The organism is Burkholderia sp. LK4, from assembly GCF_001043615.1.
Classification (GTDB): Bacteria; Pseudomonadota; Gammaproteobacteria; order Burkholderiales; family Burkholderiaceae; genus Burkholderia; species Burkholderia cepacia.
This window is the reverse complement of sequence record NZ_LDUL01000011.1, coordinates 1-56,159: the sequence shown is the minus strand read 5'-3', so window position 1 is coordinate 56,159 and position 56,159 is coordinate 1. Positions and strand designations below refer to the sequence as shown.

Genomic DNA, 56,159 nt, shown 5'->3' with positions numbered 1-56,159 from the left:
GGGCCCTGAGCGGCTTCCGCGACGGTGAAACCGCGATCGGAAATCAGCAATGGAATCTGTGACTGGAACGCGAGAGAGCTGGACGCAACGAGAAAAAATACGGCCGTCATGATCCACAGATGGCGTGTGCGGATGCCCTCGGAAACCGTCAGACCGGGCTCGTCCTGGTTTGCCCCGCGCGTTGTGGGGCGGCGCTCCCTGAGCAACAGCATGGCGATCGCGCCGCCGACCACCGGAAACACCGACAGGATCCGATATCCGGTTCGCCAATCGGTCGTCGAAATGAGTTCCTGGGAAACGATCGGCCATACCGACTGGCCGAGTCCGTATCCGACCGTCGCGACCGCGATCGCTGTCCCGAGCCTTTTGTCGAACCACTGGGGAAGAATCGATACGTATCCGAGCGAGGTGGTCGCCGCGCCGCAAAAGCCGATCGCGAACGTCAGCGACGCGATCAGGAAGACCGATCCGTGGACGGACGACAAGACGAAGATCAGCAGCCCGAGCAGTAGCGCGGAGGTGAAGGCCGCGCGCCTGACGCCGAAGCGGTCGATGAAGTGACCGCACACCGGTCCGCCGAACGCGCAGCCCAGCAGCGAAGCGGAGAATACGAGCGACAGTTCGGTTCGTCCCCAGCCGAACTCCGCGAGAACCGGGCGCATGAAGATCGCCAGGCTCGGAAAGAAGAAGCAGCCGAACCCGACGAACCCGCCGATGGCTACGCCCAGCAGGATCGCGGCATATCCCCCTTTCGACAGATCGCTTGCTGTATTGCGCGTCATTTCGGTTTCCTCATACATGCTCTGATGCCGGCCGGATTTCGGGGGGCGGCCGGTACGACATTGGCGTCGACGGTGATGCGCACACATGAAGTCGGTCGGGGACCTGCCGGGACAGGCGTTCGATGTGCTTCGCCCGGGTCAGCTGCGCCTGTTCAGTTGCTGCAAAAGCGCGTCGGTCGACGCGACGTCGGCAAAGCACTGCACCATGTTGCCGAGCGTGGCGTTGTGCTCTTCGTCAGTTCGCGCTGCATTGGCATCGGAGACGAAGACCGTCCGGTAATTGAGCATCATTGCGTCGCGCGCAGTCGACTCGCAGCAAATGTTGCTGACTGTGCCGGTAACGACCACCGTGTCCAGGCCACGGCCTCTCAGGACCTCGTCGAGATCCGAAGCCCCTTGAATGAAAGCACTGAAGCGGGTCTTCGTGCAGAACATGTCCGTCGAAGCCACGGACAGCGCCGGAAAGAGTTCGTATCCGGGATGACCTTGCGACAGGTTCTCGATCATCACGGCCGCGGCATCCGGATCGAGTCGCCGGCCGAACCAGTTGCTCCACGCGTCGGCTTGACCGCGAAAATCCGTCCGGATCCAGCAAACGGTCGCGCCACGTTGTCGAAATGCGTCCGCCAATCGATTGATGGCGGGCACGATCTCGCGGGCGTACACAATCTCCAGTGCGCCGCCGGGCGCAACGAAGGCGTTCTGCATGTCGATCACGAGCAATGCGCATCGAAGCGGGTCGACGTCTTCGAGCGACGTTGCAGGCGTGCCGCGTTGCCGCGACAGGCGAAGGGCGTGATCGGGAATCCTGATCCGGTGCATGCGCTGCTCCTGGCTTGAATCCTTTCCCATGGGAGCGATTCGTGCGGCGTCGTCGATTCGACGGCACGCACGGTCGGCGTGACTTCGTATTACAAATCGATTCGCATCAGGTCATGGGCCAGCCGCAGCGGTCCCGTATAGTTCTTCCGGATGTCGGTCACGATTTCGTCCATCAGGTGCGGCCCCATCTGTTCCACTGGTAGATGCTTGGCGGCCGCGCGTTTCAGTACCGGGCTGGTCGAATCGAAGTGGCCGAAGTGCGTGGCGACGAGACTCTTGACGTTGGCGCGCACGGCGATCCTGCCCAGGTCGGTCGGACTGGTATGCGAAAAAGTGCCCACCCCGGTTTTCGCGCGATGCGCGATGAAGGATTCCGGGAACGTGCATTCATGAATCAGCAGATCGGCGTCTCGTGCCAGCTTGACCATCGCATCGCATGGCGCGGTGTCGCCACTGAACGCGATCACTTTCCCTTCCGCCTCGACCCGCACGCCAAAGCACTCGCATACCTCGCGCGGGATGTGCTCGACCCAGTCGACCGAAATTTTCACGTCGTCGTCCTGGAACACCACACCAGGGCTCACTTCCCGCACCTCGGGTCGTATCGCCTCGAGATTCTGTTGCCGGATCGGGTAGGCACTGCGTGCGCGGAAGTCGGTCTGGTACGCGCCATGCTCGAACAGGTGATCGACGAAGTGCCGGGTGCCTTTCGGTCCGAGCACCAGCGGCGCTCCCGTTTTGTTGAGCATCCAGCTCGAAATCACGAAATAGGGGTAGTCGCAGATGTGGTCGTGATGCAGATGTGTCAGGAACACGAACCCCACGGACGCCGGGTCGATATTGGCGCGCACCATCTGCCGGGTTGCCCCTTCTCCGCAATCGAACAGAAAGTGGCGGCCGTTGTTCAACGTCAGCAGGATGGCCGACTGTGCGCGGTCGGGATCGGGCAGCGCGGCGCCGGTTCCCAGCATCGTGATCTTCATGGCGTCTCCGCATTTGATGTTTGAGTGACGGCCAGTATAGTTCCGGCATAAATGACCAATTGATGAAGTTTCGTGGCGTAGTGAACACCAGGAGGAATCACCGAATGACTGCAGATTTTGAGGTTCCGTCGATCCGGCGCATTCGCTCGAGCTTGCGCATCCGCCATCTGGAACTCCTGCTGGCGCTGGACGAATTGCGCAGCCTGCACAAGGCGGGCGAGCGGATGAACATGACCCAATCCGCGGCCAGCAAGCTGTTGCGGGAAATCGAGGTGATGTTCGGTGTACCGCTCTTTTTACGATCGCGCAGGGGGATTACGCCGACCGCGTTCGGCACGGCACTGTTCGGCAAGGCGTCGCTGCTGCTCGCGGATCTGGACGGTGCGCGCGACGAACTCGACAGCCTGGCACGCGGCGGGGCGGGCCGAATTCGCATTGGCGCGCTGCAGGTTGCGTTGCCGGTGCTGGTACCGCAATCGCTGGCACGGCTGCGCGAGGAACAACCGGGCATCACGATGATGGTGCAGGAAGGCGCGAGCGACGTTCTGCTGACGGCGCTCGCACACGGTGAACTCGATTGCGTGCTCGGCCGAATGACGCGACCGATGGAGTCCGACAATTTCCGTTGGGAGGTGCTGTATGACGAACCGGTATGCGTGGTCGCCCGCGTCGGGCATCCTCTAGCCAGGAAGCGGAAGATTACGCCGGAATGCCTGGCGCGCCAGGCGTGGATCCTGCCGCCTCGCGAAGCGCCGCTGCGTCAAACGATCGAACACTATTTCGTCGCGCATCGCGTCGAGCTGCCGAAGGTGGGTATCGAGTCGGTGTCGGTGCTGACAAATGCCGTGCTGATTCGTGACACGGACATGATCGCGGCCATGCCGCTGACGATGGCGCATCTCTACGAGGCGTTGGACATGCTCGCGATTCTGCGATTTCGCCCCGACTGGATGTTGCCCCCGGTTGGGATTGCGATGCGGGCCGGAGCATTGGAGTCGCCCGCGTTCGCGTCTTTTCTGTCCACGCTTCGCTCGGTGGCGCGGGAGTTGAAATCGGGGATGCCTTCGTAGTCGGCGGAGGATTCTCGCCGATCTATCTCATTACTGAATCAACGGAAGATAAACGCGACGACCGCGTCGCAATGCGCATCGATCGCTTTCTCGTCGAGCGCGTCGATGCCGTGCGCGTAGCGCATTTCCGCGGTCAGCAGGTACGGCACCTGCGCGATCGCGGTAATCATGTACAGCAGCACGACCGGGTCGATCCGCGCGAGCCCGTCGGTCGTTTCGCTGACATAACGCACCAGCGGCACCGAGCGATCGTGGCGCGGCCGCACGAAGGTTTCCGCCATCCACTTCAGGCGTTCCGAATCGCGATTGGCCTCCTGCATCATCAGCCGCGCGTGCTCGGGGTGCGCCGCGCAATAGCGCACGTAGTTGCGGATGTACTGCTTGACGGCGTCGATCGAGAACGTGTCCGACGCCGGGTCCGGCAACGCGACGCCTTCCATGAACCGGTCGAACAGCTGCGTCACGCTGGCGCGCCATAGGTTCTCCTTGTTGCCGAAGTAGTAGCGGATCATCGCGTGGTTCACGCCTGCCGCGTCCGCGATGTCGCGCAGGCTGACCGCGTCGAAACCGCGGGTCGAGAACTGTTCGAGCGCGATCCCCAGAATGTCCGAACGGGTCTGCTCGCTGCGTTCCTGCTGTGCCTGCCGTGCAATCTGCATCTGTCCTGTCCTTGATCGAATCCCCGGATTGTGCCGTCCGCGCGGATCGGCCGCAACGGGCCGTCCCGACCCGCCGCTGCGCGCCGGGGCGACCTCCTGGTCCGCCCGGGTCGGGGAAAACCCCGTCGTCGTTGCCGCCTTTACCCGCTTGACACATACGCTCAAAACAATAATTATCCACGCGGATAATTATTTGGCGGAAACAGTTCGGCTGACGGTGCAAGCGTGGTGTCGGCCGGTCCCATTCATACGAAGTAACGCGTGATGACATCCTCGACTCGACTGCAGACCCCCATCGAATCGCCGGCCGCCGCGAGCGTGGCGCCGGCGGATTGTCCCGACGCCCGTGCGCGGGAGACCGAAGCCCGCATGACCGACGACGAGCGGTTTTCGCTGCTCTACAGCCTGATGGTGCGCGTGTTCGGCCGCACCGGCCGCGAGCCGCGCGTGCCGGCCGACCTGCCCGTCATCGCCGGCTACGTCCCCGGCGTGCCGCGCCTCGGCGTGCCGGCGCTGAAGCTGGCCGACGCCAGCCTCGGCCTGCGCCATACCGAAACCGCGGACGAGCGCGCGACCGCGTTCCCGGCCGGGCTGGCGCTCGGCGCGACCTTCCATCCGGCGCTGGCGCGCACGATGGGCGCGGCGATCGGCAAGGAAGCGCGCGCACGCGGCTTCAACGTCGCGCTGGGCGGCGGCATCAATCTGGTGCGCGACGTGCGCAACGGTCGCAACTTCGAATACGTATCGGAAGATCCGCTGCTGTCCGGGCGGATCGGCGGCTGCGTGGTGGCCGGCACGCAGCGCGAGGGCGTGATCGCGCTGCTCAAGCACGTGTCGCTCAATGCGAGCGAGACCAACAAGTTCTTCCTGAACGCCGTGATCGATCCGGATGCGCATCGCGAGAGCGACCTGCTCGCGTTCCAGATCGCGATCGAGGCGGGCGATCCCGGCGCGCTGATGACCGCGTACAACCGGGTCAACGGCGAGTACACGAGCGGCAACCGGCACCTGATGCAGGACGTCGTCAAGGACGCGATGGGCTTCAAGGGCTGGATCATGTCGGACTGGCGCGCGGTGTACGGCTGGGAGTCCGCGCTCGCGGGCCTCGACCAGCATTCGGGCGCGCAGCTCGACGAGGCCGAGTGGTTCAACGAGCCGCTGCGGCGCGCGTACGACGAAGGCAAGGTGCCGCCGGCGCGCATCGGCGAGATGGTGACGCGCATCCTGCGTTCCTGTTATGCGGTCGGCATCGATCGCGAACGCGCGCCGGAGCCGGTCAATTTCGCCGCGCACGACGCGATCGCGCTGCAGATTGCCCGCGAGGGCATCGTGCTGCTGAAGAACGAACGCGAGGTGCTGCCGCTCGCGCAAACGGCGCGGCGCATCGCGGTGATCGGCGGTTTCGCGCAGGCGGGTGTGCTGTCCGGGTCGGGCTCCAGCCAGGTGATGCCGCACGGCGGTTATACGGCGGTCGTGCCGATTCGCAGCCATCCGCTGCTCGGGCCGACCGCGATGTGCATCGGCGGTGCGTCGCCGCTCGCGGCGCTGCGTGCGCAACGGCCGGACGCGATCGTCGAATACGACAGCGGCGCGCACGTTGCGGACGCGGTCGCGCTCGCGCGCCGCGCCGACGTCGTGATCGTCAACGCGATCCGTCACGAAGGCGAGCGTTTCGATTGTCCGGACATGACGCTGCCGTTCGGCCAGGATGCGCTGATCGACGCGCTGGCGCGCGCGAACGCCAATACGGTCGTCGTGCTGCAGACCGGCAACCCGGTCGCGATGCCGTGGAGCGGCGAAGTCGCCGCGATCGTGCAGGCGTGGTATCCGGGGCAGGCGGGCGGGCAGGCGATCGCCGAGATCCTGACGGGCCGCGTCAATCCGTCGGGCCGGCTGCCGGTCACGTTCCCGGCCGACGTCGCGGATACGCCGCATCCGGCGCTGCCGGGTGCCGATGTCGAACTCGGCACGCCGATCGAGGTGCACTACCACGAGGGCGCGGAGGTCGGTTATCGCTGGTTCGCGAAGACGGGGCGGTCGCCGCGTTTCGGCTTCGGCTTCGGGTTGAGCTATACGCGCTTCGCGTACGACGACCTGCGGCTCGAAGGCGGCGACACGGTAACGGCGCGTTTCACGGTGACCAACACGGGCACGCGCGACGGCGACGACGTGCCGCAGCTCTACCTGACGGATGCATGCGGCGAGTCGCGCATGCGGCTGCTCGGTTTCGAGCGCGTGACGCTGCGCGCGGGCGAATCCGTCCGTGTGTCGCTGAAGGTCGATCCGCGCCTGCTGGCCCGGTTCGACGGACAGGCCGGACAGTGGCGGATCGACGGTGGCACGTATCGCATCGCACTGGCGCATGCGGCGACCGATCACGCGATCGTCGGGGCGGTGCAACTCGACGGGCGGGTGTTCGGGCGCTGAGCGGACGGCGGCGGACGATGAATGGAGAGGTTATGGACGAATTGATGGTTGTATCGGCCCGCAAAACGGGCAACCGGTATCTCGGCGTGACGCTGACGGTCGCCTTCGTCGGCGTCTGGCTGGCGATGTTGCCGTATCCGATGGTGATCCTGCCGATGCTGGCGGAACGAATCTCGCCGACCGACAAGGCAGCCGTGCTGGCGCGGGCACTCGGCATCGGCTCGTTCATCGGCCTGATCGCGCAGCCGATCTTCGGTGTGCTGAGCGATCACACGCGCTCGCGCTGGGGCATGCGCAAGCCGTGGATCCTGGGCGGCATGCTGGGCGGGCTCGGTGCGATGGCCGTCATGGCGACCGCTCGCACACCCGCGCAGCTCGCGCTCGGATGGGGGCTGATGGCGTTGACCTTCAATTCGACCTTGAGCGGTCTCAACGCGGTGCTGCCGGATCAGGTCCGCTCCGAAAAGCTCGGCGTCTATTCGTCGCTCGTCGGATTCACGCCGCCGATCGGTGTGCTGCTGGGCGTCGGGATCGCGAGGCAACTGGCGCCCGACCTCGTTTCGATCGCGCTGGTACAGGGGGCGATCGCGCTGGTGGCGATTGTCTGCTTCGTCATGCTGACGAACGACCGGAAGCTGGATGCCGGCCACGTGAAACCGTTGCAGTGGCGGCAACTGGCGGCGAGTTTCTGGACCAATCCGGTCAGGCATCCCGACTTCGCGATCGCGTGGCTGTCGCGTGCGCTGGTGCTGTTCGGCGTAAGCAGCCTGCAGTACTACCTGCTGTTCTATCTGCGCGACCGGATCGGCCTGTCGACGAAAGAGACGCCGCACGCGATGTTCCTGTGTCTGCTGGTGGCCACGACGGCCATGACGGCCAGCGCACTGGTGTTCGGTCGCCTGTCGGATCGGCTGCGGCGCCGCAAGGTCTTCGTGATCGGGGCCGGCATCGGGATGGCGCTCGGGTTTCCGGTGCTCCTGTTCTGCACGACGTTCCCGCAATTGCTGGTCGTGATCGCGTGGATCGGCGTGGCGCAGGGCGCGTATCTGGCCGTCGACCTTGCGCTGGTGACCGAAGTGCTGCCCGATCGTAATGCCGCGGCAAAGGACATGGGCGTGTTCCATCTCGCGAACGTAGTGCCGCAGTTGTCCCTGTCCCTTCTCGCCACCTGGCTGACGGGGCCGGGCGGTGCGATCCGCTTCGACGCGCTGTTCATCGCGGCAAGTTGCGCGGTGTTGCTCGGCGGGATCGTCATCGCCGCGATCAGGTCGGTTCGTTGACCTCGACGCGTATTTTTCCAACGGATATTTCATGAACACGAAGCCCAATTTCGTCATCATCGTCGCGGACCAGTTGCGTGCCGACTGCGTTCACGCGGTCCATCCCGCGACGCCCGTCCTCACGCCGAACCTCGACCGGCTCGCCGCCGGCGGCGTCGCATTCACGCAGGCATTCGGACAACACAGTGTCTGTTCGCCGTCGCGCGTGTCGTTCCTGTCGGGACAGTATCCGCACGTGGCCGGCCATCGCACGCTCGGTTACCTGCTGGGGCCGGACGAGCCGAATTTCCTGCGGGTCTTCAAGGAAAACGGCTATCACGTCGCGATGGCAGGCGGTCGCGGCGACTCGTTCGCGCCCGGCGCGACCGAGCGTTCGGCGCACGAGTATGGCTTCCTGCCGGAGGAGACGCGGCGAAGCGCGGCGGAATTCCTGCAGAGCAAGACGAAGGGAGATCCTGCCGACCCGATGGTGCGTGCGTTCTTTCGGGGGGAGCGTTCGAAGGAGCAGGCCGCGATCGAATACGACGAAGTGGTGATCCGCACGGCGGAGCATTGGCTTGCCGCTCCGCCCCGCGAGCCATGGGTGCTGTATGTCCCGCTGTTCGCGCCGCATCCGCCGTTCGAAGCGGAGGAGCCGTGGTTCTCGATGTACGACCGCGCCGCGGTGCCCGAGCGTGCCGTCGGCAGTGGCCGGATGCCGGCGTATGTCGATGCGCTGTCCAGCGCGCATGGATGGGACCAGCTGACCGATGCGCAATGGCGGGAACTGCGCGCCGTGTACTACGGCATGGTGTCGAGACTCGATCATCATGTCGGCCGCGTGATGGACGCGGCTGCCCGGGCCACGGAGCCGGAGCGCCTGATCACCACGTTCTTTTCGGACCACGGTGAATACCTCGGGGATTTCGGGCTCGCCGAGAAGTGGCCGTCGGGCGTGCACGAATGCCTGTTGCGCAATCCGCTGATCGTATCGGGCGCGTCCGGGCCTGAGGTGGCCGGCACGACCTCGAGCGCGATGGTCGAGATGATCGACGTGTTTCCCACGCTGCACGAGCTGGCGGGGCTGGAAGCGACGCATGCGCACTACGGGAAGAGCTTCGCACCCTGCCTTCGGGCGGCCGGAGAGACGCATCGGGAGCAGGTGTTCAGCGAGGGCGGCTTCCTGACCCGGGAAGTCGACCATTTCGAGCAGGCCGGCTTTCCGTACGACATCAAGGCGAAGCTGCAAAGCGGGCAACCGGAAACCGTGGGCAAGGCCGCTGTCATCCGGACGCCGGAATGGACGTATGTGTGGCGCCTTTACGAGGCGCCCGAGCTGTATCGGCGCACGACCGATCCGAGCGAGACGACGAACCTGGCCGGCCAGCCGGAGTATGCCGACATCGAGGCCGGGCTGCTGGAGCGCCTGTTGCGCTGGCAAGTCGAGACGGCCGACGTCCTGCCCGCCTCGAAAGGCTCTCGTTTCCCGCCGGTCGATTTGCCGCGACCCGGCGAGTGGAGTGCGCAGGAAGATCGATAGGCAATAACCGGGCGCGAAGGCGGCACGTTCAGTACGCATTCGCGTCCGGCTCGCACAGGGCTCGGAGAAGCCCGGTTCGATGTAGTCCGGTTGAACATGCAATTTAATAAGGATTATTAATTATTGGAGGAGTGGCGTGGTGAGGAGACTGACATTAGGTGTGATTGCGCTGGTGATTGGCGGAAGCGCGCACGCGCAGTCGAGCGTGACGTTGTTCGGCACGCTCGGCGGCGGCGTTCGATGGACCGATGGCGGGAAGGGCGGGCAGCAGGTCGGCTTCGACAACAATTCGATTGCGGGCAACTCCATCGGTTTCACGGGCAAGGAGGACCTGGGCGGCGGCGTGCGGGCCGTCTTCATGCTGCAGAGTGGCTTCAATTTGGGCACCGGTGCGCTGAAGTCGTCGAATACGCTTTTCTCGCAGCGGGCGTACGTCGGACTGGAGGGGGGATTCGGCCGGCTGACGCTCGGGCGCCAGCTGAACGCCGCCGAAGACATTGGCGTTCAACTCGATCCGAATCAGGCCAATGGCTCGACGCTTGCGATAACGCCCGGCATTGTCTGGGGCGGCAATTTCTTTACGCTCGATGCCCGTTTCAACAACACGGTCAAATACGTCGGCCGGCTCGGCGGATTCGCGCTGAGAGCCAGTTACTCACCGGGCGGCGTGGCCGGCGACTGGCACACTGGGACAAACCTGGCCGTCGGCGCCAGCTATCAGTTCCGCTCGCTGCTGCTCGCGGCCGCGTACCAGAAGACCTACAGCGCCACCACCAACCAGTGGGCGCAAACCGCAATGGGCGGCGCGACGTGGCAACTCGGGCCGACGCGGCTGTACTTGAGCTACAGCACGCTGGCGGTTTCCGCGGCGAGCGCGGCCGGCAGCGAGCGGCGCGACAACATTCCCGGGGTCGGCATCGTCTACCAGATCACGCCGACGTTGCAGTTCACCGGCGCCACCTATTACGACATGGCCAGCAACCTGAAAAACGTTGCCGGGGCGGATGGCCGGAAGACAAGCTCGTACGCGATGCTCGAGTACTTCCTGTCGAAACGGTCGGAACTCTACGTGGAGTTCGACCGGAACGGCTTCTCGGGGGCCTACAAGAAGGATCCGACGAACGTTTCGGCACTGAACCTGCGCCCCGACGGGCGCACGGTGAGCGGTGTGTCGATCGGGGTCATGACGCAGTTCTAGAAATATTGCCCATGGCGTCGCGGCGCATGAAGCGGCGCGATGCCAGGGCATCACGGGAGAAACGACATGCAGGTTGGTAGAACGGGACGCCGCTACCTTGCGGCAGCGATGATCGCATTGAGTGCACTGAGCGCGGCGGCTCAGGAATCGAAGGGTGGGGCGGCATCGACGCCGGAAGCGGTATCGGCAACATCGGCGGCAGCGTCAGCTGCGTCGGCCTCGGGCAGCGAGTCGCGCAAGGCGACGAAGGCGGCCGATCGCAAGTTGCGCAAACAGGTGGCGGGCGTGCTGGCGCGAACGAAGCGTCTCGATGCGAGCCGTCTGCTCATCTTCGCGAAGTCCGGCGTCGTCACGCTGTCCGGCGAGGTGGCCGATGCCGAGCAGGCCGCGCTGGCCGTGTCGGCCGCGCAGCGCGTACCGGGCGTCGGCGAGGTGCGCAATCGGTTGCGCATCAGTCCGCAGACCCGCTGAGACGGGAACCCTTTGAATCATCGCATGCGTTGCATCGGGCATGGCGGCGCGACCGTTCCGGCGGCGCAACGCGCGTGAACGAGGCAGCCACGCACCACGCATCAAACGCAGAGTGAATTGAACCGATCATGAAAGCCATACTCGTGATGTACGACAGCCTGAATCGGCACATGCTGCCGCCGTACGGCAACACCTGGGTCCACGCGCCGAATTTTCAGCGGCTCGCCGACCGCAGCGCGACTTTCGACAACTGCTATATCGGCAGCATGGCCTGCATCCCGGCGCGCAGGGAACTGCATACCGGGCGCTACAACTTTCTGCATCGCAGCTGGGGGCCGCTGGAGCCGTTCGACGATTCGATGCCGGCCATGCTCCGCAAGAAAGGCATTCATGCCCATCTGGCGAGCGATCATCCGCATTACTGGGAAGATGGCGGCGCGACCTATCACACGCGATACAGCAGCTGGGAATTCTTCCGGGGGCAGGAGGGCGATCCATGGAAGGCGGAGCTCGGGCCGCCTCCGATGCCGGCCCGGCTCAAGGGCGCGTTGAAGGAGAGCGCCGCGCGGCAGGATTTCGTGAACCGCCAGTATTACCCGACCGAGGATCTTCATCCGCAAACGCTGACGTTCGATGCGGGCGAAGCGTTCCTGAGAAAAAATCACGACAAGGATGCGTGGTTTCTGCAGATCGAGACATTCGATCCGCACGAGCCGTTCGCCAGCTATCCGAAGTATCGCGACCTTTACCCGGGCGATCGAGGCGACGCGCACTTCGACTGGCCGCCCTACGGCCCCGTCTCCGCCGGCGAGACGGACGGCGACATGCGTGCCGCGCAAGCCGGGTACGCCGCGCTCGTGTCCATGTGCGACCATTCGCTCGGGCGGGTTCTCGACCTGATGGACGAGCTGAATCTGTGGCGCGACACGATGCTGATCGTGTGCACCGACCACGGGTACATGCTCGGCGAACACGGCTGGTGGGCGAAGACGGTCCAGCCGTGGTTCAACGAACTCGCCAACACGCCGCTGTTCATCTGGGATCCGCGCTGCCGTCGGGCAGGCGTGCGGCGCCAGTCGCTCGTTCAGATGATCGATATCGCGCCGACGCTGCTCGATTTCTTCGGCCTCGAGCCCACGCCGGACATGCAGGGCGGCGCGCTCGGGAAAACGATCGACGAAGACGTTCCCGTTCGCGAGGCCGCGCTGTTCGGCATGCATGGCGAACAGGTCAACGTGACCGACGGTCGTTACGTGTACATGCGCTCGGGCGCCGACCCGGACCGTAACGAACCGCTGTACGAATACACGTTGATGCCGACCCACATGCGGGAGATGTTCGGTGTCGATGAACTGCAGGATATCGAACTGTCGGAACCCTTTTCGTTTACGAAGGGTGTGCGGACGATGAAGATCGCGAGCCGGCCGATCGGGTATGCGTACCGGTCGGGGACGCTGCTGTTCGACCTGCATGACGATCCGAAACAGGAGCGTCCGCTGTACGACGAGTCGGTCGAACTGCGGATGGCCGGACTCATGCGCGACCTGATGCGGGCCAACGATGCGCCGCAGGAGCAATACACGCGGCTCGGGCTACCGTCCACCGGCGCGATCGAGCCCGCACAGCTCCTGGCCCGCAGCCACGCGGATCGCGCCGAACGGTTGCGTGCGCATCTGTCCGTCCAGGCACGGGCGATGCGCGCCGAGATCGAGCGCAAGCGCGCAGCGCAGGCCGGGGCGACGTCGAGTGATTGACGTGCGACGCAATCCGGGTTTTGACATGCCGTGGCCGGCAGAGTCGGAGAAACGGTGGTCCGGCGAGGAGGAAAATTGAACAACGACAAGCATCGATCGTGCTGTCCCGGCGCGGGAAAGCGCCAGCAACTGTCCGCCGTTTCGGCGCATGCGTGCGCGTCGGGCATCCACAGCACGGGCGCCGGCGTGCCGTCGAACCGGGACATCGTCTGGTTCGAGGCAGGCAAGAGCTGGGTCGGCACCGATACGCCCGTCATCAAGGCGGACGGCGAGGGGCCACGGCGGCGCGTTACGCTGCGCGCGTTCGGGATGGATCGTTATGCCGTCTCGAATGCGCGGTTTGCGGAGTTCGTCGCCGCGACCGGGTATCGCACGGAAGCCGAGCGCATCGGCTGGAGCTACGTGTTTCGATCGTCCGCCGTTTCCGCGAACCATCTGGTGGGCACCGCGGACGCGCCGTGGTGGCTGGCGATCGACGGCGCGAACTGGGCGGCGCCGGAGGGGCCCGGTTCGTCGCTTGGCGGGCGCGAGCAGCATCCGGTCGTGCATGTTTCGTGGAACGACGCGTGCGCCTTCGCGGCGTGGTGCGGCGGCCGGCTGCCGACCGAGGCCGAGTGGGAGCATGCGGCAAGAGGCGGCGCGCAGGCACGCCGGTATCCGTGGGGCGATGAGGAGCCGTCCGACGAGATGCAGTGCTGCAATATCTGGCACGGCGTGTTTCCCCATCTGAACACGTCGCCGGACGGGTATGCCGGCACGGTTCGGGTCGATGCGTTTTCGCCGAATCCCGCCGGGTTGTACAACTGCAGCGGCAACGTGTGGGAATGGTGCGCCGATCCGTTCCTGACGCAGTCGTTGTCGAGCGCGGGAAAGGCCCGGAACCGTCAGGCGCTCGCGGAGCGGGAGCACACGCTGAAAGGCGGTTCGTATCTGTGTCATCGCGACTACTGTTATCGCTACCGCATCGCCGCCCGGACAGGCCGGCCGCGGGATACGTCGACCGGACACACGGGCTTCCGGATTGCGTACGATGCCGCGCACGAATGACTGGCGGCGTGCCGGCGGAGCGGCCGGGCGTTCTTGAATGGCCCGGCGGCCTGCATGCCGCAACGGTGGCGAATCGATCCTGGCATGCCGGCCATGTTCCCGTTCGACGCGATGTCGAACCGTGCCGATGGCGCGGCGATGCACGGGAGGCCGGTGCGGTTTGCCGGGCCACGTCGCGTGACGTGGCTCCCGCGCCGTTCCGTCAGGCCTGCGAAAAATAATGATCGGTGGCGGCATTCAAGGTAGATTGACGTTTTCGCGATCTCGAACGCCACGGAGTGCCGCGCATGTTGACCTATTCCGTCCAGAAAGTCGGCTACGACTTCGATCAGCTGGATCCGCAAGGCGCGACGGACTACGCGTCGTTCATGCACGCGTTCGACGCGTTCCCGTGGGGCGCGCAGCATGCGCAGTGGGACGACACGCAGACGGGCCCGTTGCCGGCCCTCGTGCTGCAGCATGCCGACGATCAGCGGGAGTTGTGGGTGACCGCGCTGAGCGATGCACATGCGATGGGCTTCCAGTTGTTCGCCGTTTCGATGCGGATGAAGAAGGGGCTGTTCGGCCTCGGAAAGGGCAAGCTGGAGCGGAACGTCGACACGATCGACGTCGAATCGCGCGCGGATGTCGACACGTTGTGCCGGCTGTTTTGCGACCGCCGGTACGACGAACTCGACCGGCTGGCGGCGCGGCACGCGGAGCGCAGCGCGACGGCGTCTGGCGACGACAGCGACGATTGACCGCTGTCGCGCATCTGCATCAGGTGCCGCCGCTCGCGCGATGCCTGCGGTCTAGGTCTCTTTCGTACCGGCCGCCGCCGCGCGCGGAAACGTCAGCACGACCGCGAACCCGCCCGCGTCGGGAAACGCGAATCCAACGCGCCCGCCGTGCGCCTTCATCACTTCCTGCACGATCGCGAGCCCGAGGCCCGACCCGGTGCGCCGCTCGCTGCCGTCCGGCGCGATCCGCACGAACGGCTGCAATGCGGCGTCCCAGTGCTCGCGCGGGATGCCGCGGCCGTTGTCGGTGACGGTCAGCGTGATCGCGCCGTCGGGGTGACCGGCGGTTGCGACCGACACGACGATGTCGTCCGCGTGACCATGCAGCAACGCGTTGTGCAGTACGTTCGACAGCGCTTCCTGCAGGCTGATCGCGTCGCCGTCGATCCACGCCAGCGGCGCATCGCTCGCGAACGCCACGGCCACATCGCGCTCGCCCGCAAGCGGAATCGTGCGGCCGAGCACGTCCTTCGCGAGCGCGACGAGTTCGACCGGTTGCAGCGGCACGGCTTCGGTGCGATGGATCACCATCGCGTGATTGAGCAACTGGCCGGTGAGACGACCGACGTCCGCGCTGGTCGCGCGCAGCGCGTCGAGGCGTGCCGCGTGGCGCGCGGGATCGGATTCGCCGTCGAGCAGTTCGATCTGCGCGTCGAGCCGCGCGAGCGGCGTGCGCATCTGGTGCGCGGCGTCGGCGATGAAGCGCTGCATCGCGTTGATGCGTTCGGCCAGGCGGTGTATCAATCCGTTGATCGACCCGATGATCGCGTCGATCTCGCTCGGCGTGTCGAAGGCCACCGGCCGCAGGTCGGCCGGGTCGCGCGCGGCGATGATCGTGCCGATCTGCGCGAGCGGGCGCAGCCCGCGCCGGATCGCGAGGCCGCTCGCGCCGATCGCGAGCACGCTCATCAGCAGGATCAGCGTCCATACCTTGAGGCTCATGTCGTTGGTGAGCTGCTGGCGTGCGTTGGTTGTCTGCGCAACGGTCACGAGCGCCCAGCCCGGCGTGCTTTCCTCGGGCATGTAGCGCGCAATCGTTGCCGTGCGGATCCGGTGCCCCTGGTACAGGCCGTTCGCGAACGCCGGACCCTGTTTTGCGGCGGCGAGCGTTGCGGGGCTCGCGAGATCGCCGTAGCCGGCCACGACGATGCCGCGCGAATCGACGACCTTGTAGTAGACGAGGTCGTAGCGCGACAGCGTCGACAGCGCGGCCACGGGCGGATTCAGCGCGAGCACGCCGCCCTGCACGTAGAGGTTTTCCGCGACCTGGATCGAGGCGCCGGCAAGCAACTGGTCGTACGCGCGTTCGGCCGCGACGCCCGCGTAGTAGCGCGCGATCGCCGCGAGCGCGAGCGCGCCGGACGCGACGACGAGCGCGATGAACAGCAGCGTACGCCCGAACAGCGTCTTCGGGAACCAGTCAATGCGCGGCAATCTGATACCCCATCCCGCGTGCGGTGCGGATCTCGACCGAGCTGCCCTGCAGCTTCCTGCGCACGCGTGTCACGTATTGCTCGACCGCATTCGCAGTCGGCTCGTTGCCGAAGCTGAACAGCTGGTTCAGCAGTTCGTCCTTCGAGAAGATGCGTTGCGGGCGGCTCGCGAGGATTTCGAGCAGCGCGAATTCCTGGCGCGACAGCGATAGCGGCTGGCCGTCGAGTTCCGCCAGGCGGCTGCTGCGGTCGATCACGAGGCCGCCGAGCGTCAGCACGTCGTTCGCATGGCCGCTGTTGCGGCGCAGCAGCGCCTGCACACGCGCGTCGAGCTCGCGGTAGTCGAACGGCTTCACCAGGTAGTCGTCGGCGCCGAGGCCGAGGCCGCTCACGCGGTCGTCGATCGCCGAGCGCGCGGTGACGAGCAGCACGGGTGTCGTGCTGCCCGACGCGCGCAGGTTGCGCAGCACGGTGAAGCCGTCCATGCCGGGCAGGTTCGCGTCGAGGACGACGAGGTCGAAGCGCTCGACGCGCAGCAGCCCGTTCGCGGTTGCGCCGTCGGTCTCGAGATCGACGGCATGGCCGAGCCGCGCCAGGCGGCTGCGGATCGCCGCGCCGATTTCGGCATCGTCCTCCACGACGAGAATGCGCATGGTGCCGTTTCGCAGATGAGTGGGTTAGGGGTTTTCCCGGGGCCGGGATGTCAGCATTTTCTCAGACTCGGTCGATAACCTGTGTCGAGCCGGATGCAGCACGCAAGGACGGCATTAATACCAGAAATATTCAAGGAGACGGCAACATGCAGCATGTCACGGGCACGACGAACGCGCGACGCAGCGCGACGCGGGCTTTCGCGTGGCCGTCTGCCGTGCGTCGCACGGCGGCCCGCGCATGACGACGTCGCCGCGCCGCCGCGCATTGATCGCCGCCGGCATCGGCATGCTGGCCGCGCCGCCGCTCGTGCGCGCGAAGCCGCGCACCGTCCGGATCTCGAAAGGCTTCGGGGTGCTGTACCTGCCGCTGCTCGTGATGGAGAAGCAGCGGCTGTTCGAGCGGCACGCGGCGCGCCACGGCGTGCGCGACGTCGCGGTCGACTGGGTGCTGCTCGACGGCGGCAATTCCGTCAACGACGCGATGATGGCCGGCACGCTCGATTTCGCGGGCGCCGGCGCACCGGGTTTCATCGAGCTGTGGGCACGGGCGCGCGGCATTCCTAACGTCGAGGTGATCGGCATCAGCGGGCTGTCCACCACGTCGCTGTCGCTGAACGCGAACCGCGCGGGCCTCGTGTCGCTGCGCGACTTCACGCCGTCCGACCGGATCGCGGTGCCCGGCATCCGCACGTCGCTGTCGGCGGTCGTGCTGCAGATGGTCGCGAGCCGGCAGCTCGGCGCGAAGCATTTCGCGCAGCTCGATTCGATCACCGTGAACCTGCCGCATCCGCAGGCGATGCAGGCGCTGATCCGGCGCGAGAACGGCTTGACCGCGCACTTCACGTCGCCGCCGTTCTCGACGCTCGAGCTGCGGCAGCCGGGCATTCACCGCGTCGTGAATTCGGTCGACGTGCTCGGCCCGCTGACGCTCGACGTCGTATTCGCGCCGAAGCGGCTCGTCGATACGGCCCCCGCGCTGGCCGTCGCGTTTCTCGGCGCGCTCGACGAAGCGAACCGCCTGATCGCGCAGGACCCGCGCGCGGCGGCCGCGCTGTATGCGGCGTCGTCGGGCGTCGGCGTGTCGCACGACGACGTGATGCGGATGCTCGCCGCGCCCGACACACGTTTCTCGGTACTGCCGAACCAGCTGATGGACTACGTCGAATTCCTGTACCTGGCCGGCACGATCAAGGCGAAGCCGCGCGCATGGCACGAGATGTTCGCGCCGATGCTCGACGACTACCGGTCGCGCTGATGGCGCCGCTTCCTTTCCCCGACATGCCCCGCACCCGCGCGATCGTTGCGCGCGGCGCCGATTCAAACGACATGCAACCGATTCACGCAAGGAGCCTGAAGTGAATGCTACCGACACCCTGGACCCCGCGTCCGCCGAAGAACAGCGCATCATGTCGAAGATGGCGCGGCGCCTGCTGCCCATCCTCGTCGTGATGTTCCTGATCGCGTTCATCGACCGGCAGAACGTCGGCTTCGCGAAACTGCAGATGGTGCACAGCCTCGGGATGACGGAAGCCGCGTTCGGGCTCGCGTCGTCGCTGTTCTTCATCGGCTACCTGCTGTTCGAGGTGCCGAGCACGCTCGCGCTGCATCGCTACGGCGCGCGCGTGTGGCTCGCGCGGATCATGCTGACGTGGGGGCTGATCACGGTGCTGATGGGCTTCACGACGTCGATGCCCGCGTTCTGCGCGCTGCGCTTCGTGCTCGGCATCGCCGAGGCCGGCTTCTATCCGGGCGTGATCTATTACCTGACGTTGTGGTTTCCGCAGAGCTATCGCGCGAAGGTGCTCGGCATCTTCACGCTCGGCAGTGCGCTCGCGAACATGCTCGGCTCGCTGGTCGGCGGCGTGTTGCTGAGCCTGAACGGCGTGTGGGGGCTCGCGGGCTGGCAGTGGGTGTTCGTGGCGACGGGCATCCCGGCGGTGATCGTCGCGATCGTCGTGTTCCGCGTGCTGCCCGCGTCGGTGCGCGACGCCCGTTTCCTGGACGACCGCGAGAAGCAGATCGTCGAGGCCGCGCTCGAACGCGAGAAGCCCGCGCAAGCCGAGCACGGCCAGCCGTGGAAAGCGCTGCTCGACCCGCGCGTGATGCTGTTCGCGGCGACCTACATGCTGATGTCGACGTCGCTGTACGGCGTGACGTACTGGCTGCCGACGCTCGTGAAATCGTTCGGCGTGTCCAGCACGACGAACGGCTTCCTGAGCATGCTGCCGTGGGCCCTTGCCGTGCTGCTGCTGGTGTGGCTGCCGGGGAAACTGCGCCGTGCGAAGAGCATCCTGCGCACGATCGCGATCGTCGCGGCGCTTGGCGCGCTCGGCTTCCTGCTGAGCCTCGTGCTGCCGTCGACGCCGCTGCGCTTCATCGCGCTGGTGCTCGGCGGCGCATGCATCCCGCTGCTGTATCCGTGCTTCTGGTCGATGCCGCCGCGCTACTTCACCGGCGCGCGGGCGGCGGCGAGCGTCGCGGCGATCAACTCGATCGGCAACCTCGGCGGCTTCTTCAGCCAGAACCTGATGCCGTTTGCCGGCAAGGTCACGGGCACCGCGTTCGGGCCGATGATCGTGCCGATCGTGTGCCTCGCGCTGCTCGGAATCGGCGCGCTGGTCGCGTGGACCCGCTCGGAGCGGGGGATGGTGGCGGTGCGGGCGTGAGGCACGCGGCGCGGCCGGATTGTGGTCCCGGACACGTTGGTCAGGCCAAATGGCCGACTGCACGCGTAAAGGAGGGGGTGCTACCATGGATTACATATGTAATCCATGGAGTGTGCGATGAAAACCGCGACCATGCCGGCGCTGCGTGTCGATCCGCAATTGCGGGAGGCGGCAGAGTCGGTTCTTGAGGAAAACGAGACGTTGTCTGCGTTCATGGAGTCGGCGCTTCGCGATGGTATCGCGCGTCGTCGTCTGCGGCGCGAGTTTGTCACCCGCGGCCTTGCATCGCGCGACGAGGCACGCCGTACCGGCGAATACGTCGATGCCGCCGACGTGCAGGCCGAACTCGAAGGCATGCTGAACGCTGCGAGATCAGCGACGGCGGCTGATTGATCTATCGGGTCCGATATACACGTGCGGCCCGTGGGAATCTGGCACGGATGCATCGATACCTGCTCGAACGTGATACCGATGCAGCGGCAGCGGGCTGCGGACGCGATCGAACAAGGTATCGCCATGCTCCGAATGTTTCCGTTCACATGCCGCAAGATCGACGATGGGAATCCGTTTCTGCGTGAGCTGATCGTGTCTTTCGGCAAGTCGGGCCATGTCCTGCTGTTCGAGATTGAAGCGGCCGAACAAGTCACGATTCCAGCCGTGCGACATCAACGGGAAGACGACTACCACTGACGCATGATCGACGCGGCAGCCGGCATTCGCCGACATTGCCGCCGCGATCAGCGATCAATCCTCGCCCCCCCCATTCCCGCCATGCGCGACCGCAGCAGGCGCAGGCGACAGCGGAATCTCCACCTCGACCGTCGTGCCCTCGCCGAGGGTCGTCGCGATCCGCAGCGTGCCGCCAACGAGATACGCGCGCTCGCGTAACCCGACCAGCCCGAACGATCCCGACTTGCGCGGTACGCCGGGATCGAATCCAGCGCCGTCGTCGCGAATCGTCAGCTCGATCGCCTGGTTCGCCTGCACGAGCGCGACGTTCGCATGCGACGCGGCCGCGTGCCGTGCGACGTTCGCGAGCGCTTCCTGGGCGATGCGAAACACCGCCGTCGCGTAAGGCTCGTCGAGTTGCAGTTCGGGCGGGTCGACGTGCAGCGCGCAGTCGATGCCGTGACGGTGCCGGAAATCCTCCACGAGCCATTGCATCGCGGCGGCGAAACCGAGATCGTCGAGCATCAGCGGGCGCAGGTCCGACGCGATGCGGCGCGTCGCGGCCACCGCGCCGCGCGCCAGCGTGTGCATCGCCGCGATCTTGCGCGCCAGCAGTGCATCGTCCTGCGGCACGCGATCGATCAGCCATTCCAGATCGTTCTTCAGCGTCGCGAGTGTCTGCGCGAGTTCGTCGTGCAGCTCGCGTGCGATGCGGCGCTGCTCGGCTTCGCGTGCGCTCGCGCTGATCGCGGCGATCTCGCGCAGCTCCTCGCGCGACGCCTGCAGCGCACGCTCGGCGCGCACGCGTTCCTCGACTTCGCGCCGCAGGTCGCGGTTCGACGCGCTCAGTTGCGCGGTGCGTGCGGCAACGCGCTGTTCGAGCCGTTCGTTCGCGTCGTTCAGCTGCGCGCTCTTCTGCACGACGAGCAGATGCTGGTAGCGCGCGCCGGCCAGCGCGCGCACCGTCTGCGCATGCAGCCGGCCGTTTTCGAACAGCATCGCGAACAGCACGACGCCGGACGCGACCAGACCGTATGCGCGCCCCGCGTAGAAGCCGAGATCGTAGCGCCCGTGATTCAGCATCGCCGACAGCGCGATGTCGAACAGCCACGCGACGAGCACCGTCATCACCCACAGGTCGAGCACGGAATGCCGCCGCCGCCGCTGCCACATCAGCATCAGCGCCACCAGGTTCAGCCCCCAGACGATCGTGATCGCGTTCGTCATCGTCGCGGCCATCCGGTTGCCGTTCATGATGCGCGGCAGCAGGTCGTGGCCGACCGTCGCGAGCAGCGCGAGCGCGGCCGTCGCACCGAGCGCGGCCGCGATGCACAGCACCACGGGAATCGCCGCGCGGCGTTGCGGAGCCGGGATCGGGCCCGCGGCACGCGATGCCGCACGCAGCAGCGCGTACGCGGCGACCGCCAGCGGGAAGCCGCCGTGCCAGAACAGGTAGAGCCAGGCGGTGGTCTGGTCGCCGGCGCCGAGCAGGCCGGTCGGCGCGAACAGCCCGGGAAAGGTCAGCATGTGGGTGCCGGCCATGAAACCCGTGAACAGGTAGCCGCCCGCGAGCACGAGCAGCGGCTTCTCGCGCAGGATCGCGTACTGGCCGAGCAGCAGGCCGGCCGTCACCATGTCGTTGACGACGATCGCCGACTGGTACACGGGGATGAACGCCCAGCCCGGCGCAAGCGGCCTGCCCGCGAATGGCGCAAGCGCGGCGAAGATCACGGCGGACACGAGCACGGTCGCGAGCGCGAGCCGCCGTTCGCGCCGGCCCGGCGGCAGCGACGACATGAACAGGCGCGACGCGTCGGAGGTGTCGTCGTCCGGGGGCGAGGGCGGAAGGTGGAAGGCGGCCGTCATGCGTCGCCGCCGGGGTCGAGGTCGTGGCGCACCGCGTAGCGGACCAGCGCGGCTTCGTGCGGCAGTTCCATCTTCTCGAGGATCCGTGTCTTGTACGTGCTGACCGTCTTTGCGCTGAGCGCGAGTTCGGTCGCGATCTGCGTGACGGTCTGGCCGGCGACGATGCGGCGCATCACGTCGAGCTCGCGCGCGGACAGCCGTTCGTGCGGCAGTGCCGCGGCCGGCGCGCGCAGCGTGAGCGCGAGGCTTTCGGCCGCCGACGGGCTCACGTAGACGCCGCCCGCCGCGACCTTGCAGACCGCCTCCACGAGCTCGGCGGTCGCGCTGTCTTTCGTCAGGTAGCCGGTTGCGCCGGCCTTGAACGCGCGCGCCGCGTATTGCGCCTCCGCGTGCATCGTCAGCACGAGCATGCGCAGCGACGGCGCGTGGTGCTTCACCAGCCGGATCAGCTCGATGCCGGTCGGCGCGGGCATCGACAGGTCGAGCAGCAGCACGTCCGCGGTGCCGCGCTCGACCAGCGCGAGCGTGGCCGAGCCGTCGCTCGCCTCGCCGACGATTTCGAAACCGCCGGCCGTTTCCAGGATGTGACGCAGTCCGTCCCGCATGACTGCGTGATCGTCAGCCAGAATTACCCTGATCATCTAGCGATCCTCTTCGGGATGACGCCGCGCCCTGCTGTCCGGTGGTCGCCGCGGCCGTTCTTCTGATCAATATATTCCGCCGAATCCGAAAACGGTACACATCCGGGAAATTTTCGAGACAGGTTATCGATGAATGTGTACTGAAACGAAATAATTTCCGGGAAAACGTACGCAGCGGGGCGGTCGCGAATCAGGGTATTCCCGGGCGATCGTGGCGGCGGGCGCCGGGCGGGTTGCGGGTCGCAAGCCGTCCAGCGAACCGCCCCGCGAACCGTCCGGATTCGGGACTAAACTGGTGCCCGATGCCACGACACTAACGAGGAGCCCCGTGATGATCGATCTTGCCGATATCCTGCCGTCCGCACTGCCTGCCGCCGTCGCGTGGGCCGAAGCGGAGGCGGCGCGCGGGATCGCGCAGGGTGCGCCGCTGACGCCGGCGCAGGCCGACGACGCGCGCACGGTGGGCGTCGCGCAGCCGGAGCGGATCCGCTTGGTGATCGTCGAGCGCATGCCGTTTCCGGAGACGCCGACGCTCGCCGCGATCGCCCGCGACACGGGCCTGTTGTCGCCGGGGACGATCGGGCTCACGCTCGGTCATGCGGTGTACGTGCTGCGCGGACAGGACACGCGCCGCCTGCTGACCCACGAATTCCGCCACGTGCATCAGTACGAGGCCGCCGGATCGATCGGCGCGTTTCTCGCGCGCTATCTGCAGGAGATCGCGACCGTCGGCTACCACGACGCGCCGCTCGAGGCCGACGCGCGGCAGCACGAGTTCGATTGATCGGCCAATCCGGGGCGACCGCGCGCACCGCCCGATGAACGCTCGCCATGCCATCGCCGGCCCGGTGTTCTCACGCCGGGTCGCTTCGCCATGGAGCGTGCAATGAGCGACACGATCCACGCGTGGATCGGCGCGATCGGCGCGCATCCGCTGCTCGTGCTCGCGGTCGTGTTCGTGACCGCGTGCGCCGAGGCGATCGCGCTGATCGGCACGGTCGTGCCGGCCGGCGCCGTGATGTTCGCGGCCGGTGCGCTGATCGGCGCGGGCGCGCTCGACGGCTGGACGACGATCGGCGTCGCGGCAGTCGGCGCCGTGATCGGCGACGGCATCAGCTACGAGCTCGGGCGGCACTACCGCGGGATGATCCGCAACGCATGGGCGCGCTTCGGTTATGCGAACGCCTACGGGCGCGGCGAGGAGTTCGTGCTGCGCCATGGCGTGAAGAGCATCGTGCTCGCACGTTTTCTTGCGCCGGTGCGTGCGGTCGTGCCGGTCGTCGTCGGCTGCGCGACGCTGCCGCGCCGGTCGTTCTATCCGGTCAACATCGTCTCGGCGCTCATCTGGGCGCCCGTGCACGTCGCGCCGGGTATCGTGTTCGGCGCGTCGGCCGCGCTCGCGGCGGCGATCAGCGTGCGGGTCGCCGTGATCCTGCTGGTGGTCGCGGCGCTGGTCGCGCTCGTGTGGATCGGCGTGCGCATCGCGCTGCGGCGCGGTTGGCCGCTGTTGCGTCGTGCGCTCGTCGAAGGGGGGCACGCATGCGCGCACCGCTGGCCGCGGTTCGGCGCGCGGCTGCACGGCGCGATCGCATACGTGCGCGGCCTGCCGGGCGCGGTGCCCGCGCTCGCGCTGTTGTTCGTCGGCTGTGTGTGGCTGTTCGCGGGTCTCGTGCAGGATGTCGTCGCGAACGATCCGCTGACGCACGCTGACATCGCGCTGTATGCGTTCCTGCAGAACCTGCGCACACCGCCGGTGGACGCCGTGATGCGCGCGCTTGCCGTATTGCACGGGCACGATACGGGGCTGATCGTCGCGGCCGCGTTTCTCGTCTGGCTGATGATCCATCGCTGCTGGCTGACCGCCGCGTGGTGGCTCGCGACCGTCGGCGTCGCCGTCGTGCTCGTGCCGGCGTTCGGTGCGGGCGTACCCGGCGCGACGCCCGCGAGCCTGCCGCCCGGCGCGCTGCACGTACCGCTGCCCGATGCCGAAGCCGCGTTCGCGATTCTCGCAAGCAGTGGCCTCGGCTGGGTGCTGACGCGTGACCGGCCCGCGCGGTGGCGGATCCCGGTCGTGACCGCGGTGGTGCTGTGGATCGTGCTCGGCGGTTTCGCGCGGCTGTATGTCGGAGACACGTGGCTGTCGGGCCTGCTGGGCGGCTGGAGCCTCGGGCTGGCCTGGTTCGCGTTGCTGGCCGGTGCCCATGCGTACTGGCGCGTGCGCGAGCACGTGCAGCCGAGGGGCGCGCTCGTCGCGGTGACCGTGGTGCTCGCGACGGCGGGCGTATGGACGGTTCCCGCGCAATGGCAGCTCGACCGCGCGGCGCGCCCGCATGTCGGCGACGTGGTCGCGATGACCGTCGACCAGTGGCTGCGCGGCGGATGGCAGCGCGTGCCGGTGCGGCGTACCGAGATCGGCGGCGACCGCGAGGAATATCTGCCGCTGCAATGGAGCGCGACGTCGGACACGCTCGACCGGCATCTCGCGCAGGCCGGCTGGCAGCGCGCGACGCCGTGGTCGCCCGCCACCGCGCTGCGCTGGCTGCTGCCGCAGGCGCCCGCCGACGCGCTGCCGGTGCTGCCGCGTTACACGCACGGCGAAAGCACGCGCCGCGTGTTCGTGCGCGTCGATCCGGGCCAGCCCGAAAGCCGCCTCGTGCTGCGGCTGTGGCGTTATCCGTACGTGTTGCAGGACGCGCTCGGCATGCGGCCGCTGTGGTACGGCGCGCTGTATCGCGAGACGCTGCATCGGCCGGCGCGGCTGATGACGATCGTGCGCTCGACGACGATCGACGATGCGGCGTCGATCGCGAAGGCGCTGGCGGTCGAGCCGACGATCGAGCATCCGCCGGCGGGGACGACGGCCGCGCCGGCCGAGATGCTGCTGGTATGGATGGTCAGGCCGTGAGCGGGCCGTGCGCCGCTTACGCGTGCGCCGGCTGCGCGGGGACGACGGACAGGCGCAAGCCGACGGTCTTGAGCACCGCGAGCAGCGTTTTCAGCGTCGGGTTGCCGTTGGGGGACAGCGTGCGATACAGCGATTCGCGGCTGATGCCGGCTTCGGCCGCGACCGCGCCGAGCCCGCCGTACGCTTCCGCGACGGTGCGCAGCGCGAGCAGGCCGGCCGCGCGGTTGTCGGGATCGTCGAGCGACTCCATCGCGACGCGCAGATAGGCCACTGCGAGTTCGCGGTCGGCGCCGAGTTCGGCGACTTCCGCGTCGTGGTGCGATACCGCACCTTTGAGCTTGGTCATGTTTGCCTCCGTTTCCAGTTCGACCAGTGTTCCTTGGCGCGCCTGATGTCGTCGGGTTGGCTGCTTTTGTCGCCGCCTGACAGCAGCAGCACCAGTGCGCCGCCGTACCGCCCGAAATACACGCGATAGCCGGCGCCGACGTGGACGCGCAGTTCGATCACGCCTTCGCCGACAGGCTCGCAATCGCCGAAGTTGCCCGTCTGCACGCGGCGCAGGCGTTCGCGAATCCTGGCCTGAGCAAGCTTGTCGCGCACGGCGTTCAACCATTCGGTGAAGGGCTCGCGACCATCGTCGCGCTGGTAGCGAAGAAGTTCGAACTTGGAGAGCATTGTAACTTATAAGCTACAAAAAAAGGTGGATGAAAAAGGAGGCTGTCGTGCGCGTTGCCGGGTGGTGTGCGCAGGGGCGTGCGCGCATCGGCGAGCCGGAACGACACAGGACGCCGCATGCGTGGCAGTTGCAGTGCAGGCGGCGAAACCGGCTTCCCGGACGAAGATCATTCTTTCATCCGTTACCTGGCGTGGCGATTCGGCCGAATGGCCGGTGTCGATGGCGCGTGCCGAGGGCACGCGCCATGAGCGGGACGTGAAGCAAGTGCGCGAACAGTCCGACGGCGGGCGCGTCGCGCGGTGCGTCCGCCGGAAAATCCTCGTGCGTTACCGTTGCATCGTCATGCCGTCGCGGCAACGCGTGCCGACGCAAACTCCGCCAGCGTGCGCAACGCGTTCCGCGCCGAGCGCAGGTAAAACGACTGCAGATGAAACACATGCCAGCGCGCCGCATGAATCTCCAGCCGGCACGGCACGCCGCAGGCCTGCGCGTGACTGGCCAGCCGCTGCGCGTCCGACAGCAGCACTTCCTGGTCGCCGGCCTGGACGAGCATCGGCGGCAGGCCGCGCAGGTCGGTATCGAGCGGGCCGCGGGCCGCCGCCGATCCGGCGCCGTGATACCAGCGCAGCCCTTGCTCGAGCCAGCCGTGGCGGATCATCGGATCGTCGTGGCGGCGCGAAGCCAGCGTCGCGCCGCCGAGCGCGGGATCGGTCACGGGCGAGATCAGCAGCAACGCGGCGGCGGCAGGCTCGCCGCGCTCGCGCAGCGCGATGGCCAGTGCCAGTGCCAGCGCGCCGCCGGCCGAATCGCCCGCGAGCGCGATCCGGTGCGGCGCGTAACCCTGCGCGCGCATCGCGTCATAGACGGCCAGCGCATCGTCGAGCGCGGCCGGGCCCGGATGCTCGGGGGCCAGCCGGTAATCGGGCACCCACACCGGCAGGCCGGCGTCGTTCGCGAGCCGCGTCGTTACGCCGCGATGTGTATGTGGCCCGCCGAGGCAGAATGCGCCGCCGTGGAGGTAGAGGATCGCGCCGCCCGTGTCGCCGCGTTTCGGCGCGACCACTTCGACCGGCACGCGGTGCGCGTGCGTACGGTAGCGCAGCGTGCCGCCCGTGCCGGGCATCAGCGGCGACAGCAGCGCGACGACGCGGCGTTGCATGCGTGCACCGAACGGCGGCCCGATCAGCGGCCGGAACGCCACGCGCAGGAAACCGCGCAGCGAGGCGGCCGTGAGCGCCTCCAGCGGGCCGGCGGGCGGCGCGACCACGACGTCGCGCGTCGGGGCAACCGATTCGGGCGCCGGATGCGTGAAGCGGTAGGCGGACATCCCGGTGAAGCGGGTGATCCACCGGTAGGTCAGCGTGAAGCCCGGCCAGTTCGTGCTGTTGTGTCCCGATGCGTCGACATACCAGCTCTTGCAACTGTTCCACACCGATCCTTCGAGCCGCTGCTGCACATGCGCGTTGAAGCGCCGGTAGCGGCGCGCGTCGACGTCGATCTCGCGCGCGCCGTTGCGCCGCATCGCGTGCAGGCAGCGCATCACGTGCGCGATCTGGCTTTCGAGCATGTAGACGATCGAGTTGTGGCCGAGATTGGTGTTCGGGCCGTACAGCATGAAGAAGTTCGGAAAACCGGGCACGGTAAGCCCGAGATACGCCTGCGCGCCGCGCCGCCATGCGTCGTTCAGGTCGAGCCCGTCGCGGCCCGTGATGCGCATCGGCGACAGGAACTCGGTCGCCGCGAACCCCGTGCCGTAGACGATGGCATCGACCGGATGATGCACGCCGTCGACAGTCTCGATGCCGCGCTCCGTCACGCGCCGGATCCGTTGCGTGACGAGTTCGACGTTGTCGCGGCTCATCGCGGCCAGGTAGTCGCTCGACAGCAGGATGCGCTTGCAGCCGATCGGGTAGTCGGGCGTGAGCCGTGCGCGCAACGCGGCGTCCGGCACGTCGCGCGTGAGCAGCTTGCGGAAGGGTCGGCCGACCGCGACCTTCATCAACCCGTGCAGGCGCGTGAACGCGATCGCGCGCGATTCGTAGCGCAGGTAGATCGATGCGCGATGCAGCTTCATCGCCCACGGAAGCGTGCGGAACAGCGCCTTTTCCCACGGACGGTACGCACGGTCGGGGCGCGGCATCACGTAGGCCGGCGAACGCTGGAACACGGTCAGGCGCTGCACGTCGCCGGCGATCGCGGGGACGAACTGGATCGCCGACGCACCGGTGCCGACCACCGCCACGCGCTTGCCGGCGAGCGCGTAGTCGTGATCCCAGTGCGCGGAGTGGAATGCGCGGCCGCGGAACGTGTCGATGCCGGGCAGGTCGGGCATCGCGGGGCGGCTCAGCTGCCCGGTGCCGCTGACGAGCACGGCGGCGCTCAGCGTCGTGCCGTCGGCGAGCGTGACGCGCCACAGCGCGGCGGCTTCGTCGTAACGCGCATGCGCGACGTCGGCGCCGAAACGCAGGTAGCGCGCGAGGCCGTACTTGCGCGCGCAATGCTGCAGGTACGCATGGATTTCTGGCTGCGGTGCGAACACGCGCGACCAGGCCGGATTGGGCTCGAACGAAAACGAGTACAGGTGCGAGGGCACGTCGCACGCGGCGCCGGGGTAGCTGTTGTCGCGCCACACGCCGCCGACGTCGTGCGAGCGCTCGACGATCGCGAAATCGTGGATGCCGGCACGTTGCAGCGCAATGGCCATGCCGATGCCGGCGAAGCCGGCGCCGATGATGATCGCCGCGAGCGGTGCGGCGGATTCGGTCAGGTGGGCAGCGTCACGCGACGACATGGCGGGTCTCCTCCGGCTGGACGGCTTCGTGCGCGGCGCGCGAAGCGGGAACGGTATATGTCGTTATCCTGACGGTTTCGCGCTGCGGCCGCGCGGACGTGCGGCATACGCCGCGGATCAGGTCGACGGCCTTCTCGGCGATCATGATCGTCGGTGCGTTGGTGTTGCCGCCGACGAGCGTCGGCATGACCGACGCATCGACGATGCGCAGCCCCTGCAGGCCGCGCACGCGCAGCTGTGGATCGACGACGGCGAGCGCGTCGTGCCCCATCCGGCACGTGCCGACCGGGTGGTACACGGTGTCGGTGCGCCGCCGCAGCACGTCGCGGATTTCATCGTCGGTGTCGACGTTCGCGGTGAACAGGTCGCGCGTGGTCCAGCCTGCGAGCGCCGGCGCTTCCATCAGCCGTCGCGTGAGCCGGAAGCCCGCGACCATGTCGTCGAGGTCGCGCGGATCGTCGAAGAACGCGGGGTCGATGCGCGGCGCCGCGAGCGGATCGGCGCTGTCGAGCGTGACCGAGCCGCGGCTGCGCGGCCGCAGCAGGCACACGTGGCACGACAGCCCGTGGCCGGCGTGCAGCTTGCGCGCGTGATCGTCGACGAGCGCGACGACGAAGTGCAGCTGGATGTCCGGTGCGTCGAGGTCCGCGCGGGTCTTCAGGAAACCGCCGCCTTCCGCGAAATTCGACGTCAGCATGCCGCGCCGTTCGCGGCGAAAGCGCGCGAGCTCGCGCAGCATGCGCAGGCCGCCGCGCGCGGATACGCCCATCGTATCGACGCTGCGCGTGCGGTAGCCGAAGATGAAATCCGGATGATCCTGCAGGTTGCGGCCGACCCCGGGCAGGTCGGCGTGCACCGCGATGCCCCGTTGCCGGAGCTCGCCGCCCGGGCCGACGCCCGACAGCATCAGCAGTTGCGGCGTTTGCAGCGCGCCGGCCGCGAGCACGACTTCACGCCGTGCGCGCAGTGTGCGGACCTCGCCGTGCTGCCGGACTTCGACGCCGGTCGCGCGCGTGCCGTCGAACAGGATGCGCAGCACCTGCGCATGCGTCTCGACCGTCAGGTTGTCGCGGCGGCCGATGTGCGGCAACAGGTACGCGCGCGCCGCGCTCCACCGTTCGCCGTGTTTCTGCGTGACCTGGTAGATGCCGATGCCTTCCTGCTGCGCGCCGTTGAAATCGTCGGTGAGCGGCAGGCCGGCCTGTTGCGCGGCTTCCAGGTAGCGCGCATGGAACGGGTTGCCGGTGCGCAGGTCGCTCACCCACAGCGGGCCGTCGCGGCCGTGCCACGCATCGTCGAAGCGCTCGTTGTGCTCGCTCAGGCGGAAGTACGGCAGCACGTCGTCGTAGGCCCAGCCTTCGTTGCCGAGCGCGGCCCAGCCGTCGTAGTCGACGCGATGGCCGCGGATATAGACCATCGCGTTGATGGCCGACGAACCGCCCAGCGCCTTGCCGCGCGGCTGGTAGCCGATGCGCCCGCCGAGGCCGCGCTGCGGCACCGTGTCGAAGGCCCAGTTGTTCACGCGGGTCGGCATCATCGCGACCGCGCCGGTCGGCACGTTGACGAGCGTGCCGTCGCCGCGGCCGCCGGCCTCGAGCACGCAGACGGTCACGGCCGGGTCCTCGGTCAGCCGCCCGGCGACGACGCAGCCGCCCGACCCGCCGCCGACGACGATGTAGTCGAAAGTCCTGCTCATGGGTTCGTCCTCCGATGGTCGATGGATCAGGCGGGGCGCGGCAGCGCGCACGGGCGGCCGGCGCGCGGCCGGGCAGGGGCAGGGGTTCGTGCAGGCACGGCGCGCCGGCGTGCGAAGCGGGCTGCGGGATCGGTCGGGCGACTGCGTCGCATGGTGTCTCCTCCGGAGGGCATTGGCGTCGTTCGGGCGACGACTGGGATGACGCCGATGGTGCTGGCCGCATGGGAAAACACCAATGCTGCTTCGGGACAATTGTTTTAGTATTTGGGCCAAATCGGCGCTTCGAGGGTTTCTCCGCATGAGCTTCTGGGATTTCACCCGGAGTCCGGCCAGCGCCCGGCTGCTGGTCGATTTCGGCGACGAACGCGGCGTGCCGCACGCGACGCTGCTGGCCGGCACGGGGCTCGCCAACGCGCAGCTCGACGATCCGAAGGTCGAGGTGACGGCCGCGCAGGAACTGCGGCTGACCGGCAACCTGCTGCGCGCGCTCGGGCGCGCGCCGGGCCTCGGGTTCGAGGTCGGCCTGCGCTACCACTTCTCCGCGTACGGCGTGTGGGGCTACGGGCTGATCGCGAGCGCGACCGCGCGCGACGCACTCGCGCTGGCGATGCGCTTCCTGCCGCTCACCTACGCATTCACCGTGATCACGTATCGTGAAGAGGACAGCACGTGCGTGCTCAGTTTCGGCGCGCCGGAGCTCGATGGCGCGCTGAGCCGGTTCCTCGTCGAGCGCGACATGTCGGCGGCGGCTGTATTGCTGCGGGAAATCGGCGGCGACGCATTCGAGCTGTCGCGCTTCACGGTGCAGGCAACGCGCGCGCCGTCCGTACCGGTGCCGCGCATCGCCGGCGTCGAGCCCGTTTTTTCGGCGCGCGCGAACAGTCTCGCGTTCGATCGCGCGTTGCTCGACCGGCCGCTGCCGCACGCGAATCCGCTGACGGTGTCGATGTGCGAGCAGATGTGCAGCCAATTGCTCGAAGCGCGGCGCGCGCGTTTGGGCACGTCGGAGATGGTGCGCCAGTACCTGGGCGCGACGCCCGGCCCCGCGCCGTTCTCGCTCGAGGACATGGCGCGGCTGCTGAACACGAGCCCGCGTACGCTCAAGCGCCGGCTGCAGGAGGAGGGCACGACGTTCCGGGCGCTGCTCGCGCAGGCGCGCGGCGCGATGGCCGAGACGCTGCTCGGCGACGCACGCCTGTCGCTCGCGGAGGTGGCTGAGCGGCTCGGCTTCAGCGACCTGTCGAGTTTCTCGCAGGCGTTCAAGCGCTGGTACGGCGTGCCGCCGGGCGCGTATCGCAGCGCGGCGCAACGGGACGGCGGCCGTTCCTGAATCACGCCACGATCGCCGGCTGTCCGGCCGGCATTCCAATCAAGAGAGAACCCGCATGATCACGATTCGCCCGATGACCGACGACGATTTCCCGCGCTTCTGGCCGACCTATCGCGCCATCGTCGCTGCTCAGGAAACCTATGCATTCGATCCCGATGCGACACCCGAAGCGGCGCGCGCGTCATGGCTCGATGCGCCGCTCTGCACGTGGATCGCCGAGGAGGACGGCGCGGTACTGGGCTCGTACTACCTGAAGGCGAACGCGGCCGGCCCCGGCAATCACGTGTGCAATTGCGGCTACATGGTGAGCGAGGCCGCGCGCGGCCGTGGCGTTGCGCGCCTGATGTGCGAGCACTCGCAGCAGGTTGCGCGCGAGCGCGGTTTCCTCGCGATGCAGTTCAACTCGGTCGTCTCGACGAACGAGGTGGCGGTCGCGCTGTGGCAGAAGCTGGGATTTGAAATCGTCGGGCGCCTGCCGCGCGCGTATCGTCACGCGCGGCTCGGGTTCGTCGATTGCCTCGTGATGTTCAAGTGGCTCGGCGACACACCCGCCGCCCGAGCCTGAGCGCGCAACGGCCGAATCAGACGGCGAACGCGCCGTCGAACACGATCCGGTCGTCGAGCGCGAGCGTGCCGCGCGCGAAGATCAGGTCGAGATGGTGGCTGCCGTTTTCGCCGCCACCGAGCCCGAGGTGCAGGCCTGGATGACGTTCCTCGAACCCCGCATTGCGGCCGTACAGCCCGCGAATGCCGAGGTTCGTGCCGATGCCGAATTCCTCGATCCGCCGGTGATTCGGATGCCGGTCGAGATAGGCCGAGAAATCGCGCCGGAAGCCCGTGTCGTCGGTATCGAAACCGACGATCGTGCTGTTCTCGACCTGCAGCGTCGCGAGCCGTTCGGCCACCTTGTACTTGATCGCGAACGGCACGGTGCCGAGGAACGTGCCGCTGAAGACGATCGTGCCGTTGAGATCGGTCACGTGCGTCGCGATCTCGCCGGGCACGACGTCGAGGTTGCCCATTCCGTCCACGCTCGTCCATTTCTGGTCCGGCGCGAGCGAGCCCGCCAGCGTGTTCCCGGCTTCGTCGATGAAACGGATCTGCGATGCGCGCGCGGCCGCGTCGATCAGCCGGCCGTTGCGTGCCGCGATGTCGTCGAGCGATTCGGCGAACGCCTCGTCGAGATGCGGGCCGTAATCCTTGAACAGCACCGACTTGCTCCAGTGCTCGACGATCGCCGGGCGGATCGCGGCGAGGAACGGCGGCCCGCTCGGCGACGGTGTCGGCAGGCACGACGAGTCGTACAGCAGCACGAACAGGTCGGCTTCATCGAGTGCGGCGGTGATATCGGCGGGCGGGGTGCTTTCGAGGCAGAGGGTCGTGGCGTCGAGTGAATCGGGCAGGGCGGCAAATGCGCGCAACGCGATGTCGCGGTTGCGGGTGTCGTGACCGACCAGCAGTTTTCCCGATTCGCCGCGCGCCAGTTTGTCGCGCAGCGCGGGGTGGAAGCCGAGTGCGCGGTGCAGGTTCAGCATGCGTGTCTCCGGAAGCGGCGGAAGGGCCGCGGCCCTTCCGCGAGAACGGGTGGCCCGCTCAGACCGGCCAGAGCGCGGTGCCGAACGGCACCACGGCGTCCTCGACCATCATGTCGACGGCCTCGGGGTGCGTGTCTTCCTGCATCCAGTCAAGCAATTCGATCTGCTGGGTGTCCTGCATGTCAATTCTCCTGTGGTGAACATGAGTGTTTCAACATGAAAGCGCGGCTAAAAAGTTGCCACTCCTCATCAGGCATTTCGTGAATGCCGGATGAGTGGCGTTGATATTAGTCTGACGAATTTGCGAATGCAATGCGTTGCAAGGATTTTAGCGTCGGCATGCTAAACAACGCGGGATGACGACACACGTGCGGTAAAAGGCGGGTAAAGAGAGCGACGGATTCAATGTCATTTTTTCAATGAAATGAATCGGAATCGATGTATCGTATTCGGCGAATTTTTATCGGAGTTTAGATAGCCTCGATCATGGCGACCGGCGTCGTGCGCGGCAGCGATGCATACGAAGGCATCGCCGGTCGGCGCGGGCGTGTCGGCGGCCCGATGCCGAGTCAGCCGAGCAGCGCCTTGCCGAGCGGTTTGGCCGGCTCGGAGCGGAGCACCAGCGACGTCGTGACCGCGCCGAACCGGGCAATCGCGTCAATGATGGTTTCCAGTTGTCCCGGTGTCGGCACGAGTACCTTCAGCAAGAAGCAATCCTCGCCGGTCATCCGGTGAACCTCGATGACGTGCGGCATCTCGGCGAATGCGCGTAGCGCGGGCTTGATGTGTTCGTGCGTCGTCTTCAGCCGGATGATGGCCATCATCCCCAACCCCAGCGCCGCCGGGTCGATTCGCGCGCCGTAGCCGGCGATGATGCCGCGTTCTTCCAGCCGCTTGACGCGCTCCGACGTCGCCGGCTGCGACAGCCCGATGCGCCGGCCCACCTCGGACAGCGGCATCCGCGCGTTTTCCTGTAGTGCCTCGAGGATCGAAAGATCCAGGCGATCGAGCTCTCCATTCGACATGTCGGTTCTCCCGCTCCGTTAATTCATCGGCATATTGTCTCAATAACCGATGACTTGCCATTCCCGGCCGGTTTCCGGCGGACGAGACTGAGCGCTCGCCTGTTCATGGAGACGGAGATGGAGATGGACCAAACGATCGTGATCGTGCCGGGGATCGGCAACTCGGGACCGGATCATTGGCAGAGCCACTGGGAGGCCGCGATTCCGGGCGCGATCCGCATGGCGCCCGCGTCATGGGATGCCCCCGACCTGCGTGACTGGATGGCGGCGCTGGATGAGGCCGTCGCGCAAGCCGCGGCGCCGCCGGTGTTGATCTGCCATTCGCTGGGGTGCCTGCTGTTCGCGCACTGGCGCGCGGCGTCGGCGCGTGTCGTGCGCGGCGCCTGGCTCGTTGCGGTGCCCGATCCGGGCGGCCCGCGTTTTCCGGCCGCGGCGCGTGCGTTCGCGAACGTGCCGGGCGGCGATTTCGGCGGTTTGCCGGTGCTGGCGATCGCCAGTTCGGACGACGGGTACGACCCGTCCGGGCGCGGTATCGCATGGGCGAGCGCACGTGGCGCGACGCCGCTGCGGCTCGGCCCGCGCGGCCACCTGAATGCGGAAGCGGGATTGGCGCAGTGGCCGGAGGGGCGTGCGTTGCTGACGGCCTTCGTGGCCGGATTGCCGCGCTAGCGCCGGCAAGCGGCTGCCGTCCTTCCGCGCGTGCTCGCCCTTGACGGCTCAAGTATGATCGGTCGACAGAATCGGAAGCCTCGACGGACAGTCGGGACCGGCGCGTGCAAAACGCCGGTTCCGTCGCGTCGACTCCCCCGGCTTCGAACGACAAAGGAGACACGCGATGCGCGCAGCGCCGCAACCGGAGCCTGCCGGCCCGTCGCAGCCGGACACCGGCGCGACTCGCCATACCCCCGAACGTGACCCCGATCGCATGGCCGCGTGGCGGCTCGCGATCGGCCTGTCGCTCGGCAGCGCGATCGCGCTCGGCCTCGCGCGCTTTTCGTATGCGCTGCTGCTGCCGCCGATGAAGGCCGATCTCGGCTGGACCTTCGCGCAAGCGGGCGCGCTGAACACGGCGAACGCGGCCGGCTACCTGATCGGTGCGCTCGCGTTTCCGTTGCTGTCGCGACGCTGGCGCGCGGGCACGCTGCTCGCGGCCGGGTGCGTGCTGACCGCGTTGCTGATGGCCGCGTGCGGGCTCACGTCCGGCATGCACGCGCTGCTCGTGCAGCGGCTCGCGACCGGCGTCGGCAGTGCGCTGATCTTCATCAGCGGCGGCGTGCTGGCCGCGCGGCTCGCGTCGGCATCGCCGCGCGATGCGGGCCTGCTGCTCGGCCTCTACTACGGCGGCACCGGATGGGGCATCGTCGCTTCGTCGCTGCTCGTGCCGGCGACGCTCGCGCAGGGTGTACACGGCTGGCAGCCCGCGTGGTTCGCGCTCGCGTTCGCGTGCGTGCTGTTCTCGGCAGTGGCCGTGTCGGCCGCGCGCCGCATCGAGCGCGTGCATGCGGCACCCGCCGCGCCGCGCGACGGTGTGGTGCCGGCGGCGACCGCGAGCCCCGTGCGATTCGCCCTCGCGCTGGCCGGTTACGGCCTGTTCGGCGTCGGCTACATCGGCTACATGACGTTCATCGTCGCGCTGCTGCGCGGCGCGGGAATGAGCGGCACGGTGGTCGCCGCGTTCTACGTGATGCTCGGCGTCGCGACCGTCGTCTCGGCACGGCTGTGGTCGGGGCTGCTCGACCGGATGCGCGGCGGCCAGGCGCTGGCCGTGCTCAATGCGCTGCTCGGCATCGCGACGCTGATGCCGGCGATGTTCGTGCATCCGGTTGCCGCGTTCGCGTCGGGCGTGCTGTTCGGCGCGACGTTCCTGTCGGCCGTCGCGTCGACGACGGCCTTCGTGCGCCACAACCTGCCGCCCGACGGCTGGGCAAAAGGGATCAGCGCGTTCACGACGGTCTTCGCATTCGGGCAGATCGCCGGGCCGGTCGCGATCGGCTGGGTGTCGGACAGCGCGGGGCTCGCGCGCGGGCTCGTGTATTCGGCGCTGACGCTGTTCGCGGGTGCCGCGCTCGCGGCCGGGCAGCGCGCGTTGCGGGCCGCCGCATAGTCACGCGCGATTCACCGCACGCACGCCGTGCGCGATACGCGATGAAACGCACGGCCGAAGTAGATCAGGCTGTCGCCGTCGTCGCGCACGCGGATCGATGTCGCCTCGATGAACATCACCGAATGCGAGCCGACTTCCTTCATGTCGGCGATCGTGCCCTGCAGGCTCGCGAGCGCGTCGCGCAGCACGGGCACGTCCTGCTCGCCGCGATCCCACACGGGCAGTTCGAAACGCCGGTCCATCGGCAGCTCGGTGAGCCCCGCGAAGTGCCGCGCGAGCTGTTCGTGTTCGGCCGGCAGCACGTTGATGCAGACGTGGCGATTGCGTTCGAACGTCGCATGCATCGCGCTCGACCGGTTGAGGCACACGAGCAGCGTCGGCGGCGTGTCGGTGACGGAGCACACGGCGCTCGCGGTGATCCCGCAGCGGCCGTGCGGCCCGGCGGTGGTGATCACGTTGACGGCCGCGCCGAGGTGGGCCATCGCTTGCCGGAAGGCCTTCTGCGCGTCGGTCGGCTCGACGCGTGCCGGTCGCTGGATATCGGTCGTGGAAGACATGGGTGCTCCTGGTTGGACGAGAGCGGCGATCGTGCGGCGCTGCGGGTGCAGCGCCTGATCGCCGACGATGACCCAAGCGTACGTCGCGAAAAGGCGGACGACCATTCGCACGATTGACGATGGAGATGGCGTTCTCGCCAACGCGTCTAAAGGTTCTACCTAGGTACGCGGCGCGACGCGCGAAAAAAAACCGGGAATGTGCGTTCGTGCGGCCCGTGAAGGGGTTTTCAGCGGGTTTTCGGCTCGTTATGATGTGCCGCGCATCCCCAGCGAACGACGTGCGCGACGCGCCGGCAACCGGCCCCGTAGGCGGCGCGTGCGATACCCATACCGATATTCAGCGAGACCCCCGCGATGACGTCACCCGCACCGATCGTATACATCGTCGACGACGACAGCGGCATGCGGACGTCGCTCGCCTGGCTGCTCGAATCGGTCGGGATCGCGTCCGAGGGGTTCGCGAACGCCGCGGATTTTCTCGCGCGCTTCGACGTGAACCTGCCCGCGTGCCTGGTGCTCGACGTGCGGATGCCGGAGAAGAGCGGCTTCGACGTGCAGGCCGAACTGAACGCGCGGGGCGCGACGCTGCCGGTGATCTTCGTCAGCGGGCACGGCGATATTCCGATGTCCGTGCGCGCGCTGCAGAACGGCGCGATCGATTTCGTCGAGAAGCCGTACAACTCGCAGCAGATGCTCGAGCGCGTGCAGCGCGCGCTGCGGCTCGCGCAGCAGCGGCACGCGGTGAGCCAGCGCCACCGCGAGCTGCGCCAGCGGCTCGATGCGCTGACCGCGCGCGAGAAGGAAGTGCTGCGCGGCGTGGTGGACGGCAAGGGCAGCAAGCAGATCGCGTCGGATCTGTCGATCAGCGTGAAGACCGTCGACGTGCATCGCGCGAGCATCAAGGAGAAGCTCGGCGCGACGTCGATCGCCGCGCTCGTGCGGGACGTGATGGTCGTGTGGGGCGACGACGGGGAGCCGTCGCGATAGGGGGGCGGGCACGCGGACGTTCGCCTGCACGCACTTGTCTCACACGAGTCCCGCGCACGGCACCGGTCGAGAGCGCACAAGCGATGCAGCCCACCGCTCAGCGCATGTACAACCCGCCGTTGATGTCCCAGCACGCGCCGTTCGCGAAGTGCGCGTCGCCCGACGCGAGCAGCACGGCCGCATCCGCCACGAAACCGGCCGACCCGAGCTTGCCGCCCGGCAGGCTCGCGAGCACCTGGCGCAGTTTCTCCGGCGCGACGCTTTCATGCACGATCGGCAAATCGAGCGGGCCCGGCGAGATCGCGTTGACAGTCACGCCCCGCGCGGCGAGATCGCGTGCGAACACCTTGGTCAGCGTCAGCGTGCCGCCCTTCGCGGCCGCGTAGTGCGCGCCCGTTGCCGAGCCGCCGTTCTGGCCGGCGAGCGATGCGATGTTGACGATGCGGCCCGCACCACGTTCCGCGAAATACTGGCCGAACACCTGGCAGCCGAACAGCACGCTGCGCAGGTTCACGTCGATCACCTGGTCGAACTGCTCGGCCGTGATCTCCATCGCGGGCACGACCTTCGATGCGCCCGCGTTGTTCACGAGCACGTCGATCGTGCCCCAGCGCGCGACGAGCGCATCGCGCGCCGCTTCGAAATCGCGTTTCGACGTGACGTCGAGCGGCAGCGCGATCGCGCGTTCGCCGTCCGGGTCGAGTTCGCGCGCATGCGCATGAATGGCGTCGGCGGCGATGTCGGCCAGCGCGACGCGATAGCCGGCCGCATGGAAGCGGTCGGCGATGACGGCGCCGAGCCCGCGTGCGGCGCCGGTAACGAGGACGACTCGGTCTGACATGGTGCGTGATTCCCTGGTTCGCGGGTGCGTGAACGGTGAAGCCGCGCCCGCATCGTGGTTCATGCGGCGAGGGCCGCTTCGAAGTGTGCCGCGATCGCGCAGACCTGCTCGTCCGCGCCCTTGCGCCCGACGATCTGCAGGCCCGCCTTCAGCGGCGAACCGGCCAGCGGCAGCGGCAGGCTGAGCGCCGGATGGCCGCTCAGGTTGAACGGCCGGATCAGCGACGACATCGCGATCACCGATACACCGTCGCGCGCCTGCTGCAGCGTGATCGGCAGCGCGGGCAGCGTCGGCAGCACGAGCACGTCCGCGAGTTCGAGCGCGGCGTCGACCTGCGCGGTGAAGCGTGCGCGTACGGCTTCGGCTTCCGCGAGAGCGGCGGGTGTCGTCGTCGCGGCGGTGCGCAGCCGCGCATCGAGATCGGCGCCGAGATTGCCGGTGTCGACCAGATGGCCGAACGCGCGCGACGTTTCCGCGTTGATCACGGTGAGCCCTGCCGCGAATGAAGCCGGCATTTCGTCGAGCACGAGCGCGTGCGAACGCAGGCCCGACGCGCGCACGGCCGCGTCGAGCGCGGCGGCGATCGCCGGATCTGCTTCGACGCGGATCTGCGCGATCGTGCAGCCCGCCACGGAGGCCGCCGCTTGCGCCCGATCGAAGCCCGGCGCGATCGCGGCCATCACCGCGGCCAGCGTGCGGATATCGCGTGCGAACGGCCCGACGCAATCGAGCGTGGTATCGGCCGGCGCGACGCCGCGCCGCGACACGCGGCCGAACGTCGGCTTCAGCCCGGCCACGCCGCAGCAGGCGGCCGGCCCGCGAATCGAGCCGCCGGTGTCGGTGCCGAGCGCCGCATCGACCGTGCCGAGCCCGACGAGCGAAGCGGAACCGCTCGACGAGCCGCCCGGGATGCGCGCCGCATCCTGCGGATTGACGGGCGTACCCGTGTAGTCGTTGATGCCGGTCATGCCGAACGCGAGCTCGTGCATGTTCGCCTTGCCGGCGATCTGCCAGCCCGCATCGAGCAGCAAGCGGACGACGTCCGCATGTTGCGCGGCCGGCGGAGCATCGGCGAGCGCGCGGCTCGCCGCGCGGGTCGGATGGCCCGCGATGTCGATCGTGTCCTTGATCGCGATCGTGGGGCCCGGGCCGCCGAGCGTGAAGGTGTCGATGAAGCCTGTCATGGTCGATATCGTGCGGAAGCGGTGGAAAGCATCAGGGCCGTGGCGCGGCGGCGAGCGGCCACGGGCCGTCGAGCACGCGTTCGGTGCGAAAGTGCCGGATCAGCCAGGTCGCCCCGTCGCCGGCCGGCATGAAATCGACGGTCAGCCGCGCGGCGATCAGCTCGGCCGTGCCGTTCGCGTAGCGCGACGCCTGCAGCATGATCCAGCGGCCGCGCGCGCTCGTGTTGCCGGCGCCGATCTCGATCGACTCCGACGTCAGGAAGTGCAGGTTCGCCGAGAAATGCGGATCGGGCGGCAGGTAGCGGCCCAGCATCGCGACGATCGCGGCCGTGCCTTCGAGGCGGCCGAACTTCTGCGCGTATTGAGGGCCGATGCCTTCCCACACGGCGTCGGGTGTGAACAGCCCGGCGAGCCGCGGGCCGTCGCCGGCATCCTCGGGCACGTCGCACAGCGCCATGTAGCGCGTGATCGTCGCGCGCACCGCGCGCTCGGCGTCGAGCGCCGCCACGCGCTGCGCGAGTGCGTCGATCAGGCCGGGGGACGAGCTGCGAGACAGGTCGGTCATCGCGCGCCTCACGACGCGGGTTTCGCGGCCGGCGGCACGGTCAGCGCGCGGCCGACCCGCGCTTCGATCTTGCCGTAGCGCCACAGGTTGTATTCGCCGACCGGCGTCGTGCGATACAGGTTGCACACGGCGACCGTCGTGTCGAAATCGGCGACGTCGGCCATGATGTAGAAGGTCCACGGCGCGCCGTCGGCCTGGCCGACCACGAGGCGGTCGTCGTCCATCACGCCGAGCACGCGCACGCCGGGCATCGCCTCGACGGCGGCGAGCATCGCGCCGTACGCCTGCCACACTTCGCCGATCTTCTCGCGCGGCAGGTCGAAGAAGTTCTGCGACACGCCGCAGCAGAACAGGACACGCAGCGGCAGCGGATTCGAATCGGACATCTCGGGTTCTCCAGGGGAAACGGTTGGGCGCATGCGCCGGCCGGTAGCGGTGCTTCGGCATCGGCGCCATGCGCGTTCGGGAAACAGCGCGGCCCAGGCGCGGGTTGCGCGGGTTACAGGTAGCCGGGAAACGGCGTGACGCCGGTGAACACCGCGCCCGCGCCGTCGAAGTTGCCTTCCGCGAGAAACGCGTGCTGCGTGACGACCATCGCGTCGCGCAGCAGCCGCTGAAGCGGATGCGTGCGATAGATCGCCGCCGTGCCGCCGAGGCGGTACGCGCGTTCGACGACGCTCGCGCCTTCGCGTGCGATATGCGTGGCCGCGAGCCGCAGCAAGCTGACCTGGTCGGGCGTCACGGGATTGCCCGCGAGGATCGATTGCCACACCGTGTCGGTTGCGTCGTAGAAGAACGCGCGTGCCGAGCGCAGCTGCGCTTCGGCCTTCGCGAGCTCGATGCGGAAATACGCGCGATCGGCGAGGCGCGGCGCGCCGGTCGTCGTCTGCCGGCCGCCCGACATGCGGTTCGCGACGTCGAGCGCCGCGCGCGCGAGGCCGAGATTGACGACGGCCAGCACCTGCGCCGCATACGCGACGGTCGGGTAGCGGTACAGCGGCTCGTCGACGGTCGGCTCGCCGCCGCGCACGAAGGTCCACGCTTCGGGCACGAAGCGGTCGTCGACGCGCAGGTCATGGCTGCCGGTGCCCTGCATGCCGACCACGCTCCAGTTCTCGACGATCTCGACATCGGCCGCGCGGAACACGGCCGTGCGCGGCTTGTTCGGCGCGGCGTCCTGCGCGCCGGGCACGGCGATGCCGACGCCGAGCCAGTCGGCACCCTTGCAGCCGCTCGCGAATTTCCACGTGCCGTTCACGCGCCAGCCGCCCGGCGCGGCCTGCGCCGGCTGCACCGGGAACAGGCCGCCTGCGAACACCTGGTCGGGGCCGCTCGCGTACAGCTCGGCCTGGGTCTCGAGCGGCAGCGCGGCGAGATAGACGTTCGCGGAGCCGAAGCTCGCGACCCATGCGGCCGAACCGTCGGCGGTCGCGATCCGTTCGATCATGTCGAGGAAGGCGGTCGGCGCGAGCGCGTCGCCGCCGAAGCGGCGCGGCGTGCCCGCCCGATAGATGCCGGCCTGCCTGAACAGCGCGATCACGTCGCGCGGCACGTGCGACAGGCGATCGAATTCGTCGCGGCGCGCGGCGACGGTTTCGATCACGGCGTCGAGCGGCGACAAACGCGCGGCCGCGGTGCCTGCCACGGGCTGGGAGGACGGCGCGGGTTCGATGGCGAGGGCGGCTTGCGGCATGGTTGTCTCCTGGACGGATAGGGGTTCGGATGCGGGGCGGCATGCGTGCTGTCTCGGGTGGCAACACGACGATGCAATCAGTCTAGAAACGCCGAAAACACGCAGCAATTGGTGCGTTGGGCCGCGCGACTGGTGAGGTTCCGTGCCGGCCTAAAGAAATCTTCAGATGCGATCGGCGCGCGCCGGTGCTATGTTGGCTTTCCGGCCGCGCGACGCCGCGCGCCTTCATCCGAAGCCGATCATGAGTTTCCCTGACGAAGACGATTTCCACCGGCTGCTCGACGCGCTGACCACCTGCGTGCTGCTGCACGACGCGCAGACGAAGGCGATCGTGTGGGCGAACCGCGCCGCGTGCATCGCGCTCGGTTTTTCCGTCGAGGAACTGCTGCCGCTGAAGGCGCCGGACATGACGCGTCCCGAGCCGAAATACCAGCGCGAGATCGCCGTGAGCGCATGGGATCGCGCGCTCGTCGACGGGCCGCAGGTGTACGAATGGTGCTACCGGTCGCGCACGGGCGTCGACATGCTGTCCGAGGCGACCGCCACCTACGTGCCGCTGCGCGGGCGCGACGTCGTGATGGTGCAGTTCCGCGACATCAGCGCCGAAGAGGCGGTGCGGCAGCAGTTGCGCCGCTACGAGGCGCGGCTGCGCGAATTCATGCAGGATCTCGACGAAGGTATCGCGGTCGTCACGCCGCGCGGCGGCGTGCAGTTCATCAGCGAGTCGGGCCGCCGCGTGCTCGGGCTCGCGCCCGACGAAGCGCTCGGCGAGGTGCTCGACTACTGCTCCGAGGCCGATCGCGACCGGCTCGTCGCGCAATTGCACGATGCGCCGTCCGCGTGCCCGTCGGCGCCGCAGCGCTACCGGATCGTGCGGCGCGACGGCGCGCCGTGCTGGCTGCGCATCCTGTGCCGGCAGGTCGAGATCGAGGGCGATCTCGACGGGCTGCTCGTGCAGTTCCGCGACGTGAGCGACGAGGTCGCGATCGAGGACGCGCGCCGCGCCGAAGCGCGCATGCTCGAACACGCGGGCCGCTACAACGCGATGGGCGAGATGGCGAGCGTGATCGCGCACGAGCTGAGCCAGCCGCTCGCGGCCGTGCGCAATTTCATCGAAGGGGCGGTGCAGCGGCTGAACGGGCGCGGCGCGATCGACGACGCGATCTGGGGGCTGCGCAGTGCGGACCGCCAGGCCGAGCATGCGGCGCTGATCATCAAGAGCGTGCGCGAATTCATCGTGAAGCGCGAGCCGGTCGTCGCGCTCGCCGACCTGCGCGACATCCTCGCGGACGTCGCGTATTTCATCGAGCTGCGTGCGAAGGATGCCGGCGTGACGGTCGCGATCGTGCAGGCCGATGCGCCGCTGCCGATCCGTTGCGAGCGCGTGCTGATCGGGCAGGTGATCCTGAATCTCGCGTTCAATGCGATCGAGGCGTTCGCCGGTTGCGAGCGCGTGCCGCGCATGCTGACGCTCGGCACCGCGAACGTGGCCGGGCACGCCGAGCTGCGCGCGATCGACAACGGCCCGGGCATCGCGGCCGGCGCGCACTGCCGGTTGTTCGACGGCTTCTCGTCGTCGAAGGCCGGCGGCAACGGGATCGGATTGTCGCTGTGCAAGAGCATCGTGACGCGCCACGGCGGCCTGATCGGCGCGAGCCCGGCCGAGGGCGGCGGGCTCGACTGCCGCGTGACGCTGCCGCTCGCCGACGGGTGAGCGCAACCGCGTCGGTGTGTCGCGGCGAGGCGGCGACGCGCGATGCATGGTCAGCGCCCCAGCGCCCGCGCGGTCTGGCCGCCGATGCCGAAGTCCGTGTTCGGAATGTCCTTGATGATCACGCGCGTCGCCTGCAGCGGCGCGTCGAGCACGTTCGCGCCCACGTCGGACAGCGCGGCGATCAGCGCGCGTTTCTGTTCGTCGGTGCGGCCGGCGATCAGGATCGCGACGATTACCGGCAGCGACGGCGGCGCGCCGTCCGCGGCGCTGCGCCCGCCGAGGCCGATATGTGTCGCGGGCAGTTCGGTGAGCAGCACGCGCACGGATTCGATGGGTGCGCCGATCGCGTCGACGGTCGCGATGCTGAGCCGTGCGATCAGTTCGGCCTTGCGCGCGTCGTCGTGGCTGGCCGGCAGGAAAACTTCGAGTGTGGGCATGGTCGTCCGGAAAGGTGAAGGTGACTGGCTCACCGTTGCGCGGGCGACGGCGAACCGGTGGCCGTTCAAAGGTGAAGGTGACCGGCTCACCTTTGTGTGGGCGACGGCGAGCCGGCAGCCGCTCACAGGTGAAGGTGCCCGGCTCACCATTGCGTCGGCGACGGCGAACCGGCCACGGCTCACAGCAGGAAGCCGATCGCGCTGAGCGCTTCGGTCGAGTCGATCAGGCGCACGACCTTTTCGGCAATCCGCATCTCGCCTTCGGCATCGACGTGCAGCTTGTGCGTGACGTCGGCCGCGAACAGCGTCGCGACGCCGCGCTTGTACGCGACGACGACCTGCGCCGATTTCAGCTCGACGGTGCCGGCGCTGCCGCTTTCCAGCGTGAAGCGCGACACGGTGCGCACCGTGCGCGCGGCGTCGGCGGCCGACGCCGAGTAGCCGGACACCATCCGCTGCACGCGCTTCTCGCGCATGTCCTGGTCGTCGAATACGTAGTTCAGCGTCGCGGCGAAATCGGTCGTGTCGGGATCGATCGGCACCACGTAATGGCCGGCCGGATCCCACAGGTCGAGCCATGCGCGATAGTCGCGGCGGTCGAGCATCTCGGCTTCGCGCCACACGAATTGGACCGCGCGGGCGAAGGTCTGCTCGGAAAAGAGGGCGTTGCGGTCGTCCATCATTGCTGCTCCATCATCTTGCGCCATTGCTGGTAGGCCTCGCGCATGCCGGTTTCGTCGGTCGCATGGGCGGTCTTTTCGCCGTTCGCGGCGGTCGTCTCGCGGTTCAGCCCGCGATTCACGAGGATCGGCACGTCGGGGCCCGCGTGCGCGCCGCGCTGCACGCGCTCCCACGCTTCCGCGTCGTCGGGGCTCCCGAAGCCGAACGGGCCCTGGAAGTGCTCGTGAATGCGTAGCCGTTCGCGGTTCGCTTCGTCGGGGCCGCCGTCCATCGCGAGCGCGACGTGGCGGATCTCGGTTTCGTTCGCCGCGATCGGCCGCAGCACGCGGAAGAACGCCATCGACAGCGCGAGGTTCGGGAACAGGTTCAGGTTGAAGCCGACCCCCATCAGCGAGCGCACGATGCGGCGCACTTCGTCCGGCGAGTGGCGCTCGGCGAGCTTCGCCGCGAGCGGCGCGAAGCGCTCGGGCAGCGGCGCGCCGTCGTCTTCGTCGAGATCGATCAGCTCGGGCATCAGCACCGCGAGGCTGTGGCCGTTGCCGAGCCCGCGACAGAACGCGTCCTCGCTCGTCATGAAGCTCGTGATCGCGGCGGCCGTCTCGTCGTCGATCGACTTCATCCACGACTTGTGCACGACCGGGAAGTGATAGAGGTCGGTCGTGTTCTCGAGCTGGATCTTCCAGTTGCCCTTGAACTTGAACTTGTGCTCGCCGTTCGCCTTGATCGGGTAGCCGGCGCCCTGTTTCATGAACAGGTCGATCCACGGCTTTGCGCCGCCGAGGAAATCCTCGAGCGGCTCGATCGTGTCGTTGAAGCTCGCGAAGACCAGCCCCTGGTACACGCCGACGCGCAGCTTCACGAGCGGCAGGTCGCCTTTCTCGCACACGCCTTCGTAGCCGTCGCCGTAGGGCAGCGCGCGCAGCGTGCCGTCGAGCGCGTACGACCAGCTGTGATACGGGCACGTGAAGCCCTTTGCGTTGCCCTTGTGCGATTCGCAGACGGTCGCGCCGCGATGACGGCAGCGGTTCTGCAGCACGTTGATCTCGCCGGTCTTGTCGCGCACGACGATCACCGGCTGGCGGCCGATCGTCGTCGTGATGAAGTCGCCCGGGTTCGGCAGCTCGCTCTCGTGTGCGACCCAGATCCAGGTGCGGTAGAAGATGCGCTCGAGCTCGGCTTCGAACAACGCGGGATCGTGATACATCGCCGGTGCGATGCGGTCGGGTTGCGCGAGGCCGTGCAACGCGCTGGTGTCGATCGTCTGGTAGGGAATGTCGCTCATCGTTGTCGTGGGGAAAGAGTCGCGAAATCGGGCCGCGCAACGCACGGTATCGAGCACCCAGTCTCGTCTTCTGCTACATATCCGTCAAATTGATCTAAAATTAGCAACTCAATAAATACGGCAAATGATGGAGGTTACGATGACGTCGGTTGATCATCTCGATCTGAACCTGTTGCGCGTATTCCAGGCGATCGTCGAGGAACGCAGCCTGACGAAGGCCGGCGAGCGGCTCGCGTTGTCGCAGCCGGCCGTCAGCTATTCGCTCGGCCGACTGCGCACGCTGTTCGACGATCCGCTGTTCGTGCGTACGCGCTCGGGCATGCAGCCGACGCCGGTCGCGCTCGAACTCGCGGGCATCGTCGGCAAGGCGCTCGACATGGTGCGCGTCGCGCTGCGCTACGCGGAGCGCTTCGATCCGGGCACGAGCACGCGTACGTTCCGGCTGTCGCTGTCGGATGCGGGGGAGATGGCGTACTTGCCCGCGATCTGCCAGGCGCTGCGCGAGCGCGCGCCGCGCGTGACGCTGAGCGTGCAGCCGCTGCCGGTGGAGGAGATCGAGGAAGCGCTGCGCGCGAGCCGGCTCGATTTCGCGATCGGCAACCTGCCGGAGCTGATGCCGCGCACGCGTCACCAGCTGCTGTTCGAGGAAACCTACGTGTGCATGACGGGCCGCCGGCGCGGGTTGCCGAGCGGCGGCGCGCTGAGCCTCGAGCAATTCGTGCGCGCCGCGCACGTCAACGTGAAATCGGTCGAGCACAGCCACCACGCGCTCGACGACGCATTGCGCGCGCAGGGCGTGGGCCGCAACATCGCGCTCGAGGTGCCGCACTTCGTCGCGCTGCCGAGCGTGCTGTCGGTCACGGATCTGTACGCGACGCTGCCGAAGCGGCTCGCGCAGATCCTGAACCGCGACAACGCGTTCCGCCTGTACGACCTGCCCGTCACGCTGCCGCCCGCGCCGGTGACGATGCACTGGCACGAGCACTTTCACGAGGACGAGGGCAACGCGTGGATGCGTGCGCTGCTTGCCGAGATCGTCGAGCGGTTCGACGACGCGTGACGGCCGGGGTGTGCGCGGCCGCTTCCGCGTGAGCGTGTCAGAGATCGAGGACGAGCACCGCCGAGCGCGCGCGACACGCAGCAGCAGATCACCGTGTTGCTCGCGCGTTCGGCCTTGCTGAGGCGGTACTCTAGTCGACCTGCCTGTTGGCGCAATTTGGCGCTACACCGAAGCCCATCCGATCGATCCGTTCATCGCACAACGCTTGGAGAAAGGGTGGAGGGTGCCGGGCCTCGCCGCGAAGTTGCAAGCGTCGCAGCAATGGCATGGCGAGCGCGCCGTTCAGGTGCGAGTTCGTGGCGCCGGCTGGTACGGCAATCGGTACAAGATGAAGCTTTGATCCATCGCGAGTACTCTGACCCGAAGCCGTCCGTCCGGACACTCCTGCTAAAGTATGGGCTTCGAAGTGCTGGGCCTAACGTTGAGAGAGCAACGTTATGTCCTGCGAAGCCGATACGGAGAACAGGATTCATGGCTTCAGTGACTATTGATCTGGGTTCTGGAAAGCGCGCTACGCTGACGCGCACGGCAGGTTCGGCCGGTGCAGTTCCTTCGGCTAGCCAACGCAGCGATATGTCCGATTTGATGTTGCACTGGCCGAAATACACAGGGCTGACCGCGAACGCGCTGACGTACCTTCGCCAACTTGGCCTAGACGCGTTCCAAGGCACGCCGCTCGATGCGCTCAAGGCAGCCATCGAAGATGGGCGCGTGGCGGCACAGATCGAACGACAGGCGGTTGGTGGTGGAGGCTCGGCTGGAGGTTCTCCCACAACCCCGCCATTCCCAAAAGCCAACAGGTTCGCCAGCGTGCCGGAAATGGCCGCGCTACCGGTCGACAAGCCCTTGCCTAGTTGGGCGACACCCAGCGATGTGTCTGCGGGCGAACTCATGAGCTATCTACAAAGTGTTGTTGCTGGCAGCGGTGCAGGTGGTGCGGCCGCGCTTGCGGGCGGCGCGGGCTTCGCTGATTCGACTTCGCTCAGCGAGGTATCTCCATTCGATTATTCGCCAGATGTCTTGGGAGACGCGGTTCAAGTCGCGGGCATCGACCGAGGCGATATGATGGCCTGCGACATCATCAAGGCCGAGTGCAAAGGCTCGGTGTTGCGCGAGTTCCCCGGACAGTATCTGAATTCGACGCTCAACGAGATTCAAGGCGATGCGAGCGATGGCATCAAAGAGGCGCGTAAGGCGCTCAAGTTGCTCAACGATAACCGTTTCAAGAAATAGGTGCCCGACATGACCACAAGCACATTGTTCGATCTGCTCGACCAGCTCGACTCCGCTAAGATTCACTACACCCTGAGCCGCAATCGCCCGGATACGGTGCTGGTTTCGGTCACGGTGGTCGGGATGCGGGTAGAGGTGGACGTGTTCCGAGACGGGCACACCGAGGTCTGCATCTTTCGCGGCACGGAGGAGCCCACGGACGATGCCAATGCACTTGAGCAGATCATCGAAGCGAATCGGGATTGACCGCTGAACGCCGCGCCCGGGGCATCGCGCAGATAAGCCGGGCGATACGGACGAACGGATTAACCGACCGTGAAGACTGACGTGATACGCGGGGAGGGGCTGCTGCGGCCGGGCTGGCCTGAGAGACTCACGGTCAATTCCGTATGATTGTCCGTACACGTTTCGTATCAAACAGTCATATTGGCCGTAAGTCATTGTAGGGCGCGTCAGAGATCGAGGACGAGCACCGCCGAGCGCGCGCGCGATACGCAGCAGCAGATCACCGTGTTGCTCGCGCGCTCGGCCTTGCTCAGGCAGTGATCGCGATGATCGGGTTCGCCGTCGATGACGGGCACCATGCAGGTGCCGCATACGCCTTCGCCGCATGATGTATCGACTTCGACGCCGATCCGCGCGAGCGCGTCGACGATCGACGTGTCGGGCGTGACGCGCACCGATTGCCCGCTGCGCTGCAGCCGGACTTCGAAGCCTTCCGCCTGAGCGGCATCCGCGGTGGTGACGGCTGAGGACGGTTCCGCCGCGAAGCGTTCGAGATGAATCGCATCTCCCGGGATGCGCGCGGCCGCGGCTGCGACAACGGCATCCATGAACGGCCCGGGGCCGCACGTATAGACATGCGCTTTCAGATCGATCGACGCGATGCAGCGGCCGAGTTCGATCGCGAGCGCATCAGGCTCGACGCCGTAGTGGAACGTCACGTGCGACGCGAACGGCTCGGCCGACAGTTCGTCGACGAAGGCCGCGTGCTCGCGGCTGCGCGCGAAGTAATGCAACCGGTAGCGCGCGCCGCGCCGGTGCAGCGCATACGCCATCGACAGCAGCGGCGTGATGCCGATACCGGCCGCGATCAGCACGTGCTCGCTCGCGTCATCCGTCAGACGAAACAGGTTGCGCGGCGTACCGATCGACAGCTCGGCGCCAACCTGCACATCGTCGTGCAGCGAACGCGAGCCGCCGCGCGACTGCGCTTCCTTCTTCACCGCGAACAGGTAGCTGCCGCGCTCGTCGGGGTTGCCGCACAGCGAGTATTGCCGCGTGACGCCGGACGGTGCGGTGACGTCGATATGGGCGCCGGGTTCGTACGCGTCGAACGGCTGGCCGTCGACGCGCGAAACCCGGAAACAGCGGATGTCCTGCGCCGCGTCGATCAGCGCGTCGATCCGGACCTGATGGCGGTTCGCTTGCATGGGAAATTCCGTGGGGTACGAGGAAAGCGGCGCGGCAGACACCGCGCCGTCATGCGATCGAGAATAGGGACGGGCATCGCATAAATCAAATCGATTAAAAAGCGATGCCTGAATCAGTGGGATGGATGATGGGCAACGACGGAGCGCGCCCGTTATTCAGCGCGCGGCGATTGCGTTGCCGGCCTCGGCCGCCTGCGGTGCCGCTGCCGACGCATGGCCGCGCTCGCGATCGAGGCTGCGGCGATAGTGCCGGCAGCCGGCGGCGAGCAGCAACGCGGCGAGCGTGGCCGCCGCGACGTTGACGATCGACATCGAATGGCCGACCGCCGCCGGCGCGCCGAACACGCGATCGGTGAACAGCGCGACGACGGTCGTGCCGATCCCGAGCGCGATCAGGTTCGACACGAGCAGGAACAGCGCGGAGATCTGCGCGCGCATCTGGTTCGGCGCGAGCGTCTGCATCGCGGCGGTCGACGTCGGCATCGGGAACGACGCGAAGAACATCGCGACGACGAGCATCGCGAGCGAAGCGGGCAGCGAGTCGAGTTGCGTGAACAGCGTCGCGGGGATCACCATGCATGCGGCGCCGATCGCGCCGGCACGCATCGGCGCATCGCCGCGGCCGCGGCGCAGCAGCCAGTCGTTGAGCCAGCCGCCGCAGAACACGCCGGCCGTGTTCGCGACCAGCAGCACGATGCCGAGCGTGTAGCCGGCTTCGACGGCCGTCATCCCGAAGCGGCGGATATAGAACGCGGGCGTCCAGCTCAGCAGGCAGTACAGGGTCATCGCGTAGAACGAGAAGCCGAGGTAGTGGCACGCGAAGGTCGCGCGATGCGTGCCGACGAAGCGCAGCGAATCGCGCATCGACACGCGCCGCACGGCGCCCGAGCGATCCTGCGCGAGCCCCTTGCGCTGCGGGTCGCGCACGGTCGCCGCGAACAGCAGCGCGACCAGCAGTCCCGGCAGCCCGACGATCAGGAACGTGACCTGCCACGCATGCACCTGCCCGACCACCGGCAGCGTGAACGCGCTCGCATGCTTGAGCAGCGCGATCACGTAACCGCCGATCAGGAACGCGACGCCGCCGCCGATGAACGAACCGAGCGAATACACGGCGATTGCGCGCCCGAGCTTCTCCTTCGGGAAGTAGTCGGCGAGCATCGAATACGCGCCGGGCGACAGCGCGGCCTCGCCGACGCCCACGCCCATGCGCGCGATGAACATCTGCACGAAATGCTGGCTGAGGCCGCACGCGGCGGTCGCGACGCTCCACAGCGCGATGCCGAGCGAGATGATCCGCGGGCGCGCGTAGCGATCGGCGAGATACGCGACCGGCAGCCCCATCACCGCATAGAACAGCGAGAACGCGAAGCCGTTGAGCAGGCTGAACTGCGTGTCGGACAGATGCAGGTCGCGCTTGATCGGCTCGATCATCAGCACGAGGACCTGGCGGTCGACGAACGAAAAGACGTACGCGAGCATGCAGATGACGACGACATACCATTCGTACGTATAGCGCTTGCCGTCGGCAGCGCGGGCCGTGGATGCGGACATGCGGATTCTCCAGGAGCGGGCGGTGGATAAGCGCGGCATCGGCCTCGCGGGCCGGGCGCCGTCGCGGCGCGAAAGCGTGCGGGGGGCACGTGTCGGAGACGCAGCGTAGTCGGCCAAATCCGGCCGCCATAGCCGGAGTGACAGCCGCGCCACACGGGCATCTACCGACCCGGATAAAGAAAACACCAGGGTTGCGCGCGCCGGCCGCCGCGCGGCGCGCTTGCAGCGGGGCGCGCGCGCATCATGCGGCGCATCTATAAGCGTTATAGAGCGCATTGCGTCGACGTCCGAAATTGTCGTTCCTAGACTCGGCCCGTTTTTGATCGGCTGCGTTGGCCCTTCGCGGCGAACGCGCTTCACACCAGCCGGCGCGATACCGACAGGCGCCGGAACCTCTACGGGACGACGACGATGAATCAACCGAACAGGCGGGCCGACCGGCTTGCCGTACCGCTTGCCGCGCTGCTGGCCTGCGCGGCGCTGCCCGCATTCGCGCAATCGAGCGTGACGCTCTACGGCCGCGTCGACACCGCGATCGAATACGCGAACGCCGGGCCGAACCACGTGACGCGCATGGGCAGCGGCAACCTGTTCGCTTCGCAGTGGGGGCTGAAGGGCGTCGAGGATCTCGGCGGCGGCTACGCGACGATCTTCAAGCTGGAGGACGGCTTCAACGCGGCCAGCGGCGCGCTGTCGAACAGCAGCGCGCTGTTCGGCCGCGAAGCATGGGTCGGCATCACGGGGCCGTTCGGCGGCGTGCAGTTCGGCGAGCTTTACACGATCCTGCACACGACGCTCGTCACGTACAGCCTGCCCGGACTCGGCGCGGGGCTCGCGTGGGGCAACGCGACGAACAACTTCGTCGGGCCCGCGTTCCTGCGCGTGCGCAACTCGATGCGCTATACGTCGCCGCGCTACGCGGGCTTCATGCTGCGCGCGATGGCCGCGCGCGGCACCAATGGCGCGGCCGGGCAGCCGGCGACGCTCGGCGATACGTACGGCGCGGGGCTCAACTACGTGCGCGGTGGCCTGTCGGTCGACATCGACTACATGCAGCAGAAGTTCAGCCCGGTGGCCGCGGCCGCGCTCGGCGACACGAGCCCGGCCGCGAACGGCAACTACACGCTCGGCGCGATTTCGTACGACTTCAATGTCGTGAAGGTCGCCGCGCTGTACCTGCGCCATCGCGGCGGCCCCGACGTCGCGACCGCGATCGACAGCCAGAGCGCATATCCGCACAGCGACATCATGGAGCTGAGCGCGACGGTGCCGATCGGGCGTGCGTCGCTGCTGCTGAGCGTCGGCCATTACCGCAAGGTCGCGGACAGCGACGGCAACGCCGATTCGTACGGCATTCGTTTCGACTATCCGCTGTCGAAACGCACGGTGCTGTACACGGGCGCCGCGATGGTGCGCAACGGCGCGCACGCGCGCTTCGTCGTCAACGGCGCGGCGGGCGGCGGCGTCGCGGTCGCCAAGCCCGGTGCAACGGCGAGCTCGATCGTCGCGGGCATCCTTACGTCGTTCTGACCGGCGCGCGCCGCTGCCCGCTTGCGCCGTCCGAGCCCTTCGCGCCGTCATGCGCAGGCGGGCGGCTGCGGCGCGAGCCACGCGTCGAACGGCGCCAGCTCGCCGATGTGGAACAGCTCGAGCAGCAGCGCGCGCAACCAGCGATGGCCGGGGTCCGCGTCGAAGCGCCGGTGCCAGTACGCGTTGACGGCCCATTCGCCGGCACCGGCGATCTCGTACAAGGCGCACGGCTGCCGCGCCGCGAACGTGATCGCGATCGTCTCCGGCAGGATCAGCGCATAGTCGCCGTCGCGCAGCAGCGCGGGCACCACCATGAAATCGGGCAGCGCCGCGCGCACGCGCGGCATCAGCCCATGCCGTTCCAGCAGCTGCATCGATTGCGGATGCGACGTGACCGCGACGAAGCGCAATGTCTCGGGCGCCTCGCCATCGAGCACGTAATCGTCGGGCAGCGCGACGCGCTGCGCGGCGCGGCGCGGCATCAGCAGCACGCAGCGCTCGTGCAGCAGCGCGGTGCGCTGGAAGTGGCTCGACGCGTCGGCGAAATGCCCGAGCGCGAAGTCGATGCGCCCCGATTCGAGCGCGACGTTGAGCTGGCATTCGTCGACGTGCAGCGTCTCGATCACCGCGCCCGGCGCACGGCGGTCGAACGCGGCGAGCAGCGTCGGCAGGAACGCGCTCGCGGCGAAATCGCTCATGTGCAGGCGGAACACGCGCTGCGTACTGTCGGGCGTGAAGCGCGACCCTTCGTCGAGCACGTCCTGAAGGATCGCGAGCGCCTTGTCGACCGAGATCGCCAGCCGTTGCGCGCGCGGCGTCGGCTCGACGCCGGTGCCGGTGCGCACGAACAGCGCGTCGCGGAACATCAGCCGCAGCCGGCCGAGCGCATGGCTGACGGACGGCTGCGTGACGCCGAGCCGCAGCGCCGCGCGGCCGACATGCCGCTCCTCGTAGACCGCGCGAAACGTCTTCAGCAGGTTGAGGTCGAGATCCTGCACGCGCAGTTCCGACAGGTCGCTGTCGTGCGGCGCGGATTCCACGCGGGTCGGGGCCGCCGGGCGGCCGGTTGCGGTGTGCGTCATCGGGATTGCCTCGCGGTGACGGAAGGCGCATGGCCGTAACGCCGCGCATACGCCTTCGCGAAATGGCCGAAGCCATGGATGCCGTGCGCGATCAGCACGTCGGTCACGCTGCGCGTGTCGCCGCGTTGCAGCGCCGCGTGCACGGCCGCGAGCCGGCGCTCGCGCACGTAGGCGGCCGGCGTGGTGTGCAGGAACGCGCGAAACGCGTGCTGCAGCGTGCGGGGCGCGACGCCCGCGACGGCCGCCAGCGCGGCGAGTGCGAGCGGCTCGCCGAGGTGCGCGTCGACGTGATCGCACGCGCGGCGCACGTGCGCCGGCAACGGCGGCGTGCCGCGTGCGAGCGCGTCGCTGTACGAGTGCGGCAGGTGCGTGAGCAGCAGCGACATCATCCACGCGGTGAGATCGGCGCCGAAGAGGGGCGAGGCCGTGCCGATGCCCGGTTGTGCGCCGAGCTTGCACAGGTATTCGAAGGTCGGCAGCACGAGCGCGGCGCCCGTGCCGATGCCGCCGGCCGCGAGATCGAACTGCAGCGGCCGCGTGAGCGGTGCCCGCAGCATGTGCTGCAGCTTGCGTTCGAGCGCGCCGCGTTCGAGCCGCAGCACGAGGTTGCGGCAATCGGGGCTCGTGCTCAGGCGGCTGGCGAGCGCGGGCGACGATACGGTCAGCTCGCCCGGGCCGGCCCGCGCGACGACGCTGCCGGCCTGCAGTTCGCAGGCGCCGGCGAGCGTCAGCCTGAACAGGAAGTGACCGGCGTCGTCGCCGAAGTCGATGCGCGTTTCGCGGCCGTAGCAGAGTTCGAGCAGCGCGCCGTGATGCAGCGGCACTTCGTACAGCTCCGCATGAAACGGATCGCGGCCGCGCGCGGCCATCCGGTGCGGCCCGAGCCGGTGCGCGACCGCGCGTTCGACTTCGTCGGGGGCGTGCAGCGTGCCGAGCCGGTTTGGCGCATGGCGGGAAAGGGCGATATCCATTCACGGACCTCGTATCGGATGCAGGGGCGCGGTTTCGTGCGTGTCGCCCCGATTGCGTTGCGCGAACGGGCGTGCCGTTGCGCGTTTTGAAGCGACGCGGCGGGGGCGGACGCGTAGTCTCGGAAGCACTCATTCACCGGGAGAAGACGATGAAGGTATGTGTTCTGGGCGGCGGCCACGGCTGCCATGCGGCGGCCATCGACCTGTTCGAGAAGGGCCACGACGTGACGTGGTGGCGGCGCGACCGCGAGCCGCACGCGCGGCTGCGCGAGCTTGGCGTGCTGAACGTGACCGACTATCGTGGCAAGCGGACGGTGCCGCTCGGCGACGCGCCCGGCGCGATCCGCCTGAGCGGCGATCTCGCGGCCGCGTTGCGCGGCGCGCGGCTCGTCGTGGTGCCGCTGCCGGCCACCTCGCACGACGCGCTCGCCGCGCAGGTCGCGCCGCTGCTGGAGGACGGCCAGGTCGTGTTCCTGCCGCCCGGCACGTTCGGCAGCGTCGTGTTCGCGCGCGCGGCGGCCGATGCCGGCAACCGTTCGCGCGTCGCCTTCGCCGAGACGGGCACGCTGCCGTA

General features: G+C 67.9%; 53 protein-coding genes and 1 pseudogene (1 of these 54 running past the window's edge). 26 read left to right on the top strand and 28 right to left on the bottom strand.

What is annotated here, in order from left to right; genetic code table 11:
• The 3 genes from VK92_RS07425 to VK92_RS07415 all read right to left on the bottom strand — a co-directional run.
• On the bottom strand, positions 1-782 hold the 5' portion of the coding sequence (locus VK92_RS07425; RefSeq protein WP_165589144.1) for an MFS transporter. 487 nt of this gene lie to the left of the window's left edge; the window shows 782 of its 1,269 coding nt (coding positions 1-782); its start codon is at positions 780-782; the stop codon falls past the left edge of the window.
• A 138-nt stretch (positions 783-920) separates the two neighbouring features.
• Positions 921-1,634 (bottom strand): cysteine hydrolase family protein, encoded by a 714-nt coding sequence (locus VK92_RS07420; RefSeq protein WP_082160791.1) that lies wholly within the window; start codon positions 1,632-1,634, stop codon positions 921-923.
• Between the two features lie 59 nt (positions 1,635-1,693).
• Positions 1,694-2,587 (bottom strand): MBL fold metallo-hydrolase, encoded by an 894-nt coding sequence (locus tag VK92_RS07415; protein ID WP_048020365.1) that lies wholly within the window; start codon positions 2,585-2,587, stop codon positions 1,694-1,696.
• Between the two features lie 104 nt (positions 2,588-2,691).
• Here VK92_RS07415 and VK92_RS07410 point away from each other — a divergent pair, with 104 nt between their 5' ends.
• Complete coding sequence (locus VK92_RS07410; protein ID WP_048020364.1) at positions 2,692-3,657, top strand: LysR substrate-binding domain-containing protein; 966 nt, start codon at positions 2,692-2,694, stop codon at positions 3,655-3,657.
• A 38-nt stretch (positions 3,658-3,695) separates the two neighbouring features.
• Here the strand turns inward: VK92_RS07410 and VK92_RS07405 are convergent, their stop codons facing one another.
• Positions 3,696-4,316 (bottom strand): TetR/AcrR family transcriptional regulator, encoded by a 621-nt coding sequence (locus tag VK92_RS07405; protein WP_021158387.1) that lies wholly within the window; start codon positions 4,314-4,316, stop codon positions 3,696-3,698.
• 369 nt (positions 4,317-4,685) lie between these two features.
• Between VK92_RS07405 and VK92_RS07400 the strand changes: the two genes are divergently transcribed.
• The 8 genes from VK92_RS07400 (at position 4,686) to VK92_RS07365 (ending at position 14,752) form a co-directional block, all read left to right on the top strand.
• Positions 4,686-6,743, top strand: a complete 2,058-nt coding sequence (locus VK92_RS07400; RefSeq protein ID WP_048020362.1) for a beta-glucosidase family protein — start codon at positions 4,686-4,688, stop codon at positions 6,741-6,743.
• A gap of 32 nt (positions 6,744-6,775) precedes the next feature.
• Positions 6,776-8,023, top strand: coding sequence for an MFS transporter (locus VK92_RS07395; RefSeq protein WP_048020360.1), 1,248 nt, complete (start codon positions 6,776-6,778; stop codon positions 8,021-8,023).
• Positions 8,024-8,054: 31 nt separating this feature from the next.
• Positions 8,055-9,542 (top strand): sulfatase-like hydrolase/transferase, encoded by a 1,488-nt coding sequence (locus VK92_RS07390; protein ID WP_048020358.1) that lies wholly within the window; start codon positions 8,055-8,057, stop codon positions 9,540-9,542.
• Positions 9,543-9,681: 139 nt separating this feature from the next.
• Entirely contained in the window at positions 9,682-10,740 is a 1,059-nt protein-coding gene (locus VK92_RS07385) for a porin (protein WP_048020443.1), read from the top strand.
• Between the two features lie 66 nt (positions 10,741-10,806).
• The gene (locus tag VK92_RS39190) at positions 10,807-11,211 is read left to right on the top strand and encodes a BON domain-containing protein (protein ID WP_048020356.1); all 405 of its coding nucleotides are present in this window, start codon (positions 10,807-10,809) and stop codon (positions 11,209-11,211) included.
• 128 nt (positions 11,212-11,339) lie between these two features.
• Complete coding sequence (locus tag VK92_RS07375; protein ID WP_048020354.1) at positions 11,340-12,965, top strand: sulfatase; 1,626 nt, start codon at positions 11,340-11,342, stop codon at positions 12,963-12,965.
• A 75-nt stretch (positions 12,966-13,040) separates the two neighbouring features.
• Entirely contained in the window at positions 13,041-14,012 is a 972-nt protein-coding gene (locus VK92_RS07370) for a formylglycine-generating enzyme family protein (protein ID WP_165589145.1), read from the top strand.
• 287 nt (positions 14,013-14,299) lie between these two features.
• The gene (locus VK92_RS07365; RefSeq protein WP_048020353.1) at positions 14,300-14,752 is read left to right on the top strand and encodes a hypothetical protein; all 453 of its coding nucleotides are present in this window, start codon (positions 14,300-14,302) and stop codon (positions 14,750-14,752) included.
• Between the two features lie 51 nt (positions 14,753-14,803).
• On the opposite strand, the gene VK92_RS07360 is transcribed toward VK92_RS07365, so the two are convergent.
• Complete coding sequence (locus tag VK92_RS07360; RefSeq protein WP_048020351.1) at positions 14,804-16,225, bottom strand: sensor histidine kinase; 1,422 nt, start codon at positions 16,223-16,225, stop codon at positions 14,804-14,806.
• Positions 16,212-16,877 (bottom strand): response regulator transcription factor, encoded by a 666-nt coding sequence (locus VK92_RS07355; protein WP_021158397.1) that lies wholly within the window; start codon positions 16,875-16,877, stop codon positions 16,212-16,214. Before VK92_RS07355 ends, VK92_RS07360 begins: the two co-directional genes overlap by 14 nt.
• Positions 16,878-17,115: 238 nt before the next feature.
• On the opposite strand from VK92_RS07355, the gene VK92_RS07350 reads away from it, so the two are divergent.
• The 4 genes and pseudogenes from VK92_RS07350 (at position 17,116) to VK92_RS07335 (ending at position 20,233) form a co-directional block, all read left to right on the top strand.
• Positions 17,116-18,132, top strand: a complete 1,017-nt coding sequence (locus VK92_RS07350) for an ABC transporter substrate-binding protein (RefSeq protein ID WP_048020440.1) — start codon at positions 17,116-17,118, stop codon at positions 18,130-18,132.
• A gap of 100 nt (positions 18,133-18,232) precedes the next feature.
• Positions 18,233-19,543: an MFS transporter gene (locus tag VK92_RS07345; protein ID WP_021158399.1), complete on the top strand. Its 1,311-nt coding sequence runs from the start codon at positions 18,233-18,235 to the stop codon at positions 19,541-19,543.
• Between the two features lie 117 nt (positions 19,544-19,660).
• Positions 19,661-19,936 carry a YlcI/YnfO family protein gene (locus tag VK92_RS07340; protein WP_048020349.1) on the top strand — a complete coding sequence of 92 codons (276 nt, stop codon included), beginning with the start codon at positions 19,661-19,663 and terminating at the stop codon, positions 19,934-19,936.
• A gap of 47 nt (positions 19,937-19,983) precedes the next feature.
• Positions 19,984-20,233 (top strand): annotated as a pseudogene (locus VK92_RS07335) (type II toxin-antitoxin system RelE/ParE family toxin).
• A gap of 54 nt (positions 20,234-20,287) precedes the next feature.
• On the opposite strand, the gene VK92_RS07330 reads toward VK92_RS07335, so the two are convergent.
• Positions 20,288-22,078, bottom strand: coding sequence for a sensor histidine kinase (locus VK92_RS07330; protein ID WP_048020347.1), 1,791 nt, complete (start codon positions 22,076-22,078; stop codon positions 20,288-20,290).
• Positions 22,075-22,719 (bottom strand): response regulator, encoded by a 645-nt coding sequence (locus VK92_RS07325; RefSeq protein ID WP_048020345.1) that lies wholly within the window; start codon positions 22,717-22,719, stop codon positions 22,075-22,077. The genes VK92_RS07330 and VK92_RS07325 overlap by 4 nt, the downstream gene beginning before the upstream one ends.
• Positions 22,720-23,050: 331 nt before the next feature.
• On the opposite strand from VK92_RS07325, the gene VK92_RS07320 reads away from it, so the two are divergent.
• Together VK92_RS07320 and VK92_RS07315 are read left to right on the top strand one after the other, a co-directional pair.
• Positions 23,051-23,503 (top strand): hypothetical protein, encoded by a 453-nt coding sequence (locus VK92_RS07320; RefSeq protein ID WP_048020343.1) that lies wholly within the window; start codon positions 23,051-23,053, stop codon positions 23,501-23,503.
• Between the two features lie 102 nt (positions 23,504-23,605).
• Positions 23,606-25,624: a VTT domain-containing protein gene (locus VK92_RS07315; protein WP_048020342.1), complete on the top strand. Its 2,019-nt coding sequence runs from the start codon at positions 23,606-23,608 to the stop codon at positions 25,622-25,624.
• Between the two features lie 16 nt (positions 25,625-25,640).
• On the opposite strand, the gene VK92_RS07310 is transcribed toward VK92_RS07315, so the two are convergent.
• The 4 genes from VK92_RS07310 to VK92_RS07295 form a co-directional block, all read right to left on the bottom strand.
• The gene (locus VK92_RS07310) at positions 25,641-25,970 is read right to left on the bottom strand and encodes a helix-turn-helix domain-containing transcriptional regulator (protein ID WP_011356110.1); all 330 of its coding nucleotides are present in this window, start codon (positions 25,968-25,970) and stop codon (positions 25,641-25,643) included.
• A complete protein-coding gene (locus tag VK92_RS07305; protein ID WP_048020341.1) occupies positions 25,967-26,299 on the bottom strand; it encodes a type II toxin-antitoxin system RelE/ParE family toxin in 333 nt (110 codons plus the stop codon). Before VK92_RS07305 ends, VK92_RS07310 begins: the two co-directional genes overlap by 4 nt.
• Before the next feature lie 341 nt (positions 26,300-26,640).
• The gene (locus VK92_RS07300) at positions 26,641-29,091 is read right to left on the bottom strand and encodes an alpha/beta hydrolase fold domain-containing protein (RefSeq protein ID WP_048020340.1); all 2,451 of its coding nucleotides are present in this window, start codon (positions 29,089-29,091) and stop codon (positions 26,641-26,643) included.
• Positions 29,078-30,787, bottom strand: a complete 1,710-nt coding sequence (locus tag VK92_RS07295) for a GMC family oxidoreductase (protein ID WP_048020339.1) — start codon at positions 30,785-30,787, stop codon at positions 29,078-29,080. The genes VK92_RS07300 and VK92_RS07295 overlap by 14 nt, the downstream gene beginning before the upstream one ends.
• A gap of 298 nt (positions 30,788-31,085) precedes the next feature.
• Between VK92_RS07295 and VK92_RS07290 the strand changes: the two genes are divergently transcribed.
• Together VK92_RS07290 and VK92_RS07285 are read left to right on the top strand one after the other, a co-directional pair.
• Positions 31,086-32,117, top strand: a complete 1,032-nt coding sequence (locus tag VK92_RS07290; protein WP_048020337.1) for an AraC family transcriptional regulator — start codon at positions 31,086-31,088, stop codon at positions 32,115-32,117.
• Positions 32,118-32,172: 55 nt separating this feature from the next.
• Positions 32,173-32,682 carry a GNAT family N-acetyltransferase gene (locus VK92_RS07285; protein WP_048020335.1) on the top strand — a complete coding sequence of 170 codons (510 nt, stop codon included), beginning with the start codon at positions 32,173-32,175 and terminating at the stop codon, positions 32,680-32,682.
• 16 nt (positions 32,683-32,698) lie between these two features.
• Here VK92_RS07285 and VK92_RS07280 read toward each other — a convergent pair whose 3' ends face one another.
• The 3 genes from VK92_RS07280 to VK92_RS07270 all read right to left on the bottom strand — a co-directional run bounded on the left by VK92_RS07280 (position 32,699) and on the right by VK92_RS07270 (position 34,677).
• Entirely contained in the window at positions 32,699-33,652 is a 954-nt protein-coding gene (locus tag VK92_RS07280; protein ID WP_048020334.1) for a leucyl aminopeptidase (aminopeptidase T), read from the bottom strand.
• A 58-nt stretch (positions 33,653-33,710) separates the two neighbouring features.
• Positions 33,711-33,833: a hypothetical protein gene (locus VK92_RS43290; protein ID WP_006766865.1), complete on the bottom strand. Its 123-nt coding sequence runs from the start codon at positions 33,831-33,833 to the stop codon at positions 33,711-33,713.
• 388 nt (positions 33,834-34,221) lie between these two features.
• Complete coding sequence (locus tag VK92_RS07270; protein ID WP_011356102.1) at positions 34,222-34,677, bottom strand: Lrp/AsnC family transcriptional regulator; 456 nt, start codon at positions 34,675-34,677, stop codon at positions 34,222-34,224.
• A gap of 123 nt (positions 34,678-34,800) precedes the next feature.
• On the opposite strand from VK92_RS07270, the gene VK92_RS07265 reads away from it, so the two are divergent.
• Both VK92_RS07265 and VK92_RS07260 read left to right on the top strand, forming a co-directional pair.
• Positions 34,801-35,346 carry an RBBP9/YdeN family alpha/beta hydrolase gene (locus VK92_RS07265; protein ID WP_048020332.1) on the top strand — a complete coding sequence of 182 codons (546 nt, stop codon included), beginning with the start codon at positions 34,801-34,803 and terminating at the stop codon, positions 35,344-35,346.
• 166 nt (positions 35,347-35,512) lie between these two features.
• Complete coding sequence (locus VK92_RS07260; protein WP_048020330.1) at positions 35,513-36,781, top strand: YbfB/YjiJ family MFS transporter; 1,269 nt, start codon at positions 35,513-35,515, stop codon at positions 36,779-36,781.
• 11 nt (positions 36,782-36,792) lie between these two features.
• Here VK92_RS07260 and hpaC read toward each other — a convergent pair whose 3' ends face one another.
• Complete coding sequence (gene hpaC / locus VK92_RS07255) at positions 36,793-37,338, bottom strand: 4-hydroxyphenylacetate 3-monooxygenase, reductase component (protein ID WP_048020438.1); 546 nt, start codon at positions 37,336-37,338, stop codon at positions 36,793-36,795.
• Positions 37,339-37,692: 354 nt separating this feature from the next.
• Between hpaC and VK92_RS07250 the strand changes: the two genes are divergently transcribed.
• Positions 37,693-38,325, top strand: a complete 633-nt coding sequence (locus VK92_RS07250; RefSeq protein WP_048020328.1) for a response regulator transcription factor — start codon at positions 37,693-37,695, stop codon at positions 38,323-38,325.
• Between the two features lie 97 nt (positions 38,326-38,422).
• On the opposite strand, the gene VK92_RS07245 is transcribed toward VK92_RS07250, so the two are convergent.
• The 5 genes from VK92_RS07245 to VK92_RS07225 form a co-directional block, all read right to left on the bottom strand.
• The gene (locus VK92_RS07245) at positions 38,423-39,166 is read right to left on the bottom strand and encodes an SDR family NAD(P)-dependent oxidoreductase (protein ID WP_048020326.1); all 744 of its coding nucleotides are present in this window, start codon (positions 39,164-39,166) and stop codon (positions 38,423-38,425) included.
• 59 nt (positions 39,167-39,225) lie between these two features.
• Positions 39,226-40,350: an amidase gene (locus VK92_RS07240; protein WP_048020325.1), complete on the bottom strand. Its 1,125-nt coding sequence runs from the start codon at positions 40,348-40,350 to the stop codon at positions 39,226-39,228.
• Between the two features lie 31 nt (positions 40,351-40,381).
• Complete coding sequence (locus VK92_RS07235; RefSeq protein ID WP_048020323.1) at positions 40,382-40,915, bottom strand: nuclear transport factor 2 family protein; 534 nt, start codon at positions 40,913-40,915, stop codon at positions 40,382-40,384.
• Positions 40,916-40,923: 8 nt separating this feature from the next.
• Entirely contained in the window at positions 40,924-41,301 is a 378-nt protein-coding gene (locus VK92_RS07230) for a hypothetical protein (protein ID WP_021161073.1), read from the bottom strand.
• 113 nt (positions 41,302-41,414) lie between these two features.
• Entirely contained in the window at positions 41,415-42,608 is a 1,194-nt protein-coding gene (locus tag VK92_RS07225; RefSeq protein WP_021161072.1) for an acyl-CoA dehydrogenase family protein, read from the bottom strand.
• A 166-nt stretch (positions 42,609-42,774) separates the two neighbouring features.
• Here VK92_RS07225 and VK92_RS07220 point away from each other — a divergent pair, with 166 nt between their 5' ends.
• Complete coding sequence (locus tag VK92_RS07220; RefSeq protein ID WP_048020321.1) at positions 42,775-44,322, top strand: ATP-binding protein; 1,548 nt, start codon at positions 42,775-42,777, stop codon at positions 44,320-44,322.
• A 50-nt stretch (positions 44,323-44,372) separates the two neighbouring features.
• Here VK92_RS07220 and VK92_RS07215 read toward each other — a convergent pair whose 3' ends face one another.
• The 3 genes from VK92_RS07215 to VK92_RS07205 all read right to left on the bottom strand — a co-directional run bounded on the left by VK92_RS07215 (position 44,373) and on the right by VK92_RS07205 (position 46,722).
• A complete protein-coding gene (locus VK92_RS07215) occupies positions 44,373-44,759 on the bottom strand; it encodes a 2-hydroxymuconate tautomerase family protein (RefSeq protein WP_048020319.1) in 387 nt (128 codons plus the stop codon).
• Positions 44,760-44,938: 179 nt separating this feature from the next.
• Positions 44,939-45,442, bottom strand: coding sequence for an aromatic-ring-hydroxylating dioxygenase subunit beta (locus VK92_RS07210; RefSeq protein WP_021161068.1), 504 nt, complete (start codon positions 45,440-45,442; stop codon positions 44,939-44,941).
• Entirely contained in the window at positions 45,439-46,722 is a 1,284-nt protein-coding gene (locus tag VK92_RS07205; RefSeq protein WP_048020316.1) for an aromatic ring-hydroxylating oxygenase subunit alpha, read from the bottom strand. The genes VK92_RS07210 and VK92_RS07205 overlap by 4 nt, the downstream gene beginning before the upstream one ends.
• Before the next feature lie 139 nt (positions 46,723-46,861).
• Between VK92_RS07205 and VK92_RS07200 the strand changes: the two genes are divergently transcribed.
• The 3 genes from VK92_RS07200 to VK92_RS07190 all read left to right on the top strand — a co-directional run bounded on the left by VK92_RS07200 (position 46,862) and on the right by VK92_RS07190 (position 49,261).
• Positions 46,862-47,782, top strand: a complete 921-nt coding sequence (locus VK92_RS07200; protein WP_048020436.1) for a LysR family transcriptional regulator — start codon at positions 46,862-46,864, stop codon at positions 47,780-47,782.
• A gap of 471 nt (positions 47,783-48,253) precedes the next feature.
• The gene (locus VK92_RS42380) at positions 48,254-49,015 is read left to right on the top strand and encodes a hypothetical protein (protein WP_048028744.1); all 762 of its coding nucleotides are present in this window, start codon (positions 48,254-48,256) and stop codon (positions 49,013-49,015) included.
• 9 nt (positions 49,016-49,024) lie between these two features.
• Positions 49,025-49,261, top strand: a complete 237-nt coding sequence (locus VK92_RS07190) for a hypothetical protein (protein ID WP_048020312.1) — start codon at positions 49,025-49,027, stop codon at positions 49,259-49,261.
• A 206-nt stretch (positions 49,262-49,467) separates the two neighbouring features.
• On the opposite strand, the gene VK92_RS07185 is transcribed toward VK92_RS07190, so the two are convergent.
• Together VK92_RS07185 and VK92_RS07180 are read right to left on the bottom strand one after the other, a co-directional pair.
• Positions 49,468-50,448, bottom strand: a complete 981-nt coding sequence (locus VK92_RS07185) for a PDR/VanB family oxidoreductase (protein ID WP_048020310.1) — start codon at positions 50,446-50,448, stop codon at positions 49,468-49,470.
• A 156-nt stretch (positions 50,449-50,604) separates the two neighbouring features.
• Positions 50,605-52,002 (bottom strand): spinster family MFS transporter, encoded by a 1,398-nt coding sequence (locus tag VK92_RS07180; RefSeq protein ID WP_048020308.1) that lies wholly within the window; start codon positions 52,000-52,002, stop codon positions 50,605-50,607.
• 411 nt (positions 52,003-52,413) lie between these two features.
• On the opposite strand from VK92_RS07180, the gene VK92_RS07175 reads away from it, so the two are divergent.
• Positions 52,414-53,532 carry a porin gene (locus VK92_RS07175; protein WP_021161058.1) on the top strand — a complete coding sequence of 373 codons (1,119 nt, stop codon included), beginning with the start codon at positions 52,414-52,416 and terminating at the stop codon, positions 53,530-53,532.
• A gap of 47 nt (positions 53,533-53,579) precedes the next feature.
• On the opposite strand, the gene VK92_RS07170 is transcribed toward VK92_RS07175, so the two are convergent.
• Together VK92_RS07170 and VK92_RS07165 are read right to left on the bottom strand one after the other, a co-directional pair.
• Positions 53,580-54,614 carry a LysR family transcriptional regulator gene (locus VK92_RS07170; protein ID WP_048020304.1) on the bottom strand — a complete coding sequence of 345 codons (1,035 nt, stop codon included), beginning with the start codon at positions 54,612-54,614 and terminating at the stop codon, positions 53,580-53,582.
• Positions 54,611-55,585 (bottom strand): AraC family transcriptional regulator, encoded by a 975-nt coding sequence (locus VK92_RS07165; protein WP_048020302.1) that lies wholly within the window; start codon positions 55,583-55,585, stop codon positions 54,611-54,613. The genes VK92_RS07170 and VK92_RS07165 overlap by 4 nt, the downstream gene beginning before the upstream one ends.
• A gap of 149 nt (positions 55,586-55,734) precedes the next feature.
• Here VK92_RS07165 and VK92_RS07160 point away from each other — a divergent pair.
• Positions 55,735-56,159 (top strand): 2-dehydropantoate 2-reductase N-terminal domain-containing protein (locus VK92_RS07160; RefSeq protein WP_048468166.1); only part of this gene is annotated, 425 nt, incomplete at its 3' end.

Bases quoted from the DNA above. Each gene is read 5' to 3' on its own strand.
- VK92_RS07420 (WP_082160791.1), bottom strand. From the start codon at position 1,634: ATGGGAAAGGATTCAAGCCAGGAGCAGCGCATGCACCGGATCAGGATT.
- VK92_RS07415 (WP_048020365.1), bottom strand. From the start codon at position 2,587: ATGAAGATCACGATGCTGGGAACCGGCGCCGCGCTGCCCGATCCCGAC.
- VK92_RS07410 (WP_048020364.1), top strand. From the start codon at position 2,692: ATGACTGCAGATTTTGAGGTTCCGTCGATCCGGCGCATTCGCTCGAGC.
- VK92_RS07405 (WP_021158387.1), bottom strand. From the start codon at position 4,316: ATGCAGATTGCACGGCAGGCACAGCAGGAACGCAGCGAGCAGACCCGT.
- VK92_RS07400 (WP_048020362.1), top strand. From the start codon at position 4,686: ATGACCGACGACGAGCGGTTTTCGCTGCTCTACAGCCTGATGGTGCGC.
- VK92_RS07395 (WP_048020360.1), top strand. From the start codon at position 6,776: ATGGACGAATTGATGGTTGTATCGGCCCGCAAAACGGGCAACCGGTAT.
- VK92_RS07390 (WP_048020358.1), top strand. From the start codon at position 8,055: ATGAACACGAAGCCCAATTTCGTCATCATCGTCGCGGACCAGTTGCGT.
- VK92_RS39190 (WP_048020356.1), top strand. From the start codon at position 10,807: ATGCAGGTTGGTAGAACGGGACGCCGCTACCTTGCGGCAGCGATGATC.
- VK92_RS07375 (WP_048020354.1), top strand. From the start codon at position 11,340: ATGAAAGCCATACTCGTGATGTACGACAGCCTGAATCGGCACATGCTG.
- VK92_RS07365 (WP_048020353.1), top strand. From the start codon at position 14,300: ATGTTGACCTATTCCGTCCAGAAAGTCGGCTACGACTTCGATCAGCTG.
- VK92_RS07355 (WP_021158397.1), bottom strand. From the start codon at position 16,877: ATGCGCATTCTCGTCGTGGAGGACGATGCCGAAATCGGCGCGGCGATC.
- VK92_RS07350 (WP_048020440.1), top strand. From the start codon at position 17,116: ATGACGACGTCGCCGCGCCGCCGCGCATTGATCGCCGCCGGCATCGGC.
- VK92_RS07340 (WP_048020349.1), top strand. From the start codon at position 19,661: ATGAAAACCGCGACCATGCCGGCGCTGCGTGTCGATCCGCAATTGCGG.
- VK92_RS07330 (WP_048020347.1), bottom strand. From the start codon at position 22,078: ATGACGGCCGCCTTCCACCTTCCGCCCTCGCCCCCGGACGACGACACC.
- VK92_RS07325 (WP_048020345.1), bottom strand. From the start codon at position 22,719: ATGATCAGGGTAATTCTGGCTGACGATCACGCAGTCATGCGGGACGGA.
- VK92_RS07320 (WP_048020343.1), top strand. From the start codon at position 23,051: ATGATCGATCTTGCCGATATCCTGCCGTCCGCACTGCCTGCCGCCGTC.
- VK92_RS07315 (WP_048020342.1), top strand. From the start codon at position 23,606: ATGAGCGACACGATCCACGCGTGGATCGGCGCGATCGGCGCGCATCCG.
- VK92_RS07310 (WP_011356110.1), bottom strand. From the start codon at position 25,970: ATGACCAAGCTCAAAGGTGCGGTATCGCACCACGACGCGGAAGTCGCC.
- VK92_RS07305 (WP_048020341.1), bottom strand. From the start codon at position 26,299: ATGCTCTCCAAGTTCGAACTTCTTCGCTACCAGCGCGACGATGGTCGC.
- VK92_RS07300 (WP_048020340.1), bottom strand. From the start codon at position 29,091: ATGTCGTCGCGTGACGCTGCCCACCTGACCGAATCCGCCGCACCGCTC.
- VK92_RS07295 (WP_048020339.1), bottom strand. From the start codon at position 30,787: ATGAGCAGGACTTTCGACTACATCGTCGTCGGCGGCGGGTCGGGCGGC.
- VK92_RS07290 (WP_048020337.1), top strand. From the start codon at position 31,086: ATGAGCTTCTGGGATTTCACCCGGAGTCCGGCCAGCGCCCGGCTGCTG.
- VK92_RS07285 (WP_048020335.1), top strand. From the start codon at position 32,173: ATGATCACGATTCGCCCGATGACCGACGACGATTTCCCGCGCTTCTGG.
- VK92_RS07280 (WP_048020334.1), bottom strand. From the start codon at position 33,652: ATGCTGAACCTGCACCGCGCACTCGGCTTCCACCCCGCGCTGCGCGAC.
- VK92_RS43290 (WP_006766865.1), bottom strand. From the start codon at position 33,833: ATGCAGGACACCCAGCAGATCGAATTGCTTGACTGGATGCAGGAAGAC.
- VK92_RS07270 (WP_011356102.1), bottom strand. From the start codon at position 34,677: ATGTCGAATGGAGAGCTCGATCGCCTGGATCTTTCGATCCTCGAGGCA.
- VK92_RS07265 (WP_048020332.1), top strand. From the start codon at position 34,801: ATGGACCAAACGATCGTGATCGTGCCGGGGATCGGCAACTCGGGACCG.
- VK92_RS07260 (WP_048020330.1), top strand. From the start codon at position 35,513: ATGCGCGCAGCGCCGCAACCGGAGCCTGCCGGCCCGTCGCAGCCGGAC.
- hpaC (WP_048020438.1), bottom strand. From the start codon at position 37,338: ATGTCTTCCACGACCGATATCCAGCGACCGGCACGCGTCGAGCCGACC.
- VK92_RS07250 (WP_048020328.1), top strand. From the start codon at position 37,693: ATGACGTCACCCGCACCGATCGTATACATCGTCGACGACGACAGCGGC.
- VK92_RS07245 (WP_048020326.1), bottom strand. From the start codon at position 39,166: ATGTCAGACCGAGTCGTCCTCGTTACCGGCGCCGCACGCGGGCTCGGC.
- VK92_RS07240 (WP_048020325.1), bottom strand. From the start codon at position 40,350: ATGACAGGCTTCATCGACACCTTCACGCTCGGCGGCCCGGGCCCCACG.
- VK92_RS07235 (WP_048020323.1), bottom strand. From the start codon at position 40,915: ATGACCGACCTGTCTCGCAGCTCGTCCCCCGGCCTGATCGACGCACTC.
- VK92_RS07230 (WP_021161073.1), bottom strand. From the start codon at position 41,301: ATGTCCGATTCGAATCCGCTGCCGCTGCGTGTCCTGTTCTGCTGCGGC.
- VK92_RS07225 (WP_021161072.1), bottom strand. From the start codon at position 42,608: ATGCCGCAAGCCGCCCTCGCCATCGAACCCGCGCCGTCCTCCCAGCCC.
- VK92_RS07220 (WP_048020321.1), top strand. From the start codon at position 42,775: ATGCGATCGGCGCGCGCCGGTGCTATGTTGGCTTTCCGGCCGCGCGAC.
- VK92_RS07215 (WP_048020319.1), bottom strand. From the start codon at position 44,759: ATGCCCACACTCGAAGTTTTCCTGCCGGCCAGCCACGACGACGCGCGC.
- VK92_RS07210 (WP_021161068.1), bottom strand. From the start codon at position 45,442: ATGATGGACGACCGCAACGCCCTCTTTTCCGAGCAGACCTTCGCCCGC.
- VK92_RS07205 (WP_048020316.1), bottom strand. From the start codon at position 46,722: ATGAGCGACATTCCCTACCAGACGATCGACACCAGCGCGTTGCACGGC.
- VK92_RS07200 (WP_048020436.1), top strand. From the start codon at position 46,862: ATGACGTCGGTTGATCATCTCGATCTGAACCTGTTGCGCGTATTCCAG.
- VK92_RS42380 (WP_048028744.1), top strand. From the start codon at position 48,254: ATGGCTTCAGTGACTATTGATCTGGGTTCTGGAAAGCGCGCTACGCTG.
- VK92_RS07190 (WP_048020312.1), top strand. From the start codon at position 49,025: ATGACCACAAGCACATTGTTCGATCTGCTCGACCAGCTCGACTCCGCT.
- VK92_RS07185 (WP_048020310.1), bottom strand. From the start codon at position 50,448: ATGCAAGCGAACCGCCATCAGGTCCGGATCGACGCGCTGATCGACGCG.
- VK92_RS07180 (WP_048020308.1), bottom strand. From the start codon at position 52,002: ATGTCCGCATCCACGGCCCGCGCTGCCGACGGCAAGCGCTATACGTAC.
- VK92_RS07175 (WP_021161058.1), top strand. From the start codon at position 52,414: ATGAATCAACCGAACAGGCGGGCCGACCGGCTTGCCGTACCGCTTGCC.
- VK92_RS07170 (WP_048020304.1), bottom strand. From the start codon at position 54,614: ATGACGCACACCGCAACCGGCCGCCCGGCGGCCCCGACCCGCGTGGAA.
- VK92_RS07165 (WP_048020302.1), bottom strand. From the start codon at position 55,585: ATGGATATCGCCCTTTCCCGCCATGCGCCAAACCGGCTCGGCACGCTG.